Origin of the sequence: Mesorhizobium sp. B2-1-3 (assembly GCF_006442495.1) — a bacterium.
Lineage (GTDB): Bacteria > Pseudomonadota > Alphaproteobacteria > Rhizobiales > Rhizobiaceae > Mesorhizobium.
On record NZ_VFWL01000005.1, the window covers coordinates 167,155 to 222,759 of the forward strand.

Below are 55,605 nucleotides of genomic sequence, written 5' to 3' on the forward strand. Positions count from 1 at the left end.
GTCCGGCGCCGCCCAGCAGAGCCGACAGGGACGGATCGCTTTTTAGCCTCAGAAACAGTGCCTGTTGCAAATCGCCGGGCGCCGTCATCGTTTCTCCCTCACCCGGTGCGCTATCGACCCTGCTCGCCAGAAGCTCTTCCGCACTCCAGACGCTTTGCCATATATAGCCATTTACCGAACGAACACGATTGCCGATTCGTTGTCACGATGATGAATGTCGATGATCTCGAAAATACGACTTCCCGACAATCTCGTCAGCGACGATGAATAGCGGGTACCCTTTGCGAACCGCAAGCATCAGCAACGCCCGGCAGCGCCGCATTTCCTAATTTCAGGAGCTGATCATGCTCGATCCAGAAAAGGCCAGGGCCGCGTCGCGCCTCCTGGTAGGCCATTGGGACAAGGGCACCCGCCTCGACGCCATACCCGAGGAATTGCGGCCGAAGACGCGGGCCGAAGGCTACGCCATCCAGTCGCACGTCATGGATCGCTCAGTGGCTCCGCTCTTCGGCTGGAAGATCGCGGCAACCAGCCTGGCCGGCCAGCGGCATATCAACGTCGACGGCCCGATGGCCGGGCGCCTCCTCGCCGAGAAGGCGGTCGAGGTCGGTGGCTCCGTTTCCCTGGCGACAAGCAAGATGCGTGTCGCCGAGATCGAATTCGCCTTCCGGTTCGGCCGTCAGTTGCCGCCTCGCCCGGCGCCTTATGAAATCGGTGATGTAGTGGACGCCGTGGCGAGTTTGCATCCGGCGATCGAAATACCGGACTCCCGCTATGACGATTTCTGCGCTGTCGGCGCGCCGCAGCTCATCGCCGACAATGCTTGTGCCAATCTGTTCGTCATCGGCGAGGCGGCGGAAGACGATTGGCGTGACGTAGATTTCGCGAAGCACCCGGTGGCCGCTTCTGTCTCTGGAAAGTCGCAGCATATCGGATCAGGAGCAGCCGTGTTGGGCGATCCGCGTGTTGCGCTGACCTGGATCGTCAACGAACTGTCGGGGCTGGGCATAACGCTCCAGCCGGGGCAAGTGGTGATAACCGGCACCTGCGTGGCGCCGATAAATGTCGAGGCCGGCGACGAAGTCATCGGCGATTTGGGCAGGTTCGGCCGGGTCTCGGTGCGCTTCTGCTAGGAGTTTTACCCCTGTGACAATCCCCTGAGGCAGACAGGCCCCGGTCATTGTCCTCCACGCAGCCGCACCACAACGCTGCGCACTGCAAGCACCAGCACGGTGATGACGATCAGGATCACTGAAAGTGCCGCGATCGCCGGGTCGATATTGTCGCGCAGACCCATCCACATCAACCTGGGCAGCGTGATGGCGTTGACCGAGGTGATGAACAGCGTGACGCCGATTTCCTCCCAGGAGAGCACGAAGGACAGCAGTGCCGCGGTGACGATGCCGAATTTGATGTTGGGCATGATGATGCGCGTGGCGCGCTCCCAGACGCTGGCGCCAAGGCCACGCGCTGCGAGGTCGATACGGCGGTCAAGCTGGCTGAGGGAGACCAGGATCAGCACCGTGGCGAAGGGCACCGTCATCACCGAATGCGCCATGGCCACACCCAGCCAGGTGTCGTAGCCGAAAAAGGAACTGACGCCGGAGATCGAGGTGAGCAGGAAATAGAGCGTCACCGCCGAGACCACCGGCGGCACCACCATCGGCAACAGCACGAAGCCGACCAGAGCCGCGGTGAAGCGCGGCTGGAACATCCACACGCCAAGGCTGAAGCACAGTGCCAGCACCGTCGAGATGACACTGCTGACGATGCCGATCCTGATCGAGAGCAGGATGGACTGGAGCCAGCGCGGATCCTCGACCAGCGAGCGGTAGTGGCGCAGCGACAACTCGCCCGTCGGCATCGCCAGCATGCGGCTGGGCGTCAGCGAGACCGGGATCACGGCCAGCAGCGGCAGGAGCAGGAACAGCGCCACCAGGACGGCGAGGGCCAGCGAGACGGGACCGGGGCGATAGGTCGGCATAGGCTACACCAATTGCTTCGGTCTGACGTAGCGGAAGAGCAGCGCCATCAGGATGCCGACGAACAACACCAGCACCACGCTGATGGCAGCACCCAGCCCCCAGTCCGGGCTCTGGAAGATGCGGAGATAGATCAGTTCGGCGATCATGACGCTGCGGCCACCGCCAAGGATCGCCGGCGTGACGAAGAAGCCGAGCGAGAAGACGAAGACGATCAGCGCGGAGCCGATGATGCCGGAGCGCGTCATCGGCACGAACACCGTCCAGAAGGTGCGCATGCGGCTGGAACCCAGCCCGCGCGCGGCGAGCAGCACACGCTCGTCGAGGCTGCGCATGGAAGACGCCAGCGGAAAGACGGCGAAAGGAATGAGGAAGTGCGTCATGCCGACGATGACGCCGAATTCGTTGCGCACCAGCGTCAGCGGTTCGCCAATGAAGCCGATCGACTGCAGCCAGGTGTTGATCAGGCCGCGGTTGGAGAGAAGCGCCACCCAGCCGAAGGCGCGCGTCAGCACCGATATCCAGAACGGCACCAGGATGCAGAATTCGGCCAGCACCCGCTGCGCCGGGCTGCCGCGCACCCAGACCACGGTGATGGCGTAGGCAGCGGCAACCGATACAACGGTGACGATCGCCGCGATGCGCAGCGTGCGGACGAACACCGACTGTACCAGCGGGTCGGTTATCAGCGCGCCGTACTGGCCAAGCCCCGGCGTCGGCAGCGTGAAGCTCCACTTCACCACGCCGAGGAACGGCCAGGCATAGGCGAGGCCAAGGAACAGGAGCAGCGGCGCCATCAGCAGCGCCGCGCCCATCCTATCCGAGAGAACGCCTCTCATGTCAGCCCAGCGCCGGTCAGGCGGAGATGATCTTGGTATATTCGTCCAGCGCCGCCCCGTAATTCTTGGCGTACCAGTCCATGTCGAGCGGGATCTGCTTCTTCATGTTCTCGGGATCGACCGGGTTGATGCGCTTCTTGTCGGCGGGAACCAGAGCGTCGGCAGCCGGGTTGGCCGGGCCCTGACCGAGCTTGTCGAACATGACAAGCTGCTTTGCAGGGTCCTGCGCGCTGGCGATGAACTTCATCGCCGCGTCCTTGCCGCCGGGGTTGTTCTTCAACACGGCCAGTGCGCCGGGCGAAATCAGGCCCTGGTCCCAGATGAACTTGATCTGACCGCCCGAATCCTGCTCGATCAGCGAGGCTCGCGTCGACCAGACGATCGCCATCGAGGCTTCGCCGTTGAGCAACACGCTCTGGCTTTCCGCGCCGCCGCCCCAATAGGCGACGACGTTCTCCTTGAACGCGGCGATCTTGTCATGCGCGCGCTTGAGGTCGAGCGGATAGAGCGACGCCGGCGCGATGCCGTCGGCGAGAAGAGCCGCCTCCCAACTCGACACGCCCCATTTGTAGAGGGAGCGCTTGCCGGGGAATTTCTTCACGTCGAAGAAATCGGCCATGCCGGTCGGGGCATTGCTGCCGTATTTCTGCGAATCGTAGGCGATCACATAGGAGAAGAAATAGGTCGAGGCGGCGTAATCCCAGCCGAAACCCGGCCGCATCTTCTTCTTGTCGACTATTGTGTAGTCGATCGGCTCGAGCATGCCTTGCGCGCCAAGCGTGATGGCCGAGAACGGGTCGACGTCGACAAGATCCCAGGTCGGCGCACCGCTTTTAAATTGTGCCGCGATGGCCCCTTCGGTCGGGCCGGAGCCATCCATCTTGACGGTGATGCCGGTGTCCTTGGTGAAAGCCTGGCCATAGGCGGCGTCGTAAGCCGTGATGGCGTCGCCGCCCCAGTTGACCAGCACCAGTTCCTTCGCGGCGGCGAAGGACTTGGTCGAGCGCAGCAGCAGCGGCGTGCCGGCAAGCACGAGGCCTGCAAGTTGCGTGAATTGCCGGCGCGAGATCTCACCGCGCCTTGTCCTTTCGGAGAGCGTTTCGATGGCCTGTTTTTTGGTATCGTTCATGTTAGTTCCCCTTTGTTTTCGTTGATCGAATCCGGAATCCGGTGCGGCGAATTCAGGCCGCGCCGGTGCTCATTGCCCTCCGTCCGGAAGGAGGAAACCCTTTTCCGCCGGCCAGGTCAGCCAGACGGAATTGCCTTTGCTGAGTGCCGCGGCCGCGACCTCGTTCGGCACAGAGACGGTCACCTTCGCACCTTGGCGTGTCGTAAGGTCGAGTTTGGTCGCCGCGCCCAGATAGGTCGATCCGATCGCGGTGGCAGCTATGCCGTTCTCGCCTGCCGCCGCCTCGCGCGCTATCGACATATGTTCTGGCCGGATCGCCAGGATGGCATTGCCATCCACTGCTTCGGCGTTGCCGCGCAGCTTGATTGCCCGGTCTTCGCAGAGCGCGGTCGCGCCATGGTCGGCGACGCGCACGCCCTTCAGCGGCAGCATATTGATCTCGCCCAGGAACTCGGCGACGAAGCGGTTGGCGGGCCGGTCATAGACCTCGTCAGGCGCTCCGACCTGCAACAATTTGCCATGGTTGAAGATGGCGACACGCGAGGACAGCGCCAGCGCCTCGCTCTGGTCGTGGGTGACGAAGACGAAGGTGGTGCCGGTCTCCTGGTGCAGACGTTTCATCTCGGCCTGCATCTGGCCGCGCAGGCTCTTGTCCAGCGCCGAGAACGGCTCGTCGAGCAAAAGCACGCCCGGCTCGAACACCAGCGCGCGGGCCAGCGCCACGCGTTGTTGCTGGCCGCCGGAAAGCTGCGCCGGCAGCTTCTTCTCGTGGCCGAGCAGACCGACGCGCTCTATCATCTCGCCGACGCTACGCTTGATCTCGGCGGCAGATTTCTTGCGAACCTTGAGGGGAAAGGCGATGTTTTGCTCGACGCTCATATGCGGGAAGAGCGCATAGCCCTGGAACACCATGCCGGCGGCGCGCTGCTCGGCCGGCCGGTCGGTAATATCGACGCCGTCGCTGAACAGGCGGCCCTCGCTGGGCTGCAGGAAGCCGGCCAGGATCATTAGGAAGGTGGTCTTGCCGGAGCCGGAGGGGCCGAGCAGCGTCAAAAACTCGCCGCGGCCGATATTGAGCGTCAGATTGTCCAGCGCACGGAACGAGCCGAAGCTCTTGCCGATCCCGTTCGCCTTGATCTCTGCGGCCCGGCCGGGTTGCTGCATCCTGCCTCTTCCTTGGTGGCTGGGGAAATCGTAGGCAGCGCGAAGGCTCACCGCAACCGAATAGTTTTCGCCTGATCGGCAAATTTGATTCATCTATGGCGAATGCCGGCGACGCTGGAGCCGCGAAAATTCACCTCTCCTGGGGGAGATCAGTTGATCTCAATATGTCCGCAACCTGTTCTCCGATAGCTTCGACCTCAACCATCCCCCAAACGCCTCCAGCACAGGGTGACCCGCCTTGGCGTGCTCGGAAACCAGGAAATAGGAACGCGGCGACGGGATCGAGGTCTCGAACGGCTTGACCAGCCGGCCCTCACTCAGCGCCCGGCGGCTGGTCAGCTCGTCCCCCATGGCGATGCCCTGGCCGGCAATCGCCGCCGAGAAAACGAGGTTCATGTCGGAAAAGAAGATGCCGCCCTCGGTGTCGGGGTTCTCGACCTTGGCCAGCGCCAGCCAGCGCGCCCAGTCCTCCGTATCGCCAAGATGCAGCAGGTTGGCGCGCAGGACGTCGGCCGGCTTGGAAAAGCCGCCCACTTTGTTGAGTAGCGTCGGGCTGCAGAGCGGCGTGAACGAGATATCGCACAGCAGTTCCACCACGCGGTTCGGCCAGTTGCCGACGCCAAAGGCAATGAAGGCGTCGGCGTCCGGATTGCTGACGTCGTCGAGCCGCCGGGGCGTCAGTATGCTCAGCGCCACATCAGGATACATCTGCCGGAACTCGCCGATATGGGTGCACAAGAACAGCGAGGCGAAGCCTGGTGTGCATGAGACTGCGAAGGAGCCGCCGACCCCGGTGCCGGCGTTTTGCGCCACCGCGTCGCCGAGCACGGTCAGCGCCTTGCGCACGTCCGCGGCATAGCGTTGGCCGCGCGGTGTCAGCGCCACGCCCTTGCCGATGCGCTCCAGCAGATCGAAGCCGAGGTCGCGTTCGAGCAAGCGCAATTGATGGCTGACCGCACTGCGGGTGAGGTGCAATTCGTCGGCGGCGCGCCAGACGCTGCCATGACGGGCGAAACTGTCGAGGGCGCGGAGCGCCTGCGTCGATGGAATTCTCAAGAGGTGAACCGAATTTGCACGAACCGGGAAAACATATCACTTTTTGGGAAGCCGCTTCACTGCTTTCTTTGGCGCATGGAAAAACCGGTGACGACATCGGCGCAAGAAACCGCTCTTGCCTGCCTCGACGGCATCCAGCCGCTGCTGTCGGCCTGGACGCGCACCATCTTCGACTTCGGCGAAACCGCCTGGCGCGAGTACCAATCAGCAGATTGGTATGTCGATCGGCTGAAGCGCGAGGGGTTTGCGGTCGAGGAAGGCTCCGCGGGCATGCCGACGGCCTTCTGCGCCCACTGGACCAATGGGGACGGTCCGACCATCGGCATGTATGCCGAATATGACGCCGTGCCCGGCAACTGCCAGGACGCTGCCACGGTGAAGCGGCCCCGCCCAGGGCTCGGCTCCGAAGCCGGCGGCCATACCGATCCGCACTCGGGGCTGGGCATGGCCAGCCTGGGCGGTCTGCTCGCCACAAAGGCCGCCATGCAGCGCCACGGCATTGCAGGCACGCTGCGCTTCACCGGCGAGCCGGCGGAGAAGGTGCGCGGCTCGAAACCGATCCATGCAGCCAAAGGCTATTATGACGGCCTTGCCGGCATGATCTCCTTCCATCCCTTCTACATGCTGCCGCTCTGCAACACTGCGCGCTGGGACACCCATTGCGGCGCTGCCTACGCGATGATCTATCGCTTCATCTGCGATGAGCCCGAGAATTGGGCACGCGCCGCCGGCGACGGCGCCCCGATCCCGCAGGCACATTCGGCGGTTCGCGCGCCCGGCGCCAACGACGCGCTGATGACGATGTACATAGCCTCCAAGGCGCTGCGCGATTCCATGCTGCCGCACCAGGGCGGCTGGTCGATCAGCGAGGCGATCCTGACGGCGGGCCAGGCCACCGCCGACAATCTGCCGGCAGGCCTTGCCGAGATCCAGTACATGATCCGTGTTCCGACCATCGCCATGGCCGAGCAGGTCACCGCCGTGCTCGACCGAAACGCCTCGGCCGCCGTCGCGATCAGCGGCTGCCGCTACGAACGGCACTGGGTTTCGAAGTCGCGGCCGGGGCTGGCCAATCATGCCATGGCCGGGATCGCCTATGAGGCGTTGGCGAGCGTCGGCCCGCCCCGCTGGGACGAGGCGGCGAAGAAGATCGCCCGCGAGATCCAGGTCAATGCCGGTGGGGTGGCGAGCGAAAACCCCTTCATCGACGAGCTGGAGCGGCTGATTGCACCACAGGAGGCTGAGGCGATCCTGCGTCGCGACCTGCCGCCGTCGCAGGTGAACTCGACCTCGGACGACTACACCGATATGAGCTGGCACACGCCGACGGCGCGTTTCTATGTCGCCCGCCCTGCCCTGCGTTCGGCAAACGGTCATGTTTTTCCAGCTTGGGCGATGAACGCGCTGGGCGGCATCCCGGCCACTATCGACCCGATGGTCATCTGCGCGGCGAAGACCGTCGCGCTATCCGCCCTTCGCCTGCTGGAAGACAAGGCCGCGTGCGACATGGCGATGGACGAGTTCGTTACCCGAACCGGCGGCGGCATTGGGGGTTCGACCTGGATCGCCCCGCTCTGCGACTACGATCCGCCTATCGACTTCCGCTGGCCGGAATATGTCACCACGCCGCGCGGCCGCGACTGGTGGATACCAAGCAAGCAATGACCGCAAACGCCCATACGAGGAGAACCGCATGACCGTTCATGACCGCATCATCGCCGAGCCGTTTTCGCTGCAGCGCCGCAACCCAGCCGGCGGCACCAAGCCGCTGACATCATGGGGTTTCGCCAACGAGACCGACGTCTTGACCGACGTGCTGCTCGGCTCGCCCAATTTCCTGCGCCATCTCTCGACCAGCTCCCTGTCGCGCAAGCACCTGCGCGAGGCGCCCTGCAACATCCAGATCGCGCAGGCACAACACAAGGATCTGGTCGCGGCCTACGAGCATTTCGGCGTCAACATCCACTGGCACGAGCCGACGCCGGAGCTGCCGATGCAGGTCTACTCCCGCGATTCGAGCGTGATGACGCCGTACGGCGCCATCATCACCGCCATGGCCAATTGGTGGCGGCGCGGCGAGAATTACGCCGCCATCCGCACCTATGAAAAACTCGGCATCCCGATCTATGACATGGTCACCGCGGGCACCTTCGAGGGCGGCGATTTCAACGTCATCGAGGACGGCGTGGTGCTGATCGGCTGCGGCGGGGCCCGCACGCAGGAAGAAGGCGCCCGCCAGGTACAGGCGTGGTTCGAGAAGGAGGGCTGGGAAACACGTATCGCCTTCATCGACGAGTACTATGTCCATATCGACCTGATGGTGGTGCCGATCGCCGAAAAACTCACCGCCGTCTGCCTCGCCTGCACCGAGCCGGGGATCGTCGACTGGCTGAGGGGCAAAGGGCACGAGATCATCGACGTGCCGTTCCAGGACACGATGGCGCTCGGTTGCAACTTCATGTCGCTGGGCAAGGACAGGGTGATCGCGCCGACATCCAGCCAGTCGCTGATCGGTCAACTCAAGGCGCGCGGCTTCGAAGTGGCGGCCGTCGACATGAGCGAGATCTCCAAGACCGGCGGCGGCATCCACTGCATGGCGCAGGCGCTGAAGCGCGAGGCGGCCTGAGCCCGGAACGGCAACCCCCATCTTCGCCGGCCTGATCAGCGTCAGGCGGGTGAATGGCGGTTTGTAACCGCCCCCATCAACAAACCCCGCAGGTGTGTCCTCGCCACCCTTGTGGGCGTCCGCAAATGGATGAATAGTCAGGGCGGCGTCGCCCTGAAACTGCCCGCTTGGTTTTCAGGCCGTGCCATAGCCGTCCGGGTTTTTGAATGGTCAGTCCTGAACCACGCAAGAGAAGAGGTGCGATCGCCGCTCGGCTGCTGGCGCTCGACGCATGGATCGATTCCTCTCTCTACGAGATCGGGTTCAAGGCGCGCCAGTTCTGGGAGGGCGCGACGATTTTCTCGCGGCGCTTTCGCGTCAACGGCTGGCGCCGTGGCATCGTCGAGCTGTTGAGCGAAGGTTTCACGCTTGGCGCCGGCGGCATCGTCGTCATGCTGGCGCTGGCTATTCCCGCCTTCCAGGACACGGCCGGCGACTGGCGCGCCCAGGGCGACTTCGCCGTTACCTTCCTCGACCGTTATGGCAACGAGATCGGCCAACGCGGCATCATCCAGCGCGATTCCGTGCCGGTCGACGAAATGCCCGATCATGTCATCAAGGCGGTGCTTGCCACCGAGGACCGGCGTTTCTTCGACCATTACGGCATCGACGTTCTTGGCCTGTCGCGCGCAATCTTCGAAAATGTGCGGGCAAACTCCGTCGTCCAGGGCGGCTCCAGCATCACGCAGCAGCTCGCCAAGAACCTGTTCCTGACCAATGAGCGCACCTTCGAGCGCAAGATCAAGGAAGCCTTCCTGTCGCTGTGGCTCGAAGCCAATCTGTCGAAGAAGGAAATCTTGCAGCTCTATCTCGACCGCGCCTATATGGGCGGCGGCACATTCGGCATCGAGGCGGCGGCGGACTTCTATTTCGGCAAGAGCGTCAAGGACCTCAATCTCGCCGAGGCGGCGATGCTTGCAGGCCTGTTCAAGGCGCCGACCAAATACGCGCCGCACATCAACCTGCCGGCGGCGCGCGCGCGCGCCAATGTGGTGCTGTCCAATCTCGTCGATTCCGGCTTCATGACCGAGGGCCAGGTGCTGCAGGCAAGACTGCATCCGGCCGATGTCGTCGACCGCGGCGAACAGAAGAGCCCCGATTATTTCCTCGACTGGGCCTTCGACGAGGTGAAGAAGATCGCCAAGCCCGGGCAGCACTCGCTGGTGGCGCACACCACCTTCGACGCCAACATCCAGAAGGCTGCGGAAGAGTCGGTGGAGTTCCACCTGCGCCAGTTCGGCAAGGAGTACAACGTCACCGAAGGGGCCGTGGTGGTCATCGAGACCAACGGTGCGGTGCGCGCGATCGTCGGCGGCCGCGACTATGGCGCCAGCCAGTTCAACCGCGCCACCAAGGCGCTGCGCCAGACCGGCTCCTCCTTTAAGCCCTACGTCTATGCAACGGCGATGGAGCACGGCTTTACGCCGAATTCGATCGTATCAGGCGGGCCGATCAGCTGGGGCAGCTGGTCGCCGCACAATTACGGTGGCGAGTCGGCGGGCAAGGTCCCGCTGATCGTGGCCATGGCCAAGTCGATCAACACGGTGCCCGTGCGGCTTGCCAAGGACTATCTCGGCATCGGGCCGATCAAGGCGATGGCGGAATCATTCGGCGTGGAATCGCCGCTCGAAGCGCACAAGACCATGGTGCTCGGCACCTCGGGCATGACCGTGATGGACCAGGCGACGGGCTACAGCGTGTTCGCGCAGAACGGCTTCGTCGGCTCCAGGCATGGCATCACGCAGCTCGTCACCCGCACCGGCGAGGTGGTCTACGATTTCGCCAAGGATGCGCCGCCGCCGCATCGCGTGCTGTCCGAGCAGGCGCTGAAATCGATGAACACCATGCTTGTCGCGGTACCGGCGATGGGTACCGCCAGGCGCGCGCAGATCCCCAACATCGTCGTCGCCGGCAAGACCGGCACGACGCAATCCTACCGCGATGCCTGGTTCGTCGGCTTCACCGGCAACTACACGGCGGCCGTCTGGCTGGGCAACGACGATTTCACGCCGACCAAGAACATGACAGGCGGCTCGCTGCCGGCGATGGTGTGGCAGCGGCTCATGGTCTATGCGCATCAGAACATCGACCTCAAGCCTATCCCCGGCATCGACAAGCCCTTCGTCGACGAGGAGATCGCGGCCAAGGCCGCGGAAGCGCAGAAGAAGAGCGAGGAACAGGCAGCGGCCGATGCCGCCGCCGAACGGCCGCCGGTGCTGTCCAGCCGGACGACACAGACGCTCAGGGACATGAGCCACCTGTTCGAAACGGCGCGCAGGCTCGGTGCATCGGCTCCGCCCGAAACGCTGTCGGCGCTGTGATCGCGGCGCCTCTTCCCTTCTGCCTTCGGGAAGATGGAAAAGCCACACCTTGCGAATCCGCGTCCTGCGGCTTGCCACACGACCCCGCGCCGCGATATCCCCGAGCGGCAATTCTTCATGCGCCCGGCCTTTCATGCTCAAGAACGCCTTCCTGACGCTGCTTTCGCTTGCCATAGCCATCGGCGGCGGCGGCGCCAGCGTCTGGTATGCGCTGAAAATGCAGGACGGCGTCGGGGCGATCAGGATCGGCCAGTGGACCGCCTTTCCCGATATCGGCACACCCGCAGCCGACCCCTATTCCAAGGCCCGCGTGGCGCGCGAGGGCGTGCTCGCGCTCGGCCGCGCCGAAGGGCTGTCCTTTGTCGCCGAGGACGACGCAGCTGGCGGAGAACTCAGGCGCGAATGTACCTACACGATCGAAGGCGGATTTCCGACCGCCCGATTCTGGACCCTCTATGCCGCCGACCAATCGCTCAGCGTGGTCGAGACCGGCAAATCGCGGGTTGCCGCGCTTCAATCCTATGGCGTGCTGCGCCAATCCGACAATTCGGTGCTCATTTCCGTCGGCCATCACCCGATGCCCGGCAATTGGCTGCTGACCGACGGTTCCGGCAGGATGTATTTCGTTTTGACATTCTACGACACGCCGATCGCCAGCAGCACCGGCCTGTCGGATGTGTCGCTGCCCAAGATCACCAAGGTCAGCTGCGATGCGTAGTGTCTATGCCGCGACGCGCAGACTTCTACATGCCGTCCTGCTCGGCCTCGTCGGCGCCGGCATCGTGCATATCGTCGTGCTGCTTCTGGTGCCTGAATTCTCGGAACGCGATGCCTGGTCACGGCTGTCGATGGCGTCGGATCTCTACCGGATGACCCGGCTCGATGCCGAGGCGGGCGGCGCGCCGGTGGTGAAATCGGTCGACCCGCTGTTTTATGCGACGGCTTGCCGGTTCGACCTCGATGAGGGAATGGTGAGGATCAGGGCGCCGGGCAATGTGCCCTTCTGGTCGGTGTCTGTCTATGACCGCAACGGCCACAACATCTATTCATTCAACGACCACACGGCGACCGGGGGCAAGCTGGATGCCGTGGTGCTGACGCCGGCGCAGATGATCGACATGCGCAGGGACCTTCCCGAGGAGCTTCAGGGAGCGATCTTCGTCGAAGCGCCGATCGACGAGGGCATATTCGTCATCCGCAGCTTCGTGCCGGACGACAGCTGGAAGTCGATCGTGTCGCGCTTTCTGGAGCAGAGTTCGTGCGAGCTGCAGGACTTTTAGACCGCGGCCCGGACAATCCGCATCAGAACAATCAAGGGCGGTGCCGCAGGGATGATTCCCGCCTCGGCCTCAAGAACGTTCAGTGGTGCGGCACTGGCGTGCGTGGCGTTCCCGGCTTGTCAGGGCCGGCAGGCCGCGCTTCCCCCGCGGTGGACCGCTCATAGCGGATACCGGGAAAGATGATCACCGCCGCCGGTATTTCGGTGGTTTGCTTTGCTCGATTGGTTGGTGCCGTTCTCGGCACGAAAGACAGTACCATGCCCATGGTTCGCGTATTCCTCTCGGTTGCCCCGGAGCACAACGCAACGCCTCCAAATATCATTAAGGCCGGCAGAGGGTTAACGGAGCGCTAACGGATCCCAGCTAAATTGATCTTTGTTCTTGGCAATCGCGAAACCGACATGGTTCCGGTCGAGCATGGTCAGGCGTGTATAGAGTATCGGGCGTATCCCTCGTGTCATCTTCGGACTTCAGGCAAATCGCGGTAGGGACGGAATCGGGAAAGGCCGAAAGGCTGTTCCGCGCAGCGGTGTCTGCGTTCTGCTCGCTTACGCGGCCGTCCCGCCGGGAGATCGGCCAGCTCGAAGATCTGACGCTGCCGCTGTTCGACAACGTGTCCGTCGAATCGCGCCGCTACGTGGCGGCGGCCCTCTCTGAATGCGAATATGCTCCGGCCGGGCTGGTGCGGCGCCTGTGCGAGGAGCCGGTAGACATCGCCGCCCCCTTGCTCATCCGCTCGCGCGCAGTCAGTGACATCGACCTCATTGCGCTGATCGGCCGGCACGGGCTGCCGCATGCGCGCGCGATCGCGCGCCGCAAGAACCTTAATCCGACCATCGCCGATCTGATCAGGGCGCTGGAAAGGCCGACGCTGGTGCGGGTACGCGATCCGGAAGCGGAAGCCTCCCCGGCACAAACCGCTCCCTTGAAGGCGCCGGCCGCCGACAGCGCGACAAGGCAGCAGACGCCGGGCGTTGGTGCCGAAAATGCGCGGCACAGGCTGCGCTCCATGATGCGGGCCGGCGAGGAGGCGCAGGCGGCCCGGGTCGATCCGTTCACCGGGACCGACACCTATGCCAAATTGCGGGAGACGGCGCTGACCGGAAATGCCGCCTTCTTCCAGACCGCGCTCGCCGATGCGCTCTATATCGATTTCTCAACGGCCAGGTCGCTGACGGCGAACCAGAATTACATGCCGCTGCTGGCGGCGCTGCGCTCGCTCGACCTCAGCGAGGACCGGGCATTCCTGATCACTGTTGCCGTCTACCCCCGAGAATTTCCGCATCCGCAGGCGATCCGCACCTTCCTCGACCGCTACCGGCTCCTGCACCGCGACGTGGCGCTGGACAAGGTGCGGGGATGGAAGGCCGAGACCCTGTCCGAGGTGGTTCGCGACGCCGCACCCAGCGCCAGCCGCGAGGCGTCGAACAGTGACGATGCAGCGACCTTCCCTGGCCTCAGGACATCTTCACGGAAATAAGCTCCTCGACAGGAACAGCGCCGGCCTCGATCTCAACCACCCAGATGTCGGGATCGAATTTCTTCTCGCGTTCCAGCCTGGCGTCCAGCACCGAAGCATCGGCGGCGGTGGCGAGAAGGCTGAAGAAACGGTCGTCGGGCTTGGCCGAATCATAGCTCGTCTGTGGCGCCGGTCCATAGAGAGCGATTTCACCAAGCCGGCTCCGCGTCAGGACAAACACGGCGCCGGCTTCGATCGCGCCGCGCTTGACCACGGCGGCAAATCCACCCGCGCCGAAAACCCGACGCAACAGGGCCGATATCCACAGATCCGTGGTCACGCGCATGAGAAAAGTCCGGACATCATGCGGGCTATCTATCGGTATTTACACCGCTGGGCGAGCCGTTATGTGCGCCGTCAGTTGGTCAGGCCGATCTCGCGCATTTTGACATAGACCAGTTCGTCGGGCTCGCCGGTCTGCGGCAGGCCGAACAGCGACTGGAATTCCTTGATGGCCGCCTTGGTACGGGCGCCGACGACGCCGTCGAGCTGCATGTCGTCATTGCCGAAGGCCTTGAGCCCGGCCTGTATCTTGACAATGCGAGGATCCGGCGCTTGGGAAGCCGTATCGGTCTGCAGCGACACTGGAACCGCCTGCGACACTTCGGGACGCGGTTGCGGTTTCGGCACAGCGGCGGTTTTCGGGGTCGCGCCCAGCTGATCGAGCAGCAGCGCGTCGATCTCGCCGGACGTGTTGAGCCCAACCTTCTGCTGATAGGCCTGGATCGCCTTGCGCGTGTTGGGTCCGGAAATGCCGTCGACCGTGCCGGCGTAGAAATCGAGATCCTTCAATATGCCCTGCACCTGCTCCACCACCGGATCGCCCTTGACCGGCGCCGGCGCGGTACCTGGCCGCACGATGTTGAAGGTGGTCTCCGGCTCATCAGCGGCCGCGTGCGGAACGCCCTGCATGCTGCGGGTCGCGAAGAAGGCGCCGGCATGCGGAAAAGGCTGGTACCACAGCGCATTCGCCGAAACGTAGAACAGCGTCACCAGGAATGCCGTCGACCCTCCCGCCAGGACGGGATTGCGCGAAATCATGCCGCCGATGGCGACGGCTCCGTCCTGGAAGGCGTTGCTGCGGCGCTTGGCCGCCTTAGGCTGTTTTGCGGAGCGCGCCATTTCCGTCCCCTTTCGCCCTGGCCAGCGGCATCGTCAGCACCCCGGCCTTGTCCGCCGGCCGCCCTTTCGGCCCGTTCACCGGCAGGCTGATGGTGACCGTGGTGCCCTCGCCCGGCATGCTTTCGATCGACATGGTGCCTTCGTGCAGCGCCACCAGTCCCTTGACCAGCGACAGGCCAAGGCCGGTCCCCTCGAAACGACGGGTATAGTCGTTCTGGATCTGCATGAACGGCTTGCCGAGATTGGCGAAATCTTCCTCGGCGATACCGATGCCGGTGTCCCGCACCCAGAAATGCAGGCGCGAACCGATCCGCTTGGCACCGACGACGACATCGCCGCCATCGGGCGTGAACTTGATCGCATTCGAGACGAGATTGATGAGGATCTGCTGCACGGCGCGCCGGTCGGCGTTGATTTCGCCGGCGTCCGGCGCGATCTGCGCCTTGAGATCGATGTTCTTGGCCTGCGCCTGGAGCCGCATCATCTGCTGACACATGTCGACGGCTTCCATGAAGCGGAATGGCTCCGGTTCGGTCGCATAGACGCCCGATTCGATCCGCGACACGTCGAGAATGGAGGTTACGACGGCAAGCAGATGCTGGCCGGAATCGCGCACCAGACCGACATATTCCTTCTGCCGTGGATCCTTGAAGGCGCCGAACATCTCGTGCAGCAGCATGTCGGAGAATCCGATGATGGCATTGAGCGGCGTGCGCAGTTCGTGGCTCACCACCGCCAGGAAGCGCCCTTTCGCCACTTCGGCGGCGGCGGCCGCGTCATTGGCGGCGCCGAGGTCTTCGCGCAACCGGGCGACCTCGTCGTTCTCGCGCAGCACAAGCGTGAAAACGTCGCCCTGCTCCTGAGCGCGCATCAGTTCGAGCGAAAACGGCCGATAGTTGTCTGCCGGGCCATTGCCATTCTGTCCATTGCCGTCCTGCGGCAGCCTGACGCGCAACTCCAGCCTCCGCGACAGCGCCCCGTCTCGCATGTCGGCCAAGGCACTGAGATAGGAGACGCGATCCGAGAGATGCACGCGATCGAAAAGCCCGGTTCCGCAAAGCAGTTGCGGGGGCAGTTTCAACAGCGTACGCGCCTTTGCCGAGGCATCGATAACCTCGCCATGGCGGGCGACGCGCAGGACCACCGCGTCGATCATGTCTTCCAGACGATCGCCGGTGTCCCCTACGTCGGCCGCAGCCGCCGTGTTGCGAACCGCCGATATACGCGGCACCAGCGTCAGCGCCCAGGCCAATGGCAGCAGCCAGTGCCACGCGGCGATCGGCACCGCGGCGTGCGGGAGGACGGTTGCCGTCACAGGCTGCAACAGAATGGCGACGACGGCGCAGACGGCTCCCCACAGCGCCGCGCGGCGCGAGGCGCCGATCCACCAGGCTTCGAACGGCAGCGCCACGAAAAGCATCGCGACCGGAGAGCTCAGCCCGCCGGCAGCGGCAACAAGACCGGCGAGCGCAAGTCCCGCGATCGCCAGCGCGGCCCGGCCGGCCAGATCCATCCTGCCGGTCGCGGCCACCAGCAAGGCGATGAACCAGCAAAGACCAAAGGCCGCGAAGATGGCGGCCACGGTGACGGCTGCGCCCATGCCTGACGTGACGAGCGTGACGGCGGCACCGGCGGCAAAGAACGGAGCGGCCAGCATGGCGCCGATAAAGCGACGCTGACGCTCGCGGTCGTCCAGCCCAAGAATGGAGGGATGGACCATACGTTCACAACCGGCGGCCATTGCCCCAGGCAATTCAACGTATCTGGCCTTGATCGGCATCAACTCAACGCACCCGCACTCGTCGTGAACAGCTCTGCTTTTGCAGATCGTTTTGATTGACTCTGAAACTCGCACCCAGCCTTTAAAGAATGGATAAGGCAGGGCCGACCCAAGGCCCGGCCCACGGCGAATATCGGGATGGGAGCGCCCGAAAAGGCGGGCAAATGCCACCATAGTAAACGGAGGGTTATCCGCAGGGGCCGCCCGAACCCTGGCCAGCCGCAGCGCACCGACCGCCTGATTCTGTGGAAAACGCAATAGAAACAAAGGAATATATGGCTGATGGATGATAAGAAAAATGGTTCCAATCTGAGACAAATCGACAGCAAAACGCTTCGTTTCGAATTTGCCTCAAATTTGAAGAAAATTCTCGGCCAACCCGCAAGCCGTCCTTTGCGCCTGTGTGCCAATATCCCGCCCACAAAAGAGGTCATGCTCATGGATGCATGATCCGGTCACGACAAGAGGCGAGCATGTTCTTCCTGATGAGAATGGCTTTCTGGTTTTCGCTGGTGCTGCTGGCACTGCCGCTGGGCGTCGGTTCCGAGCCGGGTCAAGAAAGCGTAGGCCCGATCCAGGCTTTGTTCGCGGCCCGCGACGCGGTCGGCGACATCGCCGGCATTTGCGAACGCAAGCCCGATGTCTGTGAGACCGGCAAGTCGGCAATGCACACCATCACCGCAAGGGCCAAGGAGACCGCCAAGATCGCGGCCGCCATGCTGGACGACAAGTCCGCCGGCCCCGACACCTCCACAATGACCGGCAGCGTTCCCGAAGAAGTCGTCTTGCCCGAGACGGTCAACCTGCCGGTAAAGAATTAGGCCGTTTCGACGGCGCACCGCGGGCAGTCTGCCCTCTCGACGCCCGCGGTATCCTTGTTTTTCCGTGACGCGGCGACGGTGGATGACTATATCCCAGTCATGACGACCACGATCCAGACGATCCGCGACGACTTCTCGTTCCTCGACGAATGGGAGGACCGCTATCGCTATGTCATCGAACTCGGCGAGGCGCTGCCGCCATTCCCCGACGAGGAACGCACCGCCGCCAACAAGGTGCCAGGCTGCGTCAGCCAGGTCTGGCTTACCACCGACCGGGGGCCGGGGGGCGATCCGGTCATCACCTTCAGGGGCGATTCGGACGCCCATATCGTGCGCGGGCTGGTGGCGATAATGTTGGCGCTGTTCTCCGGCAAGACCGCCAGCGAAATCCAGAAGACCGATGCGGAAGCGACGCTGAAGGCGCTCGGCCTGGACGAGCACCTGTCGCCGCAGCGCGCCAACGGCCTTCGCTCGATGGTCAAGCGCATCAGGCGCGATGCAGAGGCCGCACTCGAGCAGACGGCCTGATATCGCCTCCGCGACCAGCCGATCGCACTGGTACCAGCGCTGTCCTTGGCCCACCGGCAAAGTAAAACGGCGCCCGAAGGCGCCGATATCGATCCGGTTGAACTGTCCGTCCGGCTCTATCTATCGTTTGAGCCGCATTCTGCGATGCCAAGTGCACTCACCTGGCAGCAAATGCTTAGCGGGCCTTGCGCTTGCGGCCGAGGCCCATCTTCTTGGCGAGCTGGGAGCGGGCGGCCGCGTAGTTCGGGGCAACCATCGGGTAGCTCGGGTCGAGGTTCCACTTTTCGCGATACTGATCCGGCGTCAGATCATAATGAGTCATCAGGTGACGCTTGAGCGACTTGAACTTTTTGCCGTCTTCAAGGCAAACGATGTAGTCGTCATGAACCGAGCGCTTCGGGTTCACTGCCGGCTTCTGCTTGTCGGCGGGCGGCTGTTCGGCGGTTCCGCCCACACGCCCGAGAGCAGCATGGACATCGGAGATGAGGTTCGGCAGTTCGCCGACCGGCACGGGATTGTTGCTGACATAGGCGGCCACCACGTCGGCGGTCAGCTCGATCAGCGCGTCGCTGTTTCTGGAAGGTGTTTCGACAATATCCATGGTCTTCAGGCCCCAACGAGAGTTAGTTTAGTGCGCCCTTTTTTACAGGCAAGGCATTGCACGAATTTTGTGCAGACAGAGCTTCTGCGATTCGTGTCGCGGGGGCATCAATGAACCTACCTAGCAAGTAAGTCAATTCGATCCTTGCACTATATTGAACGATGTTGATCAAATATTTTCGGATCAGCTTCAATCTTTCGTGCACGATGTAATTTTTCGATATTTCGCAGGCGAAACCAGCGACCGGTGACGCAGCGTTAGCTAACCGTTACATTCGCGCTAACTCACAAAGCATCTCCGAGTGCTTTGCTTTGCTTGGAGATCGCGCCGGCAATCTTGGTTGCTCACCCCCTTTCGCAAAACCAGAGGTTGCCCCACCTCGGCCATTGCCGGCCCTCACGCGTCGTGCAGCCGACCAGCTCGGATCACTCAATACGGGGCGATGTATTTGCCATAGGCCCACCCGGTGACGAAACCGCCGTTCTTGGCCGGATCATGCCAGACTTCGCACCAGCGATAGCGAACCGCCAGCTGCTGCTTCCATGCCGGCTGATTGGCGATATCGAGCAGGTTCGTCCCGCCGGTGCATCGCTCGGTCATCTGCAAAACGGTGCCGTTCGGATATGCGGCCTGTTTCTGGGACGTGCCCGAGGGATATTTGCGCACGTCGAGCGTGTCGCCGAACGGCACGTTGGCCACTTGCCAAGCGGCGAATACGGTCGCATGAGATTGGCCGGCGATGGCCATAGTTGCGGAAACGACGGCGAGAGCCGCGACGGTGCGAGCATAGATATTCATCATTTCTCCTCCCGGCCCGCTTTCTGGAGCCCGGCGCAGCAATAAGACCCGGCTCTTGAACCCGCGCTGATCGGCGTGTTCATTGGCCATTCAGGACATTTCCAAAGCGAGACGCAATGACCAAAACTTCTGCATTCCCGGATGTCACCCCGCCAACGCCCGAGAAGCGGCCGGTTTTCGACACGCATCACGGTATCACGCGAACGGACGACTATTCCTGGCTGCGGGCCGACAATTGGCAGGAGATGTTCAGGGACCCCGCATTGCTCGATGCGGGCATCCGCGCCCATCTCGAAGCCGAGAACGCCTACCAGTCGAAACTGATGGCCGACACGGCCGATTTGCGGAAGCGGCTGTTCAAGGAGATGAAGGGTCGCATCAAGGAAGACGATTCTTCCGTGCCGATGAAGGACGGACCCTATGCGTATGGCTCCTCCTTCAAACTCGGCGGCGAGCAGCCGCGCTATTTCCGCATGCCGCGGGACGGCGGCGCGCAGCATATCCTGCTCGACGGCGATGCCGAGGCCGAAGGCAAGGCCTATTTCCGGCTTGGCGGCGTCGATCATTCGGCCGACCATGGCAAGCTTTTATGGGCGTTCGACGACAAGGGCTCCGAATTCTATACGCTTCGGGTGCGCGACCTCTCCGACGGCAAGGAACTCGCGGACACGGTTCCAGACACCGGCGGTTCGGGGGTGTGGAACGCCGCCAATGACGGGTTTTTCTACACCCGGCTCGACCCCAACCACCGTCCCTCCAAGGTGCTGTTCCATGCGCTTGGGCAGGATCCGGCAAGCGACCGGCTGATCTATGAGGAAAATGATCCCGGCTTCTTCATGAATGTCGGCGGCACGCGCTCCAATGAATGGATCATGGTTGCCATCAACGACCACGAGACATCGGAATACCGGCTGCTGAGCGCGGGCGAGCCGTTTAGCGAGCCGAAGCTGGTGGCGGCGCGCGAGACCGGTCTTCAATACGAGATGGAGGAAGGCGGCGACATTTTCTTCATCCTGACCAACGCCGATGGGGCCAAGGACTTCAAGATCATGACGGCGCCGGCGAGCGATCCGATCCGCGCCAACTGGCAGGAACTGGTTCCGCACGAGGCCGGCCGGCTGATCCTGTCGGTGATCGGCTTCAAGAACCATATGGTCAGGCTGGAGCGCAAGGAGGGCCTGCCGCGCATCGTCGTGCGCGACCGTGCAACCGGCGAGGAACACCTGATCTCCTTCGACGAGGAGGCGTTTTCGCTCGGCCTGTCGGGATCCCTGGAATACGACACCGAGATCATGCGCTTCACCTATTCATCGATGACGACGCCGGCGCAGGTCTTCGACTACAACATGCGCACCCGCGAGCGCGTGTTGCTCAAGACCCAGGAGGTGCCGTCCGGCCACGACCCGGGGCGCTATGTCACGCGTCGGCTGATGGCGCCCGCGGCTGATGGCGAATTGGTGCCGGTCTCGCTCTTGTACCGCCGCGATACCCCGCTGGACGGCTCCGCGCCTTGCCTGCTTTACGGCTACGGTTCCTATGGCATCACGGTGCCGGCGGCCTTCAACACCAACTGGTTCTCGCTGGTCGACCGCGGCTTTGTCTTTGCAATCGCCCACGTCCGCGGCGGCAAGGACAAGGGCTATGGCTGGTACGATGACGGCAAGCGGGCGCACAAGATGAACACTTTCACCGATTTCATCGCCTGTGCACGCCATCTGGTCGCCGAACGCTACACTGTGCATGACCGCATCGTCGCGCAAGGTGGATCCGCCGGCGGCATGCTGATGGGCGCGGTCGCCAACATGGCGCCGGACTGTTTCGGCGGCATCGTTGCCGAGGTGCCTTTCGTCGACGTGCTCACCACCATGCTCGACGCCAGCCTGCCGCTGACCCCGCCGGAGTGGCCTGAATGGGGCAATCCGATCGCGTCGGCGGACGATTACCGGACGATCGCCGCCTACTCGCCCTATGACAATGTCGCCGCGCTCGGCTATCCACCGATCCTGGCGCTAGCCGGTCTCACTGACCCGCGCGTCACCTATTGGGAACCGGCCAAATGGGTGGCGCGGCTGCGCGAGCGCAAGACGGGCGACAATCCGGTCCTGTTCAAGATCAACATGGAATCGGGCCATGCCGGCGCGTCCGGCCGGTTTTCCCGGCTGGAGGAGATCGCCTACACATATTCATTCGCCTTGAGAGTGACAGGCAAGGCAACAGGGCCGCAGGGCTGAAGCGGTCATTGCCCTTCGGCCCCTGGCGTGACTTGATCGGCGACGAACGCCGAGGAGGATGCGAGCAATGATCGACCTGGCCACATTGACCACCTATGTCGCCGTGGTGCTCGGTTTTGTGTTTATTCCCGGCCCCGCCACGCTGCTGACGGTCGCGCGGGCAACGAGTTCGGGAACCAAAGCCGGCATCGCAACCGGCGCAGGGATCGCGGCCGGCGACGTGTTTCACACCTTCACGGCCATGGTCGGCATCTCGGCGATCGTCGCCGCATCGGCGGTGTTGTTCAGCGCCGTGAAGTATCTCGGTGCGGCATATCTCGTTTATCTCGGCATTCGCGCGATCATGGAAAAGACGCCGGCCGATCTCGCCGCCGGCAGGTTCCCAATCTCAGCGGGCAAGGCGTTTCGGCAAGCCATACTGACTGAGATGCTCAACCCCAAGACGGCGCTTTTCTTCCTCGCGTTCCTGCCACAGTTCGTCCGGCCCGAAAACGGATCGGTCATGCTCCAGCTGGCGGTATTGGGGATCATCTTTGTTCTGCTGGGCCTCTTCAGCACAGTGGTTTTCGCGGTGAGCGCAGGCGGGCTTGGCACTTTCCTGCGTCGAAATCCCACGGTGTTAAAATGGCAGGGCAAGATTGTCGGCGGCATCTATTGCGGCCTGGCGTGCGGCTGGCGCTTCAGCAGCGCTGACGCGAAACGGTGACCGGCGCGGCCTTCTCGGCGAGCCGGGCAATCATTGGTTTTTGAATTCCGTGTTGCTGGTTTTCGCTCGCAATTGCGATGCCCGCGCGCTACCCAAGGCGCGTTTTGTCCCGGGCCATGACAGCCCACAATCGCACAAGGGCCTGCCATGCTGCTCGTCGACGTCTATCTCGACAAATCCCCCATCCAGGGCATTGGTGTCTTTGCCAAGAATCCCATTTCCCGCGGCACGATGATCTGGAAGCTGGATCCGAGATTCGACCGGCTCATCGAGGTCGAGACCTATGAGAGCCAGACAGGACCGGTGAAGAGCTATCTCGATCGCTATGCCTATCCGGACAGGCGAGATCCGAACTACATCGTCTTCGAGGCCGACGATGCACGCTACATGAACCACGCCGACGAGCCGAATTGCGACGTATCCTCGCCGGAGGAAAGCTTTGCGTTGCGCGACATCGCGGCCGGCGAGGAACTGACCTGCAACTACAATCATTTCTTCGCGGCGGGCTTCGACTTCCTGGGCGATCGCCACCCGTAGTCAGCTCGCCGGTTTTTTGCGCGCCGGATAGCCGTTCGGATGCGGCGGAACCGCCTTGAGATAGGCCGCGATCGCCGCGCGGTCCTCGGGCGCCAGTTCGGCCATGTTCCTCTGCACGTCGACCATGGCCCCGCCAACGGAATCGAAATCGGGCGTGAAGCCGGTTTCGAGATAGTTGGCGATATCGGCCTGCGACCAGTCGCCGATGCCGCCCTCCCCGGAGGTGATATTGGGGACGATGCCAATGCCTTCGGCGGCTGTGGCTCCAGCCAGCCACTCGCTCTTCTTTGGCCCCCCCGCAAGGTCACGCGGTGTGTGACATTCGCCGCAATGACCCGGTCCCTCGACCAGGTAGCGACCGGCAATCACAGGACCAGGCGCGCCTTCGGGCAGGGACACAACAGGCTGCTCGCTGAGATAGAGCCGTTTCCACAAGCCGATGCCGCGACGGATGTTGAACGGGAAACTCAATGAATTGGCCGGCGCTCGGCCGGCAACCGCCGGCAGCGTCTTCAGGAAGGCATAGAGATCGGCAATGTCGGCGGGCTTCATGCGCGCGTAGGAGGTATAGGGAAATGCCGGATAGAAATGCTCGCCCGACGGCGAGACACCCTTCAGCATGGCATTGGCGAGATCCTCGGCCGACCACGCGCCGATGCCGTCCTTCGGGTCTTGCGAAATGTTGGGCGGCACAAACGTGCCAAACGGGGTCTTGAGTTCAAGGCCGCCGACAAGTTCGAGCCGCTCATCGCCTTTCGAACCGGGTTTTGCATGGCAGGAGGTGCAGCCGCCGGCATCAAAAATGCGCTTGCCTCTGGCCGCGTCACCAGGCGCGAGCTTGGCCATAGTTTCCGCGTCGAGCTTCACCGGCGCCGAAAGCGTCCACGCGGCAACCGCGCCGACGCCGCCGAGCACTAGTGCGGCGCAGACAAACTTCCTCAGCCATGCCATGGCCGGCGATCAGCCTTTCTTGACCCTGTAGCCCTTGTGGCAGGTGCCGCAGTCGGAGCCGATGACGCCGATTTGCGTCTTCAGGGACTCCACGTCGGCTGGGGCCGCGGCGACCGCGGCCTTGACGTCGGCAAGATACTTGTCTTCTGTCGCCTTGAAACCGGCCATGTCTTGCCAGATCTTCGGCGCCGCCGTGGTGTCGCCCGTGTCGCTGCCCGCCGGGAACAGGACGTCGGCGTCGAATTTTTCCGCGTTCGCCTGGAGCGCCTGCAGCGCAGTCAGTACGGCGGCGGCATCAAAGGGCTCCTCACCCTTGACCACTTTCGACAGGCCGCCGACGATCTTCCCGCGTTCCTTCATCAGGGCCTGGCGGTCGAGGATCGGGTCGGCAAAGGCCGCCGAACCGGCGAACGCGAGCATAGAGATGGCGACGACAAGCTTTCTCATTCAATTGGCTCCATGATGAAGGCATTTCGGGACAGGACGTTAACGGACGTGGCGGGAGGAATATTCCCTTCCCCCAACGATTTTGCCAGACCTTTACTGCTGTGGGATCTCGGCACACAAAAAGAAAAGCCCCGGGGGTGCCGGGGCTTTCTGAATCTCGATCAGGCTTTCGCTTTTTCGTAGAGTTCGAGAACATGATCCCAGTTGATCAGGCTGTCGACGAAGGCCTCGAGATATTTCGGCCGGGCGTTGCGATAGTCGATGTAATAGGAGTGCTCCCAGACATCGACGCCGAGGATCGGCGCCGCGCCATGGACGAGGGGATTCTCGCCGTTCGGCGTCTTCGAGATCGCCAGCTTGCCATCCTTGACCGAAACCCAGGCCCAGCCGGAACCGAACTGGGTCGTGCCGGCGGCGATGAAGTCGGCCTTGAATTTGTCGTAGCCGCCCAGATCGCTGTCGAAAGCCGTCTGCAACGCGCCCGGCAGCTTGTTGCCGCCGCCGCCCTTTTTCATCCACTTCCAGAAATGGATGTGATTGTAGTGCTGGGCGGCATTGTTGAAGAGGCCGGCATTCTTGCCGAACGACTGCTTGACCACCTCTTCTACCGACAGATCGCCAAGGCCGGCTTCGGCGGCAAGCTTGTTGCCGTTGTCGACATAGGCCTTGTGGTGCTTGTCGTGGTGATATTCCAGCGTCTCTTTCGACATGTAGGGCTGCAAGGCCTCATAGTCGTAAGGCAGAGCGGGCAATTCAAAAGCCATGGAAGGTACTCCCTCAAGGAAAATCCGGTGTCGATACCGGACTAAGATAGGTCTGGATTGGGTTCGGACAACTCCGAAAAGTGAAGCGCCGGGTGCTCTTTCTAAGCGGGTTCCGGAGAACTGTCACACAGTTTCCGGAAACCGGGCGCATTGCGACGAAAAGTCTGGACGGATCAGCCCGCCGACGTCGAATGCGCCCAATCCCAATAGAGCTCCCGCGCCTTCTTGGCCACCGGCCCGGGCTGCAGGCTGCGGTCCTCGATGCGCGTGATCGGAATGACCTTGGAATGGTTGCCGGTCGAAAAAATCTCATCCGCCTCGAGGAATTCACGCACCGACAGCGCCTTTTCGGTGGTCTTGAACCCGTACTCGCCAAGCAACGTCATCGTGCGCGAGCGGGTGATGCCGGACAGGAAGGTGCCGTTCGGCGCCGGCGTCAGGACGTGGCCGTCCTTGACCAGGAAGATGTTCGAGGTTCCGGTCTCGGCGACGTTGCCCAGCATGTCGAGCACCAGGGCGTTGTCGAAGCCGCGCATCTTGGCTTCGAGGATGGCACGGCCATTGTTGGGATAGAGGCAGCCGGCCTTGGCGTTGGTCGGCATGGTTTCGATAGTCGGGCGCCGGAACGGCGAAACCGTCACGGAAAAGCCGGTCGGCGAGATCATCGGCGATTCGTAGAGGCACAGGCAGAAACGGGTCGAGGCGGGATCGGCCGGCACGCCCATATAGCCGCCGTGCTCGGCCCAATACATCGGCCTGATATAGACAGCCGTCTTGCCATCGAATTTCTTCAATCCGTCCCAGGTCAGCCCGACGATCTTCTCGGCCGTCATCGAAGGCTTGAGACCGAGCGCGATCGCCGAGGCATTCACGCGCGCGGCATGAAGGTCAAGATCGGGAGCGACGCCCTCGAACCAGCGGGCGCCGTCGAACACGCTGGTGCCGAGCCACATTGCGTGGCTGCGCGGGCCCAAAACGGCGACATTGCCCTCGTACCAGTCGCCGTCGACGAAAGTCCATGTCGCGGAAAGTGCGGCAGCCGCCAGTGTCATTGCTTTGTCCCGTTCCGATCAATCTCGTGTTGCAGCATTGGATGACGCTTTGGCCGGCGTCGTCAACCAGCATCGGGGAGTTTTGTTGAGGCCACGGACGGCGCGCTGCAATCAAGACTTGCACCTTGCCCCGCCTCGCCTCAAAACTGTTGCCATGCAATACGCCGCTTATGTTTTCGACGCCTACGGCACACTGTTCGATGTTCATGCCGCCGTGCGCCGCCACGCCGACGCCATCGGACCGGACGGCCAGTTGCTGTCCGAGATCTGGCGCGCCAAGCAACTCGAATATTCCTGGGTGCGTACGTTGATGGGCGCCTATGCCGATTTTTGGCAACTCACCGAGCAGGCACTTGATTTCGCGTTGCACAAGGTGCCCTCTGCCGATCCCGGCCTCAAGGCGGCATTGCTGGATGCCTATTGGCGGCTGGACTGCTATGCGGAAGTGCCCGCTGTGCTGAAGGCGCTGAAGGCGTCCGGCGCCAAGCTGGCAATCCTGTCCAACGGTTCACCGGAAATGCTGGAGGCAGCCGTTAAATCCGCGGCGCTCGATCAGGTGCTGGACGATATCTATTCCGTCGATGCGGTACGGCGCTTCAAGACCGATCCGTCGGTCTACGACATGGTCACGACAGGCTGGCGCCTCTATCCGGGTGCGGTCTCCTTCCAGTCGTCCAACCGCTGGGACATTGCCGGCGCGACCAAGTTCGGCTTCCGCACCGTGTGGATCAACCGCTCCAACCAGCCGGAGGAGTATCGGGATTTTCCACCGGCCCTGATCCTGCCGTCGCTCGATGCCCTTGTCACAGGTGGCTAACGCATGCGGCCCAAAAGTAATCCTGGTTTTCGCTCCTGTGACCGTAGCGCCACAGTGGCGACGCGGTCACAGCTTCGCCTTTGTTTGTCCACCTTGAGGCCAGATTCGGAACCGCCTATCGCGCCCAAGTGTTGATCAGGCACCCTCGCAACGGTCGGCATATTCATGCTTTGTTGCGATTTCAGACTTAAAGAAGGCAACCATGTTCCCAGCCGAAATCGAATCCTATCGCCTGAGCCGTCGCGGCTTTCTCAATGCCGCAGCCCTGGGCGCCGCCTCGATCGCGGTTTCCGCATGCGCCACCACCGGGTCCGGGCCAGTCGAGCCACCGCCACCGGCCTATGTCGAGCCACCGCTCGCCGACTACGTGACGATGTACGCCGCCGTCAGCGATGGCGGTTTCGAAGTGCCGGCCATTCCCGTCGACAGGATCGATCCGCAATTCCTGCGCCAGATCGTGCCCGACCCGACCGGCCAGAAGCCGGGAACCATCGTCGTCGATACGACCGGCCACTTCCTCTATCTGGTTCGTCCGGGCGGCCAGGCGATCCGCTACGGCGTCGGCCTCGGCCGCGCCGGCTTCGAATGGTCGGGCGATGCCGTCGTCCAGTGGAAACAGAAGTGGCCGAAATGGACGCCGCCGGACGAGATGATCGCCCGGCAGCCGGAACTGAGGCAATACAGCGCTGACAATGGCGGTATGCCGGGCGGGCTGAAAAACCCGCTCGGTGCACGTGCGCTCTATCTCTTCCAGGGCAACGTCGACACGCTCTACCGGCTGCACGGCTCGCCGGAATGGCGTTCGATCGGCAAGTCGGTGTCGTCGGGCTGCGTGCGCCTGATGAACCAGGACATTATAGACCTATATGATCGCGTGCCTTCGAAGACCCCGGTCATCGTGACCAGCGACGCCAGCCAGCCCATGGTGGCGACCGCGAATCACAAAGCCATCCCGATCGATGCCGGCGTGCCGGACGGATCGGTGCTGCTTGGCCCGGTGAAAGCGGTGACCGACGCGATTTTCTGATGGGAGCGAGGGTGAATGCGGCGACTCGCCGCCTTCACCTCCACATCAGCCTATCCCTGCATGGCCGTTGCGCGATCGCGCTTCCCTATCTGCCCCTCGACAGACTCCCGAGTATCCCGCGCACGATGGCGCGGCCGACCGACGAGCCGACAGAGCGCACCACCGACTTGATCGCGGCTTCCGCCACCGTCTGGCGGTTGGACGGGCGCGGTTGAGGCGGGCGTCTGCCGCCGGGTTGCGGCGGCGGAGCATCATTGCCGAAGCCCGGAATGGTCCAGCGTGAACGGCCGGCGTCGGCCTGCTGTGCCTCGGCATCCGCCGCGTCCTTGGCCTTTTTCTGCAGCATCTCGAAAGCCGATTCGCGATCGACACCCTCATCGTACTGACCGATCACCGGGCTTTCCTGGATCAGCTTCCGCCGCTCGGCTGGGGTTATGGGCCCAAGTCGTGACGATGGCGGACGGATCAGCGTGCGCTGGACCATGGACGGGATGCCCTTGGCTTCCAGCACTGAAACCAGCGCTTCGCCGGTGCCCAGTTGCGTGATCACGGTCGCGCAATCGAAATCCGGATTTGGCCGGAACGTCTCGGCCGCGGTCCTTACCGCCTGCTGCTCGCGCGGCGTGTAGGCGCGCAACGCATGCTGGACCCGGTTGCCGAGCTGGGCCAGAACCTTCTCAGGAATATCCAGAGGGTTCTGCGTGACGAAATAGACGCCGACGCCCTTCGAGCGAATCAGACGCACCACCTGCTCGACGCGGTCGATCAGCACCTTCGGCGCGTCGTCGAAAAGCAGATGTGCCTCGTCGAAGAAGAAGACCAGCTTCGGCTTGTCGGGATCGCCCACTTCGGGCAGCTCCTCGAACAGTTCCGACATCAGCCAAAGTAGGAACGTCGCGTAGAGTCGCGGATTCATCATCAGCTTGTCGGCGGCCAGCACGCTGATGGCGCCGCGGCCGTCGCGGGTGGTGCGCATGATGTCGGCGATGCGCAATGCCGGCTCGCCGAAGAAATTCGCCGCCCCCTGCTGTTCCAGCACCAGCAGCGTGCGCTGGATGGCGCCGACCGAGGGTTTCGTCACATTGCCGTAGCGGGCGCTGATCTCTTCGGCGCGCCCGGCGATATTGGCGAGCAGCGCCTGCAGGTCCTTGAGGTCGAGCAGCAGCAGCCCTTCCTCATCGGCGATGCGGAAGGCGATGTTCATGATGCCTTCCTGGGCTTCGGACAGATTCATCAACCGCGACAAGAGCAGCGGGCCCATCTCGGAGATGGTGGCGCGGATGGGGTGGCCCTGTTCGCCGAACAGATCCCAGAAGATGACGGGGAATTCCTGGAAGTCATAGGGGTCGAGCTTGACCTGCTCGGCGCGCTTGACCAGGAAATCTTGCGCCGTGCCGATCATGGCTATACCGGAGAGATCGCCCTTGATGTCGGCGCAGAACACCGGCACGCCGGCATTGGAGAATCCCTCGGCCAATATTTGCAAGGTGACCGTCTTGCCGGTGCCGGTGGCACCGGTCACCAGGCCGTGACGGTTGCCATAGTGCAAAAGCAGGTTTTCGGGACGCTGATAGCTGTCGTCGGGCTTGCGGCTGGCGCCGATGAAAATGGTGTCGTCAGCCATATGTCCGGTCTCCGCAACTGCTGTGTATAAAACCAGCCCTTCGCCCGAAGGTATAGTGGGGGCCTTGCACAGCGACAATGGCGATCGGCGAAAATGGCCTTTTTTGGAGCTTGCGGATTGTGCCCATGTTTGGCAATCGTTCATGCTTCGTGCTCGAAGGCTGGTGTACGCTCGAGGGATCGAATTCGAGTCTTGGAAGCGCATTGCATTGCGGTATCGCACCGGGACCCGTAGACTGAAGTGCTCCAGGCTGATGCGGCCGCATAGTGACGAGGACAGTGGATGAGCGCCGGAGCCTTGACCAGGGATAACGAAGTTCCGAATGCCGACCGGCAGCGATGGCTGGCCCTGGCTGAAAAGGCGCTCGCCGGCGCATCTTTCGAGGAAAAACTGGTCTCGCACACCGATGACGGCATCCGCGTGGAACCGCTTTATGAGCGCGCGGCGGCGGCCGAGCCGATCGTGCGCGCCAACCCCGGATCGCCGTGGATCGTCAGCCAGCGCATCGACGATCCCGACATTGGTCGCGCCAAAGCCCAGGCGCTGGAGGACGTCGCGCAGGGCGCGACGGGATTGTCGCTCGTCTTCGAAGGTGCCCCGAACGCCTTCGGCTACGGCCTGCCGAGAACGGCGCAGGCGCTGGAGACGGTTCTGGACGGCATCCCGTTAAACCGCGTCCAGATCCGGATCGACGCCCACCCATGGAGCCGCCCCATGGCCGACTGGCTGGTGGCGTTCCTTGGCAAGCGCCGCTCCGATCCGGCAAAGCTCAACCTCTCCTTCGGCATCGATCCGGCGGCGATCCTGGCCGGAACCGGCCGGTTGCGCATGTCGATCGAGGCGCTGCAGGAATCCATGCCGCAATCGCTGGCACATTTCTTTTCAATGGGCGTGCCCGGCGTGCTGCTCGAGGCGGATGGGCGGGTGTTCCACAATGCCGGCGCCACGGAGGCGCAGGAGCTTGGCATCATGCTCGCTTCGGCCGTCTCCTATCTCAGGATGTTCGAGAAAGCGCGGCAACCGCTCGTCTACGCAGCGCCCCATATCGGGTTTGCGCTGAGCGCCGACCAGGATCAGTTCCTGTCGATGGCCAAGGTCAGGGCCTTGCGCAGGCTGTGGGCTCGCGTCCAAGAAGCCTGCTCGATCCCGACTTCGACGGCCAATATTCACGCCGAGACGTCGTTTCGGATGATGACGGCATTGGACCTGGAGACCAACATCCTGCGCACGACGATCGCCTGCTTCGCCGCGGCGGCGGGCGGAGCCGATTCGATCGCTATCCTGCCGCACACCGTCGCGCATGGCCTGCCGGCGCCTTTCGCACGCCGCGTGGCCCGTAACGCGCAGTTGATCATGGCCAATGAAAGCCACATCGATCAGGTCGCCGATCCCGCCTGCGGCTCCGGTGGCGTCGAAGCGCTCACCGCTGGCCTCTGCGAAGCGGCCTGGTCCGAGTTGCAGGCGATCGAGGCCGAGGGCGGCGTGCTGTCCAGCCTTCAGGACGGACGCATACAGGAACGTGTTCGCACCGCCGCCGCCCAGCGTGCTGCCGCCTTCCGATCCCGCGAGCGCGCCATCGTCGGCGCCACGCTCTATCCGCAGAAAACCGAGCGCGCGGTCGAGACGCTGGCCGCGGAGCGGCGATCTGCCTTCACGGAAGGCATCGTCATGTGCGAGCCGCTGTTTCCGGTCCGCATCGATCAAGCGATCGGAGCCGCTTCTTGATTCCGGATTTCAGCCAGGTCGGCTGGGCGCCGCCTCGGCGGGCGCCGGTCGAGATCAAGGGCCAGCGGATGACGCCGGAAGGCCTTGCCGTCAAACATCTGTACAATCAGGGCGATCTCAAGGGGCTGCCGCATCTCGACACCTATCCGGGCATGCCGCCCTTCGTGCGCGGACCCTATCCGACCATGTATGTCCAGCAGCCGTGGACGATCCGGCAATATGCCGGTTTCTCGACGGCGGAAGAGTCAAACGCCTTCTACAGGCGCAATCTTGCCGCCGGCCAGAAAGGTCTGTCGGTCGCCTTCGATCTCGCCACGCACCGCGGCTATGACAGCGATCATCCGCGGGTGGCCGGCGATGTCGGAATGGCGGGCGTGGCCATCGATTCCATCCTCGACATGCGCCAGCTCTTCGACGGCATTCCGCTCGGCGAGATGACGGTGTCGATGACCATGAACGGCGCGGTGCTGCCGATCATGGCGCTCTACATCGTGGCGGCCGAGGAACAAGGGGTTGCGCAGAAGGATCTCGCAGGGACCATTCAGAACGACATTCTGAAGGAGTTCATGGTCCGCAACACCTATATCTATCCGCCGAAGCCCTCGATGCGGATCGTGTCGGACATCTTCTCCTACACATCCAGGCACATGCCGAAATTCAACTCGATCTCGATCTCCGGCTACCATATGCAGGAGGCCGGCGCGACGGCGGACCTGGAGCTCGCCTATACGATTGCCGACGGAATCGAATATGCCCGCGCCGGCGTCGCGGCCGGGCTCGACATCGACCGCTTCGCCCCGCGCCTGTCCTTCTTCTGGGCTGTTGGCATGAACTTCTTCATGGAAGTCGCCAAGCTCAGGGCGGCGCGGCTGCTGTGGTCAAGCCTGATGATGAAGAATTTTTCGCCGAAGGACGAGCGTTCGCTGTCCTTGCGCACCCACTGCCAGACTTCTGGCTGGTCGCTGACGGCGCAGGATCCCTACAACAACATCATCCGCACGATGATCGAGGCGATGGCCGCCACACAGGGCCATACACAATCGCTGCACACCAATTCCTTCGACGAGGCCATGGCGCTGCCGACGGATCATTCGGCCCGTATCGCCCGCAACACGCAGCTGATCCTGCAAAAGGAATCCGGCACCACGCGCATCATCGATCCGTGGGGCGGTTCGGCTTATCTCGAGAGGCTGACGCATGATCTGGCAGCGCGTGCGCTTGCCCATATCGAGGAGGTCGAGGCGCTCGGCGGCATGGCCGCGGCCACCGAGAAGGGCATTCCCAAGCTGCGCATCGAAGAGGCGGCCGCCCGCACCCAGGCGCGCATCGATTCAGGCGAGCAGGTGCTGGTCGGCGTCAACGCGCACCGGCCCGGTGCGGATATCGAAGTCGACGTCTTGAAGATCGACAATGCCGAGGTAAGAGCCCGGCAGCTATCGAAGCTGCAGCGGCTGAAGGGCACGCGCGACGTCGCGGTGCTCGAGAATGCGCTCGCAGCGCTCTCCCGCGCGGCCGAGAGCGGCGAGAACCTGCTCGAATTCGCCATCCACGCCGCGCGCGCCAATGCGACGGTCGGGGAGATTTCGCTGGCGCTGGAAAAGGTCTTTGGCCGCCACGTCGCGTCGGTGCAGACGATTTCCGGCGTCTACCGCCAGGCGCTCGGCGACAATCCGGCCGTCGACCGGCTGCAGGAGAAGATCGGCGCGTTCGAAAAGAAGACCGGCGGCAAGCCGCGCATCCTGGTCGCCAAAATGGGACAGGACGGACATGACCGCGGCCAGAAGGTGATCGCCACAGCCTTTGCCGACCTCGGCTTCGACGTCACCGTCGGCGCCATGTTCCAGACGCCGGAGGAGATCGCGAAGCTCGCCCACGAGCAGGATGTGCACATTGTCGGCGCGTCGTCGCTGGCGGCGGGACATCTGACGCTGATCCCGGAACTCAGGGATGCGCTGAAGAGGCTCGGCCACAGCGACATGCTGATCGTTGCCGGCGGCGTGATCCCTCCGCAGGACTATGATGCCGTGCTGCAAGCGGGTGCGGCGGAAATCTTCCCGCCCGGTACCGTGATCCCGCAAGCAGCGGAGCGGCTGATCGACCGGCTGCTGGCGTCCTGAGTTATCGGCAACGAGTGTGTCCGGGCCTTCCTCCCATTCGTAAGTTATAATATCTGTTGCAACGGTGCGGCGGTCGAGTTATAATTGACGTTGCAACAGGAGCAATCCAGCATGAACACCACCATTCGCAAGATCGGCAATTCCGAAGGTGTGATCCTGCCCAAGGAGCTACTCGACCGCCTGAATCTCAAAGCCGGTGATCAGCTTCAGGTTCTCGAAACAGACAAGGACATCGTCCTCAAACCGGTCGACGATAGTTTCGAGCGGCAGATGGAAGCTGCTCGCAAGGTCATGGACAAGTACAAGGTCGCGCTTCAGAAGCTCGCCGAATGAACTGGGAGTTCCTGTCGCGCCGCGCGGTGGAGGCGATGCATGCCGAACAATTGCGCCGGCATGGCGGCGCACAAGGTTTGCGGGATGAAAATGCACTTGAATCGGCACTGGCCCGGGCCGAGAACAAGGCTAATTACGGCACTCCGTCGATTGCAGATCTTGCAGCAGCCTATGTCTTCGGCATTGCCAGAAATCATGCCTTTGTCGACGGCAACAAACGCACGGCTATTGTCGCCGCCGGCGCCTTCCTGATCGTCAACGGTCAGGTCCTGACGGCGGACAACGGCACGCTTTATGAATTCGTGATGGCTATCGCCGCCGGCGAGATCGATGAAGCGGGTGCAGTCGCGTTCTTTCGCGACCACATCGTGAAGACCGAGGACTGATGTTGGGGTTCAGCCGCCCGCGCTCAGCTTGACGATTTCCCATTCCTTGCCATTGACGGTGGCGACATCGCCGACCTTCTTGCCAAACAAAGCAATCGCCATTGGCGATACATGGGAAATGCTGCCTTTCGATGGATCAGCCTCGTCCTCGCCGACGATCTTCCAGTGCACCTTCTTGCCGTCGTCGGCTTCGAGCGTGGCGCCCATGCCGAAGCGGATGACGTCGCTCCCGGGCTCGGGCACCGAAAGCTCGGCACTTTCGCGCCGCGCGGTCCAATAGCGCAGGTCGCGAGATACCAGTGCGATGCGCTCGCGGTCTCCCCGCCGCTCGGCTTTGGCCAATATGTCGCGCAGATCGGCCAGATTCTCGTCGATCATTGCCAGGCCACGCTCCGTCACCAGGTTGCGGTGTTGACTGATCGGCCGTTCGCCGACGCCTGCGATGGCGTTTTCGCTGTCTTCCTCGCGGGTAAAGGCTCTGCTCATTCCTTGAACTTATGCCCGCCCTCACGACTTCACAAGTCATTGCCCTCGCCGGGGACGCAGGTGCCTGACTGGCACGAATCCTGCCACTAGATGGGCAAAAGCCAGGACCTGTGCCGATGTTGAACAGACGCAAGCTGCTTGTCCGGACAGCCGGTTTTGCCGTGTTCGGGCTTTCGCTGGGCAAGGCAGCCGCCGCGAGCTTGCCCGGCGTCGAGAAAGCCTCGATGCGCGGATCGATCAACGCCACCGAGCTTGGCGTGCAACCCGGCACCTTTGACGATCAGAGCAAGGCTTTCGCCAAGCTGCTGCGCGAGGCCAGCGATCGCGACATGCCGGTTTTCCTGCAGCCCGGCACCTATGTCGTGTCCAACCTGACGCTGCCCGGCCGGGTGCGCCTTACCGGCGTGCCTGGCGCAACGCGCATCGTCTATGGTGGCGACGGCCACCTGTTCATGGCCGAACAAGCCGATCACATCGAGCTCAGCGGCCTGGTCCTCGACGGCTCAAACCGCTCGATGGGCGACTACGCGCAAGGACTGCTCGATCTGCGCCGCGTGGCGCATCTCATCGTCGATAATTGCCAGATAACCGGCAGCGGCAAGAACGGGCTGGCGCTCGAGCACGCGGCGGGCCGGGTCGAGCGCACGGAAATATCCGGAGCGGCGGACGCCGGCATCTATTCGGTCGAGGCCGCAGGGCTGGCGATCACAGGCAACACCGTCTCCGACTGCGCCAATGGCGGCATCCTCGTGCACCGCTGGCAAGCGGCGGAGGACGGCACCATCGTCACCGGCAACCGGGTCGAACGCATCGCGGCGCGCGGCGGCGGCACTGGCCAGAACGGCAATGGCATCAATGCCTTCCGCGCCGCCAACGTGATCGTCTCCGGCAATATTGTTTCGGACTGCGCATTCTCCGCCATCCGCGCCAACAGCGCCAGCAATCTGCAAGTATCGGGCAACACTTGCATGCGTTCCGGCGAAACGGCGGTCTATTCCGAATTCTCGTTCGAGGGCGCCGTTATCAGCAACAACATCGTCGATGGTGCCGCCAACGGCATCTCGATCGTCAATTTCAACGAAGGCGGACGCATGGGTGTTTGCTCGGGCAACATCGTGCGCAACCTGTCGACATCAGGCCCCTACCCCGCCGACCCGCCGGGATTCGGCGTCGGCATCGGCGTCGAGGCCGACACCACCGTGTCCAACAACGTCATCGAGAATGCGCCGCTCTACGGCATGTCGATCGGCTGGGGACCGTATCTGCGCAACGTCGTGGCCACCGGCAACATCATCCGCAAAGCGGGCACCGGCATCGTCGTCAGCGTGGTCGACGGTGCCGGAACCGCCATCATCTCCGACAATGTCATCGACGGCGCACGCAATGGCGCCATTGTCGGGCAGCGCTGGGCCGACCCGGCCACGGGCGATCTCGCCGCGTCAGCCGACACCGGCTTTCCGCATCTGACCGTCGAGCGCAATCATGTCAGTTGAGAGCGTCCGGCTCAGGCCAGTGCCGCCGTCGGCCTGAGCGCACCGACCTTGGCGCCTATCCGGCTTTCGATGGGTGCATTCGCCATTTCGAGCAGCTTCGCCGCCAAAACCTCGTCCGCGCGCAGCAGTCGGGCGATGATTGCGGCCACCATGGATTCGGCGGCCCGGCCGGCACCATCATCGCATTTGAGTGCGATGCCGAGGCCAAGCTCGGGAAGCGCCGCGCAATGGACCCCTTCGGCGCCGCCCTTCGCAAATATTCGGCCAGGCGCCGCCTGCATCAGCGCGAGATCGGCGCGGCCTGTGCCGGCGACGAAGAACGGCTCGGCCATGCAAGCCGACAACAATCGCTTTGCCGCCCTGGCGCGCTCGGGCGCGAAGCCCCTGCCGGTCACCATGCGGGCAAAGCCAAGCGCAAAACTCCTGAGCGGCACCGCGTAGGTCGGGATCGAACAGCCGTCGGTCGCGCGCTCGTCGGCGCCGTGGCGAGCTCCCGTCACCGCCTGCATGGCATCGCGCACCATCTCCTGCAAGGCGTGATCCGCCCTGACATAGCCGTGAGGCTCGATGCCTGAATGGACGCAGGTGCAAAGAAAGCCGGAATGCTTGCCGGAGCAATTGTTGTGCAGGGCGTTCGGGGAACCGCCGGCGCGGGCGAGTGCGATCGTCGCGTCATGGCTCGACGGCCAATGCGCGCCGCATTCAAGCGCCGACCCGTCCAGCCCGGCCCTCGCGAGCATCGACCGCGCCAGTTCGACGTGGGCCGGTTCGCCCGAATGAGAGGCGCAGGCCAGCGCCAGTTCGCGGTTACCGAAGCCGTAGGCATCGGCAGCACCGCTTTCGACCAGCGGCAGCGCCTGGATCGCCTTGACCGCGGAGCGCGGAAACACCGGCCTCGATGTGTCGCCGATCTCGAGAACCGGCTTGCCATCGGCGTCGAAAACCGCGACCGCGCCTCGGTGCGCGCTCTCGACGATGGCGCCACGCAGAACTTCGATCAGAACCGGATTTGTCATGTTGCCCCCGCGGATGCGGGTCGCTTTTACCGAATCCGATCGAGAATGGAAACGTAGTTGGCGACCGCCGCGCCGCCCATGTTGAAGATGCCGCCAAGCTTGGCGTTGGGCACCTGGATGCCGCCGGCCTCACCGACGAGCTGCATGGCGCTCAGCACATGCATCGACACGCCGGTGGCGCCGATCGGATGACCCTTCGCCTTCAGGCCGCCGGACGGGTTGACCGGCAGCCGCCCGTCCTTTGCGGTCGTGCCGTCCAGCGCCAGCCTCGCGCCCTCCCCAGGCTTCGCCAGGCCCATGGCTTCATATTCGATCAATTCGGCGATGGTGAAGCAGTCATGCGTCTCGACGAAGGAGAGATCATCAAGCGTCACGCCGGCATTCCTGAGCGCCCGGCTCCAGGCCTGCTCGCAGCCTTCGAAGGTCAGGATGTCGCGCTTCGACATCGGCAGGAAATCCTGCACGTGCTCATTGGCGCGGAAGGTGACGGCGCGGCGCATCTTCAGTGCCGTCGCTGTGTCGGTGAGGACGATAGCAGCGGCACCGTCGGAGACAAGCGAGCAGTCGGTGCGCTTCAGTGGGCCAGCGACGAAGGGGTTCTTCTCGCTCTCCTGGCGGCAGAATTCGTAGCCGAAATCCTTGCGCATCTGCGCATAGGGATTGTCGACGCCGTTCTTGTGATTCTTGGAGGCGATCATGGCAAGCGCATCCGACTGGTCGCCGTAGCGCTGGAAATAGGCTTGTGCGATCTTGCCGAAGACGCCGGCAAAGCCGGCCGGTGTGTCGCCATCCTCGGGCAAATAGGAGGCTTTCAGCAGGTTCCTGCCGATCTCGGGGCCGGGCGTCGTCGTCATCTGCTCGGCGCCGACCACCAGCACGATGCGGGCGGCATTGGCATCTATGGCGCGGACGCCTTGCCGGACAGCGGCCGAACCGGTGGCGCAGGCGTTCTCGACGCGCGTCGCCGGCTTGAAGCGCAGCCGGTCGTCGGCCTGGAGGACAAGGCTGGCGGTGAAATCCTGTGCGGAAAAGCCGGCGTTGAAATGTCCGAGCACAATCTCGTCGACGTCGTCCGGGCCAATGCCGGCATGGTCGAGCGCCTCGGTTGCCACTTTGACGATCAGGCTCTCCAATGTTTCGCCTTCAAGCTTGCCGAAGCGCGAATGCGCCCAGCCAACGATGCATGCGGTCATGGCAACCTCCATTTGCCGCGGATCCTAACACGTCATATCGCGGCCTGAGCACTCAATATTGTTCAATAATGAACCGTTTTCCAGTCCGCGGGATGAGCCAGAGCCGACAATCGGTTGTTGTTTGGGCTGAATTTTTGTTGATTGACCCGTCAATAAAAAATAATCTTCACCGAAACAATGGGAACAGCATGCCGAAAGTCGGAATGGAGCCACTGCGCCGCAAAGCGCTCATCGACGCGACGATCTCGGCGATCGGCGAGCGCGGCTCGCTTGACGTGACGATGTCGGAGATCGCCGGGCGCGCCGGCGTGTCGTCGGCGCTGGCCCATCACTATTTCGGCGTCAAGGATGAGCTGCTGTTCGCGACGATGCGGCATATCCTGGCCGAACTGACCACGGACATGCGGCGCGCGCTTCAATCCACCGGTTCCCCACGCGAACGCGTCTCGGCGGTCGTGGCCGTCAACTTCTCCGAGATCCAGTTCCGTGCCGAAACGATCGCCGCCTGGCTCGCCTTCTATGTCGAGGCGCAGAAATCGGCTGCGCTGCGCCGGCTGCTCAGAATTTATGCGCGGCGGCTGCATTCGAACCTGATGAGCGGGCTGGCCGGCATCCTGTCCCGAGCCGAGGCCGACCGCGTCGCCGAAGCGACGGCGGCGATGATCGACGGGCTCTATATCAGGCGCGCGCTCAAGGACGGCGTGCCCGATGCCGCGACCGCGATCGCATTGGTCGAGGACTATCTCGAAACGAAACTCAGCGGACGGCAGACGCAGTGACACGCAAGCACCCTAACTTCCTGATCGTCATGGTCGATCAGCTCAACGGAACTTTCTTTCCGGACGGGCCGGCTGACTTCCTGCACGCGCCGCATCTGAAGGCGTTGGCCGCCCGCTCGGCGCGCTTCCGCAACAATTACACCGGCTCGCCGCTCTGTGCGCCGGGCCGTGCCTCGTTCATGAGCGGCCAGTTGCCGTCGCGCACCGGAGTCTATGACAACGCCGCCGAGTTCGCCTCGTCGATCCCGACCTTCGCTCATCATCTGCGCGCCGCCGGCTACCATACTTGCCTGTCGGGCAAGATGCACTTCGTCGGGCCGGACCAGTTGCACGGCTTCGAGGAACGGCTGACCACGGACATCTACCCCGCCGATTTCGGTTGGACGCCGGATTATCGTAAGCCCGGCGAGCGCATCGACTGGTGGTATCACAATCTGGGTTCGGTGACCGGGGCCGGTATCGCCGAAACCACCAACCAGATGGAATATGACGACGAGGTCGTGTTCCTCGCCACGCAGAAGCTCTACCAGCTTTCGCGGGAGCAGGATGATGAGGAGCGCCGGCCCTGGTGCCTGGCCGTTTCGCTGTCACATCCGCACGACCCCTATGTCGCGCGCAAGCAGTACTGGGATCTCTACGAAAATTGCCAGGCGCTCGACCCGGAAACCAATTTCATTGCGTATGACGAACAGGATACGCATTCGCAGCGGCTGTATGTCGCCAGCGATTATCCGTCGTTCCAGATCACCCCTGAGCAGGTGCGCCGTTCGCGGCGTGGCTATTTCGCCAATATTTCCTATGTCGACGACAAGCTCGGCGAGCTCCTGGACGTCCTCAAGCGAACGCGCATGCTTGACGACACCACCATCCTGTTCTGCTCCGACCATGGCGACATGCTCGGCGAGCGCGGCCTATGGTTCAAGATGAGCTTCTTCGAGGGCTCGGCGCGGGTGCCGCTGATGATTGCCGGCAGGGGCGTTGCGGCCGGGCTGATCGAAGCGCCGGTTTCCAATCTCGACGTGACGCCGACGCTTTGCGACCTCGCCGGCATCGACATCGATGCCGTCGCGCCATGGACCGATGGCCAATCGCTGCTGCCTCTGATCGACGGTGAGCGGCGCAGCGCGCCTGTGCTGATGGAATATGCGGCTGAGGGTTCATACGCGCCTCTGGTGGCTATCCGCGAGGGCCGATACAAGTTCGTCCATTGCGAGCTCGATGCGCCGCAACTGTTCGATCTCCAATCCGATCCGCTGGAGCGGGAAAACCTCGCGGCAGATCCGGCCAACGAACCGCTGGTCGCGGCGTTCATGGACAAGGTGCGGGCGCGCTGGAACATGGCCGCCTTCGACGCTGCGGTGCGCGAAAGCCAGGCGCGCCGCTGGGTCGTCTATCGGGCGCTGCGCAACGGCGCCTACTACCCTTGGGATTTCCAGCCGCTGCAGAAAGCGTCCGAGCGCTACATGCGCAACCACATGAACCTCGACAATCTCGAAGAGAGCAAGCGGTATCCGCGAGGCGAATGATGACTACGCTTGTCCCCTCACTCGACCACCTGAAGCAAGCCTATGCGGTCACCGCCAAGGCGACGCAGATCACGCCGCTGCTGGAATCGGCGGCGCTCGCCAGGGAAACCGGCGCCGCTCGCGTCTTCGTCAAGGCGGAATCGCTGCAATGGGCGGGATCGTTCAAGGTTCGGGGCGCCTATTGGCGGCTGAAGCGGCTGTCGCCCGACGAAGCCAAGAAGGGCGTCGTCGCTTATTCTTCCGGCAATTTTGCGCAAGGACTGGCGGCTGCGGGCCAGGCGCTCGGCATCCCCGTTACCATCGTCATGCCGATCGACGCGCCGGCCGCCAAGCGCGACGCCACAGCAGGCTACGGCGCGCGCGTGGTGCTTACCGATCACGGCGAGCGCGCGCGTGAGGAAGTCGCCGCCGCCAAGGCGCGCGAGATCGCCGAGACCGAAGGGCTGACATTGCTGCATCCCTTCGACGATCCGGAAATCGTCGCCGGCCAGGCAGGTGCCGGGCTGGAGGCGCTGGAGCAGCTTTCTGCCAAGGGCGCGAAGGCGGACGTGCTGTTCTGCTCGGTCGGCGGCGGCGGCCTGATCGGCGGCGTTTCGCTCGCTTTCCACTACCTGTCGCCGGCCACAGAAATCATCGGCGTCGAGCCCGAAGGTTTCAACGGCATGGGCGCCTCGCTGGCGCATGGCAGCATCGAGACCATGCCGCTCGCCCCGAATTCGATCTGTGACGGGCTGATGTCGCGGCGGCCCGGCGACGCGCCGTTCGCGGCGGTCAGAACCGCCGGCGTTCGCGGCATCACTGTCGACGACGCCTTGGTGCGGCGGGCAATGAAAATCGCCTTCGAGCGGATGAAGCTGGTGCTTGAGCCGTCCGGAGCTGCCTCGCTGGCGGCACTGCTCGGCGGCAAGGTGGACGTGGCCGGCAAGACCGTCCTTGTGGTGGCTACCGGCGGCAATGTCTCGCTCGCCGATTTCATCACGCATATGAACGATGGGCGCATATGAACAATGCTTGAAGCGGATTTCGTCATCATCGGCTCCGGCTCCGCCGGCTCGGCCATGGCCTATCGCCTGTCGGAGGATGGCAAGCACTCGGTCATCGTTATCGAATTCGGCGGCTCCGATATCGGGCCGCTGATCCAGATGCCATCGGCGCTGTCGATCCCGCTCAATATGAGCCTCTACGACTGGGGTTTTGCCAGCGAGCCCGAGCCGCATCTCGGCGGCCGCGTGCTGGCGACGCCGCGCGGCAAGGTGATCGGAGGCTCGTCCTCGATCAACGGCATGGTCTATGTGCGCGGCCACGCCCGCGACTTCGACCACTGGGCCGAACAGGGAGCCGCCGGCTGGGGTTTCGCCGACGTGCTTCCCTATTTCAAGCGCATGGAAGATGCGGAGGGCGGCGAGGACGGCTGGCGGGGCCGTGGTGGGCCGCTGCACGTGCGGCGCGGCACGCGGAAAAATCCGCTCTATGGCGCCTTCGTCGAAGCGGGCCGCCAGGCCGGCTTCGAACTGACCGACGACTATAACGGCTCCAGGCAAGAGGGGTTCGGCCCGATGGAGCAGACCATTTTCGGCGGCCGCCGCTGGTCGGCGGCATCAGCCTATCTGAGGCCGGCGCTCAGGCGCAAAAACGTAAGCCTGGTCAAGGGCTTTGCGCGACGGGTGATCATCGAGAATCAACGCGCCATCGGGGTCGAAATCGAAGCTCGCAAACAGATTCAAGTCGTTAAGGCGCGACGTGAGGTGATCGTCGCGGCATCGTCGATCAACTCGCCGAAAATCCTGATGCTGTCGGGCATCGGGCCTGCGGAACATCTCAGGGAAAACGGCATCGCGGTGGTGGCCGATAGACCCGGCGTCGGCCGCAACCTGCAGGACCATCTGGAACTTTATATCCAGCAGCAATCGACAAAGCCGATCACGCTGAATTCGGTGCTCAACCCGTTTTCCAAGGCGATGATCGGGGCGCAGTGGCTGTTCTTCAAGACCGGCCTTGGCGCCACCAATCATTTCGAGGCGGCGGCCTTCGTGCGCTCGCGCGCCGGGGTCGACTATCCTGATATCCAGTACCACTTCATCCCGGCGGCGGTGCGCTATGACGGCAAGGCGGCGGCGAAGTCGCATGGTTTTCAGGCGCATGTCGGGCCAATGCGCTCGAAGTCGCGCGGCTCGGTGACGCTGCGCTCGCCGGATCCGAATTCGAAACCGGTGATCCACTTCAACTACATGTCGCATCCCGACGACTGGAGCGAGTTCCGCCACTGCATCAGGCTGACGCGCGAGATTTTCGGCCAGAAGGCCTTCGACGGCTTCCGCGGCCAGGAAATTTCGCCCGGCAGCCACGTGCAATCGGACGACGACCTCGACATCTTCATCAGGGATCACGCCGAAAGCGCCTATCATCCCTGCGGCACCTGCCGGATGGGCCGCGCCGACGAGGTCACGAGCGTCGTCGATCCGGAATGCCGCGTGATCGGCGTCGAGGGCCTGCGGGTAGCCGATTCCTCTATCTTCCCGCGCGTCACCAACGGCAACCTCAACGCGCCGTCGATCATGACTGGCGAGAAGGCTTCCGACCACATTCTCGGCCGCACGCCGCTGGCGCCTTCCAACCAGGAACCATGGATCAATCCCCGCTGGCAGGCGTCCGACAGATAGAGCATGATCGTGCAACCGCACGATCGGCATGCCGCTAAGACGATTTGGAGAAGCCCATGCGCGCCCAGCCAACGGCATCGCACTATGTCAACGGACGCTACATAGACGACGAGCAAGGCGCGCCACTGCCGGTCATCTATCCGGCAACCGGCGAGACCATCGCCCTGCTGCGCTCGGCGACGCCGAACGTGCTGGAACTCGCCATCGAGGCTGCGCGTGCCGCGCAACCGGCTTGGGCGCGGCTGAAGCCGGTGGAGCGCGGCCGCATCCTGCGCCGCGCCGCCGACATCTTGCGCGCCCGCAACGCCGATCTTGCCCGCCTCGAGACGCTCGACACCGGTAAGGCGATTCAGGAAACGCTGGTGGCGGATGCGCCATCGGCCGCGGATTGCCTGGAATATTTCGGCGGCGCGGTTGCAGCTTACAATGGCGAGGCTGTCGATTTGGGCGGGGCCTTCGCCTACACGCGGCGCGAGGCGCTCGGCGTTTGCGTCGGCATAGGCGCCTGGAACTATCCAATCCAGATCGCCGGCTGGAAATCCGCGCCCGCGCTCGCCATGGGCAACGCCATGGTGTTCAAACCATCGGAAAACACGCCATTGTCGGCATTGGCCCTGGCCGAGATCTACAGCGAGGCAGGCCTGCCCGACGGGCTGTTCAACGTCGTGCAAGGCTATGGCGATGTCGGCGCCAGCCTAGTCAGCCACGATGTCGTGGCCAAGGTGTCGGTGACCGGCTCGGTGCCGACCGGCCGCAAGGTGCTGTCGCTCGCCGGCTCGAAGATGAAGCACGCGACGATGGAACTCGGCGGCAAGTCGCCGCTGATCGTCTTCGACGACGCCGATCTCGAGAATGCCGTCGGCGGCGCCATGCTCGGCAATTTCTATTCGACGGGGCAGATCTGCTCCAACGGCACGCGCGTCTTCGTCCAGAAGGGCATCCATGACCGCTTCGTCGACCGGCTCGTCGAGCGAACCAAGAAGATCCGCATCGGCGACCCACTCGATGCCGAAACCCAGATGGGCCCGCTGGTCAGCAAGGCACAGCAGGAGAAGGTCGTCTCCTACATCGCGGCGGGCAAGCAAGAAGGCGCCACGCTCGCCTGCGGCGGCAACGTGCCTTCGCTGCAAGGTTTTGAAGGCGGCTTCTTCGTCGAGCCGACGGTGTTCACCGGGGTGAGCGACAGCATGCGCATCGCGCGCGAAGAAATCTTTGGGCCTGTCATGAGCGTGCTGAAATTCGACGGCGAGGACGAGGTGGTCGAGCGCGCCAACGACACTGAGTTCGGTCTCGCGGCCGGCGTGTTCACGCGCGACCTGTCGCGCGCCCACCGCGTCATCGCCGAGCTGCGGGCCGGCACGTGCTGGATCAACACCTACAACCTGACCCCGGTCGAAATCCCCTTCGGCGGTGTCAAGCAATCCGGCATTGGGCGAGAAAATTCACTGGCCGCGCTGGCGCTCTATTCGCAGATGAAGGCGGTTTATGTCGAGACCGGGGATGTGGTCAGCCCTTATTGAGCAAAATGTCGTCGGGACAGCGCCTCTTTCTCAGCCGCCCTTCTCGGCAGTCCCATCCAGATACTGCGTGAGCGCGCACACGAGATGATAAAAAATGCTGGCCGGCACATCTGATGCCCGCGAGCGGCCGCGCTCGTCGACGCGGTCGATCCACAGACCCAGCGGCGCCGGGTCGATGTGCCAGCGGAACAGCCGGCCTACGCGTTCCTCGATCTCCGGCTTGAGATCGGGTCCGCCAGAACCGTCCAACGCAATCGCCGCCTTGACCGCTTCGGCCTGTGGCCAACTACGCGAGACCAGGTCCAGCGGCAGACCCTGCCGGGAGACGGCGCCATACGCAAGGCCTGTGGCGCGGTTGAGGCCATTGGCGATGGCCGAGGCATAGAGTTTCCTGGCGAAGCCACTCAGTTCGGCCTGGCCGCTAAGAGCGGCGAAATCGACAAGCAGCGCGGCCCATTCGAAATGATGGCCGGGCTCGGTCCAGGTACCCTTCTCGCCCGCCACGGGCCTCCAGCCGGCGTCGAAATATTCACCCAGCGTCCAGCTTTCGGGATCGAAGAAGTGGTTGCGGAACAGGTCGATGATGCGTGCCGCGCGGCGCAGATAAGCGCGCTCGCCTGTCGCCTCGTGCCAGGCGAGGAAGGCTTCCAAAAAATGCATGTGCGGATTGGAGCGCCGCTCGCCCTGCCCGTCCGAGGTTTCGAGAAAGCCGGTCATGCGGCTATCCTCGAGATGGGCATCGAGGAAGGCGAAGGTCTCTTCGCCGAGCCGCAGCGCATCCGGATGGCCCGACATGTGGGCATGCGCCAGCGCCAGAAGCACGCAGGAATGATCGTAGGCGTCCTCGACCGGGTCGGCGACCGAACCGTCGATGTCGAGGGTACGCACCCAGCCGCCCCTTGCCGTTCGGCCGCTTCCGGCCATGAAGTCGATGCCGTGGGCGATGAGCCGGTCGGCCGGGCCGTCCCAGCCGCGTTGCTTGGCGACCGCAAAGGCGTAGACCTGGCGGGCCTGCGTGCGCATGCGCTTGGGCTTCATCAGCGGCGTGGCGTCGAAGCCAAGAGCCTCGTGGAATCCGCCATAGCGTTCGTCGACGCCTGATGTCGACCACAGCGGAAGCGTCTCCTGAAACAGCCAGTGATGGACGCGGCGACGCCAAGCGCCGCTTTCGATGACCCGGTCGTGGGCAGGCGTGAAGCGGGTTTCCAACCGGCCGGATTTTTCGAGCTGCTCGACGATCTTCTTGACGTGCTGGCTATGGCTGACCGGGGCGACGAAGGTAGCGTCCGATGTCGAGACGATGGCGACATCTCTCATGCCGATGGCCGACAGCAGCCGGCCATCGCTGCGAATGTAGGAATTCTCGCAATCGATGGCGACGACGTCGCCGGCGATGACATTGCCTTGGCTATCGGCAGGCCCGACATCGAGCAGCGACTGCCAGGAGCCGAGATCGTTCCAGCGAAAGCTGGCCGGCACCATGGCGATGTCCTTTGCCCGCTCCATGATGGCATAGTCGATCGAGACCGAAGGAATGGCGCCGTAGAGGTCCAGCGGCATGTAGAAGCCGGAAAGGTCCGATGTCGCAGCCTTGTAGGCAGCTTCGGTCGCCTGCCAGATCTTCGGCTCGAAAGCTGCGAAAGCATCACGCATGGCGCCGGCGCGAAACAGGAAGATGCCGGTGTTCCAGTGGAAATTGCCGGCTTCGAGATAGGCCTGGGCGGTGGCAAGGTCCGGCTTTTCGACGAAGCGCGAGACATCGAACACGCCTGCTCTTTCGGCGGCGACTTCGATGTAGCCATAGCCGGTCTCCGGCTGTGTCGGCTTGAGGCCGAACACCACCAGCCGCCCGGCGCTGGCAGCGGCGGTGCCCGCCTCGACGCTCTGCCAGAATTGCCGCGCGGTCGAAATCTCGTGATCGGACGGCACCACCAGCACCAGTTCGTCACCGAATTCGGCGAGCGTGCGCAGGCTTGCCAGCGCCACCGCCGCGGCGGTGTTGCGGCCGGTAGGTTCGAACAGCGGCCCACCGCCGGCAAGGTTTATGCCGGCGAGATCGGCATGGACGCGCTCGGCATGGCGTTCGGAAGCGATCATGAAGATGGGCGTATCGCCGCTGGGCCGTGACGCCAGCCGGCGCAAGGTCTTTGCCAGCATCGAGCCGTCGCCCGAAAGGTCGTGGAACTGCTTGGGATTGTCCTCGCGCGACAGCGGCCAGAGCCGCGAGCCGACGCCGCCGCTCATGACGAAACTGACGATGCGCTGGCTCATGATGCCCTTGTCAAAAGATCTGGTTGTAGGCGCCGACTTCCGGACTACGGCGCAGCACGGCGTCGAACGTCTGCCGGCGCCGCTGCGACGATACCGGGCTCTCCACCACCACGACAAGCTCCGGCAATCCGAACCTGTCGAGCCGTGCTTCGCCAACGATCCTGAGGGTCAAGACTGAAAATCTCCGGGCGGCTGGAAACACAAATCGCGCAAACGTTTGCCGAGGGGTGCCCTACCACGGAAGCCTTTAAGCGGCGTTTATTCGAGGCGCTGAAACAGGCTCGCGAAGAAAGCTGGCGAAATGCGACAGAAGTGCTGCCATTGACGCTTGCAGGAACCAGATGCGGCGGCTATAAGCCCGCGTCTGGTCACGGAGTGTAGCGCAGCCTGGTAGCGCACCTCGTTCGGGACGAGGGGGTCGCAGGTTCAAATCCTGCCACTCCGACCAGAAAAACAAAGCGATACGCGTGTTTGTTGTTCCCGCTGCAGCGGCTCGATGTTTGATCGTCGCCTGCTCCAATTCATCGCTTTACGCAATTCCGGACGGAAAAAACCGCTGCGCAGTTTTCCTGGAATTGCTTTAGCTGACGCGTTCTATGAGTTCGATTGCCGCTTTTGTGACGTCGGCAGCGTCAAGCCGTTGAACGCAATAAACGCCCCCTGCATTGCCCGCCTTGCAGAGGCCCGGCGCTATGCACTTGCATGGCATCGGAGGCTGTAACGTACGGCTGGGAACGCCAAGGGGCCCCCAGATGTCGGGTTGGGTCAGACCGAACAGGCCAACGACGGGCGTTTTCATGGCCGCGGCCAGGTGCATGGGTCCGCTCTCGTTGCCCAGGAAGATCAGGGCCTCGCCCAGCAGGGGCAAAAGGGTGGTCAGGGGTGCCTGGCCAACGAGATTCACGATCGGCGATGTTGCCGCATCCAACACCTTGCCTGCGATACCTGCCTCGTCCGGGCCGCCAACGATGACCGCCCGGAGACCCTTTCGACGGTAAATCTCTCCCAGGACCGATGCGAAACGGTCAGGCTGCCAGCAACGGCCTGGGAAACTGGCGCCGGCATGGACGGCGACAAACGACTTCGTTTCCAATTCGTGTCGGGCAAGCAGCTGCTTTGCCTGACGCGAACCGGATTCGATTGGCTTGAGGGACGGAATAGGATCGGTCACAGGAATGCCAAGGGCAAACAGCGGCGACAGGTACCGATGCAGATAATGCTCGCCGCCATGGCCGTATGTGGCGGCAAAGATGTTGGCGCTTTGGCGCTCCCAGAATTTCAGGGGCTGCTCCGATGGAACATAGCCTACGCGAAAAGGCGCCTTGACGAAGCGCATCACAAGCCGTGATGTCTTGGAGTCGGACAGATCGATGATAAGATCATAATCCGACTTCCTCAGATCGTGCAGGAGCCTGGTCATTCCGGACATGCGCTCGAAAGGGGAGCCGCGCATTTTGCCGCGATCGAGCGAAACCACGCTGTCGGCGATGCCTTGCTCCAGAACGAATTTCGCCAGCGCCGCCTGGCATAGCATGGTGATCGTCGCGTTCGGAAACTCTGCCCGCAGATGCCTGACCAGAACCGAAGTTAGAACAACATCCCCGATAAACTTCGTCTGATTTATGAGTATTGATTGTACGTTGCCAGCCTTCGGCAGCGCCTTTGCCGGCTCTTTTGAATTCTTGATCCAACTTTTCATGGAATGACTATTCCATTTCAGCCAAAAAGAATCCAAAATTTTCGACAAACGATCGATGTAGGCAATAGCCGCGCAATGACAAGCTCGTTCTGTCCGCTGATATAGGATATCGCCTCAGCCATCAACCAACCAGGAATATTTGTCAACGCAGATGGGGCTCGCAGGCTCTCTTTCAAGGGTTCCGCCGAGGTCGAACTCGTGTCCGTCGTGAATGTGAATGACCCCGGTTCGTTTCGGCGTACGCACGCATGCGGACATATCGGAGGGTGGCCATGGTCGCTTACGCTGGAGTAAGGTCGTGGACATGAAATTGCATTCGACCCCCAGCAGGCCGTTCATCCCCGTGCTCCTCCTCGCCCTTGTCGGAGGCTGCGCGTCGACCAGCGGATCGATCGATCCGGCGAATTACGACAAGATGACATGCGCCGAACTGAACAGCGCCATAGGCGAAGCCGCCAAAGGCATCTCGCAGACAGCCATCACGCGGGGCAAGGTCGCCAGCACCAGTGTTCCGAGATGGCTGCTGGGCGGCTCAAGCGTCAAGGCCGCCGTCGCCAATCGCGAAACGACCAGGATCGATCGGCTGAAGCAGCAGCAAGCGGCCATGGCCGCCGCCAGGGCGCGCAAATGCCCAGGGCTGGCGAGTTGAGCTGAGGCGCCGCCGCCCCGGCTCGCCTCACGCACTCAAGCGAAACCGCGTGACATCGATTGCGGCGCTCATCAGCGTCTGCGTGTAGCCGGCCTGCGGATTGCTGAAAATGTCTTCCGTCGGCCCTTCCTCGACGATCTTGCCCTGCTTCATGACGATGATGTAGTCGGCCATGGCGCGCACCACGGCCAGATCGTGGCTGATGAAGAGGTAAGACAGCTCATGGTCGGCCTGCAGCTTGCGCAGCAACTCCACGATCTGCTTCTGCACCGAGCGGTCGAGGGCGGAGGTCGGCTCGTCCAGCACCACCAGCTTGGGCTTGAGAATCATGGCCCGGGCGATTGCGATGCGCTGGCGCTGGCCGCCTGAGAATTCGTGCGGATAGCGATTGCGCGAATTGGGATCGAGGCCGACTTCACGCAGCGCCTCGACGGCGCGCTGGTCGCGCTGCTTGCCCGAGAGGTTCGGTTCATGCACCAGCAACCCTTCGGTAATGACCTGGCCGATGGTCATGCGCGGCGACAGCGAACCGAACGGATCCTGGAAGACCAGCTGCAATTGGCGCCGCAGCGGCCGCATCGTCTGGCGGTCGGCGGTCGAGATATCGCGGTCGCCGAAGCGGATCACGCCATCGCTCGGCAACAGCCGCAGCAAAGCGCGGCCAAGCGTCGATTTTCCAGAGCCTGATTCGCCGACGATGCCGATCGTCTGATTGCGCCTCAGCCTGATCGAGATATGGTCGACGGCGCGCAGCATCAGCGGTTCGCCGGCCAGAAAGCCGCCGCCGATGCGGAAGGTGACCTCGACGTTTCTGCCTTCGAGCAGGACGGGCGCATTGGCCGGCGGCGGCGCCTTGGTCCCGGTCGGCTCGGCCGCCAGCAGCATCTTGGTGTAGGCATGCTGAGGACTGGCGAAGATGGCTTGCGCGTCCCCCTCCTCCACCACCTCGCCGGAGCGCATGACATAGACCCGGTCGGCAAAGCGCCGCACGATGCCGAGATCGTGGGTGATGAAGACGATCGCCATGCCGAGCTTGCGCTGCAGCTCGGCAAGTAGCATGAGGATCTGCGCCTGGATGGTGACGTCGAGCGCCGTCGTTGGTTCGTCGGCAATCAGGATATCGGGATCGTTTGCCAAAGCCATGGCGATCATGACGCGCTGGCGCTGGCCACCCGACATTTCGTGCGGATAGGATTTCATGCGCCGTTCGGGATCGGGAATATGCACCAGCCTGAGCAGGTTGAGCGCCTCCTCGCGCGCTTGCGCCGCATTCAAGCCCCGATGCCGGCGAATCGGTTCGATCAGCTGGTTGCCGATCGAATAGAGCGGATCGAGCGAGGTCATCGGCTCCTGGAAGATCATGCTGATCTTGCGGCCGCGGACCTTGTTCAACTCGGATTTGCTTAGCGTCAGAAGATTGCGGCCGCGATAATCGACACTGCCGGTGGCTTCTCCATTGGAGGCCAGCAGGCTCATCGCCGCCATCATCGTTTGGCTCTTGCCGGAGCCGGATTCGCCGACCACGGCGACGGTTTCGCCCGCCTTGACGTGGATGTTGATGCCTTTCACCGCCTCGACCGCGCCGTCGAGGGTGCGGAAGCGCACGCGAAGATCCTTTACGCTGAGAATGGTCTCTGCTGCGTCCATCTTAGCGGTCCTTGGGGTCGAGCGCATCGCGCAGGCCGTCGCCGACGAAGTTCAGGGCGAACAAGGTGGAGACCAGGAAGAAGGCAGGGAACAGAAGCAGCCAGTTTGCAGTGCCGATATTCTTGGCGCCGACCGAGATCAGCACGCCCCAGCTGGTCATCGGCTCCTGGATGCCGAGCCCGAGAAACGACAGAAAGCTCTCCAGGATAATGACCTGCGGCACCAGCAGCGTCATGTAGATCACCACCGGCCCGAGCAGGTTGGGAATGACGTGGCGCAAAAGGATGCCGCGCTGGCCGACGCCCATGGCCTCGGCCGCCTGGACATATTCCTGGCGGCGGATGGACAGCGCCTGGCCGCGCACGATGCGGGCCATGTCGAGCCACAGCACGGCGCCGACCGCCAGGAACATCAGCACGAAGTTGCGGCCGAAGAACACCACCAGCATGATGACGAAGAAGATGAAGGGCAGCGAATAAAGCACGTCGACGATGCGCATCATCACCTCGTCGACCCTGCCTCCGGCAAAACCGGCAGTGGCGCCATAGAGCACGCCGATGGCCACGGCCACGACGCCGGCGAGCAGACCGATGGCCAGCGAAACGCGCCCGGCCATCAGCGTCCGCGACAACAGATCGCGGCCGGTGTTGTCGGTGCCGAAAAGAAAATATTGCTGCTTGACCGAGGCGCTCATCGTCGCTTCGAGGCCGTCAGGCGACTTGCTTTCGATCCTGGTGTCGTCGAAGGCATCGGACCGGTCGAGATAGCGGATGTTGCGGTCGTCGATCGCCTTGCTGGAGGTTACGGTGACGAAGACGCGATTGCCTTCCTGGCGCCAGTCCTTGATGTCGACACGCATGCGCTTGATCGCCTCATCGAGCGCGGTCTCGATCATGTCCGGCTTCGGATAGGCCGACAGGCTCGGCGGCGTACGCACATAATCACCATAGATGGTGGTGTATTGGTGCGGCACGAACCAGGGCCCGAACACGCTGATCACAGCGATCAGGATCAGATAGTAGAGGCTGAACATGGCGGCGCGGTTGGCCTTGAGACGCGCCCAGGCATCGCCCCACAGCGAACGGCCGACGACCGGTGCGGCGATCGCGATATCAGTCATAGCGCACCCTCGGATCGACGACGGCATACATGACGTCGACGATCAGGTTGAAGACGATGGTGAAGATGGCGATGACCACCACCGTCCCCATCACCAGCGTGTAGTCGCGGTTGAGCGCGGCATCGACGAAGTAGCGCCCGACGCCGGGAATGGAGAAGATCGTCTCGACGATGATCGAGCCGGTGAGCAGGGCGGCGGCAGCCGGACCGGTGAAGGAGACGATCGGCAGGACGGCGCCGCGCAGCGCGTGCTTGACCACCACCGACCAGTCGGACAGGCCGAGCGCGCGCGCCGTGCGGATGTGATGCGAGCGCAGCGATTCGATCATCGAGCCGCGCATCAGGCGGGCGACGATGGCGATCTGCGGCAGGGCAAGCGTCAGCACGGGACCGATCTTGTTGATAAGCGCGCCATCGCCCCAGCCGCCGATCGGCAACAGCTTCCAGGTCAATCCGAACACGAGCTGGATAATCGGCGCGATGACGAAGGTCGGGATGGTGCTGCCCGCGGTTGCCAGCGCAATCACCGTGTAGTCGCCAAGTTTGTTCTGGTTGAGCGCCGCAATGGTACCGAGCACGCTGCCGAGCAGCAGCGCCAAGATCAGCGCGGAGGCGCCGAGCTGAATGGAAATAGGCAAGCCCTTGGCGAAAAGCTCGGTGACGGTAAAGTCCGGCATATTGTAGCTCGGGCCAAAATTGCCGCGCAGGAGATTGCCGAGATAGTGGACATATTGCAGCCAGAGCGGGTCGGCGAGCCCGAACTGGGCTTCAAGATTGGCCCTGATCTCGGGGCTCAGGCCCCGCTCCTGGTTGAACGGGCCGCCCGGTGCGACGCGCATCAGGAAGAACGCCAAGGTCACGATGACGAATAGCGTTGGAATGGCGGTCAGAAGCCGCCTGAAAATGTAGCGTAGCATCGGCGGTGCCCTGCTTCGGCCAGGGTGACGGGCATCCAACCGGACGCCCGCAGCGCTCTGGCACCTCTCATCTTCGCACCATGGCCTGCGAAAATCGATTTCGACTTTCGGGCCCCATGCGACGACAGATCGAACCGCCGTCCTGAACGGGCGGCGGTTCGATCAAGGTTTTCAATCCTTGGAGATGAAGCGGGACGGATGCACGTCCATGACGTTGTCGACGAAGCCGTGCAGCTTCGGGGAAACGATATCGTGGTAGCTATAGTAGAGAAGCGGGATCTGGCCGACGTCGTCGACGAGGATACGCTCGGCGGCGGCGAGTTCCTTCATGCGCTCTTCCGGCTTGCCGCCGGCGGCGGCCGCCTTGTCCATGGCCGCCTCATATTGCGGGCTGTCATAGACCGAATAGTTGTTGCCGCTGGCCTTGCGCGAGATGCCCAGGAAGGTTTCGGGATCCTTGTAGTCGGCAATCCAGGCGGCGCGCGCAACGTCATAGTCACCCCTCTGCTCGAGGAAGGAGTAGTGGGTCTTGGTGTCGGTGTTGAGCAGCGTGACGTCGACGCCGAGCGGCTTCAGCTGTTCCTGGATGGCGACCGCGGTATTCTTGTGGTTCTCCGAGGTGTTGTATCGGATCTCCATCTTCAGCGGATGCTCCGGCGTGTAACCGAGTTTCTCGAGTATCTTCTTGGCTGCGTCCTCGCGGTCGATCTGCGACATGTCGGCATATTTGGCCATCGCCGGCGTGTAGCCCTCGATGCCCGGAGGGACCATCGAATAGCCTGGCAGCATTGAATTCTGCCAGACCTTTTCGGCAATGAAATCGCGGTCGATGGCCATCGAGATGGCATTGCGCAGCTCGACATTGTCCCAGGGCTTCTTGTCGGTCTTGATCGCGTAGTAATAGGTGCCGAGATACGGCCCCACCTTGATCTGATCACCGAACTTGGCCTTGAGGTCGGCGAGCTGCTCGGTCGGTAGATCGTCGTAGCTGTCGAGTTCGCCGGCCTCGAAGCGCTTCATCGCCGAGGAGCGATCCTCTGTCGGGATGTAGTTGACGACGTCGATCTTGACGCTTCCGGCATCCCAGAATTTCGGATTCTTGACCAGTTTCATATGATCGTTGGGAACCCACTCGGCCAGCGTATAGGCGCCGTTGGAAACGAGATTGCCCGGCTTGATCCAGTCGGCGCCGAGCTTGTCCATGGACGCCTTGTTGACCGGATAGGTCGCCTGGTGGGTCAGCATTTCGAGGAAATATGGCGTCGGCGCCTTCAGCGTCACTTCAAGGGTGGTCGCGTCGATGGCCTTGACGCCCATGTCCTCGGGCTTGCCCTTCTTGGTGTTGACTTCCTCGGCGTTCTTGACGGGATAGAGCATCGAGGCATATTCGGCGGCCGTCGCCGGGTCTTCGAGGCGGCGGAAAGCGAAGACGAAGTCTTCGGCCGTCACCGGGCTGCCGTCGGACCACTGGCCGTCCTTCCTGAGCTTGAAGGTGTAAACGGTACCGTCATCCGACACCGTCCAGCTCTCGGCGGCGCCGGGGATGACGTTGGCCTTCTCGTCCTGCATCACCAGACCTTGGAACAGGTCGCGCAAGACGTTGGCTTCATAAACCGTCGAGGTCTTATGCGGATCAACCGACTCGGATTCGGCAGCAGTGCCTCTGTTGTAGACGACCTCGGCAAAGGCCGGCGTGTAGAATGTTCCGGCGGCCAGCGCCATGGTTGTGGCGAATGCCGTCGCCTTCAGCATGTTTTTCAGCATGAAGTTTCTCCCTGTCGGCGCTGCCAACGGCGCGCCTTTGCGTGTTGACGCCCCGGGACCGATGTCTGGCCCCTTTGAGCGCGCCGCCGGTTCCCTCCGTCGGCTGGTGGCAGGAGACTAGACAGGCGGCAAGCTCTTTTCAACCGAGTACTGATTGACCCTAAGTCAATAGCCAGGAATCAAAGAAGCCGCGGCTAAATTAGCGTAGCTTTTCAATCATACACACTTCCAGGTTGCGCCTAGAGTTTTCGCTTTTTGCATGCGAACTTTGGCATGCTCGGCGGCATGGTTCAGAACGTCATTCGCCGGGTCCAGGGGCGCCGATTCCAGACAGACACTTCGGCAACTTCGGCGGTTGAGTTCGCTCTGCTTTCACCGATATTCATCCTTCTCCTGCTCGGAATGGTTGCATACGGTGTCTATTTCGGCGCGGCCAATTCAATACAGCAGATCGCGGCGGACGCCGCCCGGACGGCCATCTCGGGGCTGAACCAGACCGAGCGGCAGACGCTCGTGGCCTCGTTCCTCGCCAATAATGCCGGTG

Annotated in this window: 52 protein-coding genes, 1 tRNA gene and 1 pseudogene (2 of these 54 cut by a window edge); 28 read left to right on the forward strand and 26 right to left on the reverse strand. The window is 63.0% G+C overall.

The window, feature by feature from the left end:
• A protein-coding gene (locus FJ973_RS11530; RefSeq protein ID WP_140494704.1) for a DUF3168 domain-containing protein crosses the window boundary here: on the reverse strand, positions 1 to 88 show its beginning. The gene continues 320 nt to the left of window position 1, outside the view; the window shows 88 of its 408 coding nt (coding positions 1–88); the start codon lies at positions 86 to 88; the stop codon falls past the left edge of the window.
• Between the two features lie 256 nt (positions 89 to 344).
• Between FJ973_RS11530 and FJ973_RS11535 the strand changes: the two genes are divergently transcribed.
• Positions 345 to 1,133 carry a fumarylacetoacetate hydrolase family protein gene (locus FJ973_RS11535; protein WP_140555847.1) on the forward strand — a complete coding sequence of 263 codons (789 nt, stop codon included), beginning with the start codon at positions 345 to 347 and terminating at the stop codon, positions 1,131 to 1,133.
• A 44-nt stretch (positions 1,134 to 1,177) separates the two neighbouring features.
• On the opposite strand, the gene FJ973_RS11540 is transcribed toward FJ973_RS11535, so the two are convergent.
• The 5 genes from FJ973_RS11540 to FJ973_RS11560 form a co-directional block, all read right to left on the reverse strand.
• Positions 1,178 to 1,984, reverse strand: a complete 807-nt coding sequence (locus FJ973_RS11540; protein ID WP_140520723.1) for an ABC transporter permease — start codon at positions 1,982 to 1,984, stop codon at positions 1,178 to 1,180.
• 3 nt (positions 1,985 to 1,987) lie between these two features.
• Positions 1,988 to 2,821, reverse strand: a complete 834-nt coding sequence (locus tag FJ973_RS11545; RefSeq protein ID WP_140517968.1) for an ABC transporter permease — start codon at positions 2,819 to 2,821, stop codon at positions 1,988 to 1,990.
• Between the two features lie 16 nt (positions 2,822 to 2,837).
• Positions 2,838 to 3,950, reverse strand: a complete 1,113-nt coding sequence (locus FJ973_RS11550) for an ABC transporter substrate-binding protein (RefSeq protein WP_140494711.1) — start codon at positions 3,948 to 3,950, stop codon at positions 2,838 to 2,840.
• A gap of 69 nt (positions 3,951 to 4,019) precedes the next feature.
• Positions 4,020 to 5,114, reverse strand: a complete 1,095-nt coding sequence (locus FJ973_RS11555) for an ABC transporter ATP-binding protein (protein ID WP_140494713.1) — start codon at positions 5,112 to 5,114, stop codon at positions 4,020 to 4,022.
• Positions 5,115 to 5,273: 159 nt separating this feature from the next.
• Positions 5,274 to 6,170 carry a LysR substrate-binding domain-containing protein gene (locus FJ973_RS11560; RefSeq protein ID WP_140494716.1) on the reverse strand — a complete coding sequence of 299 codons (897 nt, stop codon included), beginning with the start codon at positions 6,168 to 6,170 and terminating at the stop codon, positions 5,274 to 5,276.
• Positions 6,171 to 6,245: 75 nt separating this feature from the next.
• Here FJ973_RS11560 and FJ973_RS11565 point away from each other — a divergent pair, with 75 nt between their 5' ends.
• The 6 genes from FJ973_RS11565 to FJ973_RS11595 all read left to right on the forward strand — a co-directional run bounded on the left by FJ973_RS11565 (position 6,246) and on the right by FJ973_RS11595 (position 13,916).
• Positions 6,246 to 7,835, forward strand: a complete 1,590-nt coding sequence (locus FJ973_RS11565) for an amidohydrolase (protein WP_181170894.1) — start codon at positions 6,246 to 6,248, stop codon at positions 7,833 to 7,835.
• A 28-nt stretch (positions 7,836 to 7,863) separates the two neighbouring features.
• Positions 7,864 to 8,796 carry a dimethylarginine dimethylaminohydrolase family protein gene (locus FJ973_RS11570; RefSeq protein ID WP_140494721.1) on the forward strand — a complete coding sequence of 311 codons (933 nt, stop codon included), beginning with the start codon at positions 7,864 to 7,866 and terminating at the stop codon, positions 8,794 to 8,796.
• Positions 8,797 to 9,002: 206 nt separating this feature from the next.
• Positions 9,003 to 11,156, forward strand: coding sequence for a penicillin-binding protein 1A (locus FJ973_RS11575; protein WP_140555850.1), 2,154 nt, complete (start codon positions 9,003 to 9,005; stop codon positions 11,154 to 11,156).
• Between the two features lie 133 nt (positions 11,157 to 11,289).
• Positions 11,290 to 11,874 (forward strand): DUF1214 domain-containing protein, encoded by a 585-nt coding sequence (locus FJ973_RS11580; protein ID WP_140517961.1) that lies wholly within the window; start codon positions 11,290 to 11,292, stop codon positions 11,872 to 11,874.
• A complete protein-coding gene (locus FJ973_RS11585) occupies positions 11,867 to 12,436 on the forward strand; it encodes a DUF1254 domain-containing protein (protein ID WP_140494730.1) in 570 nt (189 codons plus the stop codon). Before FJ973_RS11580 ends, FJ973_RS11585 begins: the two co-directional genes overlap by 8 nt.
• A gap of 454 nt (positions 12,437 to 12,890) precedes the next feature.
• Positions 12,891 to 13,916, forward strand: a complete 1,026-nt coding sequence (locus FJ973_RS11595) for a DUF2336 domain-containing protein (protein WP_140555852.1) — start codon at positions 12,891 to 12,893, stop codon at positions 13,914 to 13,916.
• On the opposite strand, the gene FJ973_RS11600 is transcribed toward FJ973_RS11595, so the two are convergent.
• From FJ973_RS11600 to FJ973_RS11610, 3 genes are all read right to left on the reverse strand, one after another.
• Positions 13,894 to 14,241 (reverse strand): DUF1491 family protein, encoded by a 348-nt coding sequence (locus tag FJ973_RS11600; protein WP_140555853.1) that lies wholly within the window; start codon positions 14,239 to 14,241, stop codon positions 13,894 to 13,896. The two genes, FJ973_RS11595 and FJ973_RS11600, sit on opposite strands and share 23 nt — an antisense overlap.
• Positions 14,242 to 14,312: 71 nt before the next feature.
• Positions 14,313 to 15,077: a peptidoglycan-binding protein gene (locus FJ973_RS11605; protein ID WP_140520732.1), complete on the reverse strand. Its 765-nt coding sequence runs from the start codon at positions 15,075 to 15,077 to the stop codon at positions 14,313 to 14,315.
• The gene (locus FJ973_RS11610; protein ID WP_140555855.1) at positions 15,052 to 16,797 is read right to left on the reverse strand and encodes a PAS domain-containing sensor histidine kinase; all 1,746 of its coding nucleotides are present in this window, start codon (positions 16,795 to 16,797) and stop codon (positions 15,052 to 15,054) included. The genes FJ973_RS11605 and FJ973_RS11610 overlap by 26 nt, the downstream gene beginning before the upstream one ends.
• 342 nt (positions 16,798 to 17,139) lie before the next feature.
• Here FJ973_RS11610 and FJ973_RS30880 point away from each other — a divergent pair, with 342 nt between their 5' ends.
• The 3 genes from FJ973_RS30880 (at position 17,140) to FJ973_RS11620 (ending at position 18,206) form a co-directional block, all read left to right on the forward strand.
• The gene (locus tag FJ973_RS30880; RefSeq protein WP_181169789.1) at positions 17,140 to 17,307 is read left to right on the forward strand and encodes a hypothetical protein; all 168 of its coding nucleotides are present in this window, start codon (positions 17,140 to 17,142) and stop codon (positions 17,305 to 17,307) included.
• Positions 17,308 to 17,330: 23 nt separating this feature from the next.
• Positions 17,331 to 17,678, forward strand: a complete 348-nt coding sequence (locus tag FJ973_RS11615) for a DUF5330 domain-containing protein (RefSeq protein WP_140555857.1) — start codon at positions 17,331 to 17,333, stop codon at positions 17,676 to 17,678.
• Between the two features lie 99 nt (positions 17,679 to 17,777).
• Positions 17,778 to 18,206 (forward strand): SufE family protein, encoded by a 429-nt coding sequence (locus FJ973_RS11620; RefSeq protein WP_140555948.1) that lies wholly within the window; start codon positions 17,778 to 17,780, stop codon positions 18,204 to 18,206.
• 175 nt (positions 18,207 to 18,381) lie between these two features.
• Here FJ973_RS11620 and FJ973_RS11625 read toward each other — a convergent pair whose 3' ends face one another.
• Positions 18,382 to 18,807, reverse strand: a complete 426-nt coding sequence (locus FJ973_RS11625) for a MucR family transcriptional regulator (RefSeq protein WP_095089970.1) — start codon at positions 18,805 to 18,807, stop codon at positions 18,382 to 18,384.
• Between the two features lie 429 nt (positions 18,808 to 19,236).
• Entirely contained in the window at positions 19,237 to 19,605 is a 369-nt protein-coding gene (locus FJ973_RS11630) for an SH3 domain-containing protein (protein ID WP_140555950.1), read from the reverse strand.
• A gap of 116 nt (positions 19,606 to 19,721) precedes the next feature.
• Between FJ973_RS11630 and FJ973_RS11635 the strand changes: the two genes are divergently transcribed.
• The 3 genes and pseudogenes from FJ973_RS11635 (at position 19,722) to FJ973_RS11645 (ending at position 23,079) form a co-directional block, all read left to right on the forward strand.
• Complete coding sequence (locus tag FJ973_RS11635) at positions 19,722 to 21,836, forward strand: S9 family peptidase (RefSeq protein ID WP_140555859.1); 2,115 nt, start codon at positions 19,722 to 19,724, stop codon at positions 21,834 to 21,836.
• Between the two features lie 67 nt (positions 21,837 to 21,903).
• Positions 21,904 to 22,529: pseudogene (locus tag FJ973_RS11640) on the forward strand (LysE family translocator).
• A gap of 160 nt (positions 22,530 to 22,689) precedes the next feature.
• Positions 22,690 to 23,079, forward strand: a complete 390-nt coding sequence (locus FJ973_RS11645) for an SET domain-containing protein-lysine N-methyltransferase (RefSeq protein ID WP_140494748.1) — start codon at positions 22,690 to 22,692, stop codon at positions 23,077 to 23,079.
• Here the strand turns inward: FJ973_RS11645 and FJ973_RS11650 are convergent, their stop codons facing one another.
• From FJ973_RS11650 to FJ973_RS11665, 4 genes are all read right to left on the reverse strand, one after another.
• Positions 23,080 to 24,030, reverse strand: coding sequence for a cytochrome c (locus FJ973_RS11650; protein WP_140555862.1), 951 nt, complete (start codon positions 24,028 to 24,030; stop codon positions 23,080 to 23,082).
• 9 nt (positions 24,031 to 24,039) lie between these two features.
• Positions 24,040 to 24,477, reverse strand: a complete 438-nt coding sequence (locus FJ973_RS11655; protein WP_140494752.1) for a cytochrome c — start codon at positions 24,475 to 24,477, stop codon at positions 24,040 to 24,042.
• A 161-nt stretch (positions 24,478 to 24,638) separates the two neighbouring features.
• On the reverse strand, positions 24,639 to 25,241 hold the full coding sequence (locus FJ973_RS11660; RefSeq protein WP_140494754.1) for a superoxide dismutase: 603 nt from the start codon (positions 25,239 to 25,241) through the stop codon (positions 24,639 to 24,641).
• 173 nt (positions 25,242 to 25,414) lie between these two features.
• Positions 25,415 to 26,293 (reverse strand): branched-chain amino acid aminotransferase, encoded by an 879-nt coding sequence (locus tag FJ973_RS11665; RefSeq protein WP_140494756.1) that lies wholly within the window; start codon positions 26,291 to 26,293, stop codon positions 25,415 to 25,417.
• Positions 26,294 to 26,447: 154 nt separating this feature from the next.
• On the opposite strand from FJ973_RS11665, the gene FJ973_RS11670 reads away from it, so the two are divergent.
• Positions 26,448 to 27,110, forward strand: a complete 663-nt coding sequence (locus FJ973_RS11670) for a haloacid dehalogenase type II (RefSeq protein WP_140494758.1) — start codon at positions 26,448 to 26,450, stop codon at positions 27,108 to 27,110.
• A 202-nt stretch (positions 27,111 to 27,312) separates the two neighbouring features.
• Positions 27,313 to 28,137, forward strand: coding sequence for a L,D-transpeptidase (locus tag FJ973_RS11675; RefSeq protein WP_140553967.1), 825 nt, complete (start codon positions 27,313 to 27,315; stop codon positions 28,135 to 28,137).
• Between the two features lie 85 nt (positions 28,138 to 28,222).
• Here FJ973_RS11675 and FJ973_RS11680 read toward each other — a convergent pair whose 3' ends face one another.
• Entirely contained in the window at positions 28,223 to 29,761 is a 1,539-nt protein-coding gene (locus tag FJ973_RS11680; protein WP_140555863.1) for a helicase HerA-like C-terminal domain-containing protein, read from the reverse strand.
• A gap of 282 nt (positions 29,762 to 30,043) precedes the next feature.
• On the opposite strand from FJ973_RS11680, the gene FJ973_RS11685 reads away from it, so the two are divergent.
• The 4 genes from FJ973_RS11685 (at position 30,044) to FJ973_RS11700 (ending at position 34,322) form a co-directional block, all read left to right on the forward strand.
• Complete coding sequence (locus FJ973_RS11685; RefSeq protein ID WP_140555865.1) at positions 30,044 to 31,486, forward strand: methylmalonyl-CoA mutase subunit beta; 1,443 nt, start codon at positions 30,044 to 30,046, stop codon at positions 31,484 to 31,486.
• Entirely contained in the window at positions 31,483 to 33,603 is a 2,121-nt protein-coding gene (gene scpA / locus FJ973_RS11690) for a methylmalonyl-CoA mutase (protein WP_140555866.1), read from the forward strand. Before FJ973_RS11685 ends, scpA begins: the two co-directional genes overlap by 4 nt.
• A gap of 111 nt (positions 33,604 to 33,714) precedes the next feature.
• The gene (locus tag FJ973_RS11695) at positions 33,715 to 33,936 is read left to right on the forward strand and encodes an AbrB/MazE/SpoVT family DNA-binding domain-containing protein (protein ID WP_140494768.1); all 222 of its coding nucleotides are present in this window, start codon (positions 33,715 to 33,717) and stop codon (positions 33,934 to 33,936) included.
• On the forward strand, positions 33,933 to 34,322 hold the full coding sequence (locus tag FJ973_RS11700; protein ID WP_140517949.1) for a type II toxin-antitoxin system death-on-curing family toxin: 390 nt from the start codon (positions 33,933 to 33,935) through the stop codon (positions 34,320 to 34,322). The genes FJ973_RS11695 and FJ973_RS11700 overlap by 4 nt, the downstream gene beginning before the upstream one ends.
• Before the next feature lie 9 nt (positions 34,323 to 34,331).
• Here the strand turns inward: FJ973_RS11700 and greA are convergent, their stop codons facing one another.
• Complete coding sequence (gene greA / locus FJ973_RS11705) at positions 34,332 to 34,808, reverse strand: transcription elongation factor GreA (RefSeq protein ID WP_140494772.1); 477 nt, start codon at positions 34,806 to 34,808, stop codon at positions 34,332 to 34,334.
• Between the two features lie 116 nt (positions 34,809 to 34,924).
• Between greA and FJ973_RS11710 the strand changes: the two genes are divergently transcribed.
• Positions 34,925 to 36,301: a TIGR03808 family TAT-translocated repetitive protein gene (locus tag FJ973_RS11710; protein ID WP_140517948.1), complete on the forward strand. Its 1,377-nt coding sequence runs from the start codon at positions 34,925 to 34,927 to the stop codon at positions 36,299 to 36,301.
• Positions 36,302 to 36,312: 11 nt separating this feature from the next.
• On the opposite strand, the gene FJ973_RS11715 is transcribed toward FJ973_RS11710, so the two are convergent.
• The gene (locus tag FJ973_RS11715) at positions 36,313 to 37,317 is read right to left on the reverse strand and encodes an asparaginase (RefSeq protein ID WP_140517947.1); all 1,005 of its coding nucleotides are present in this window, start codon (positions 37,315 to 37,317) and stop codon (positions 36,313 to 36,315) included.
• A 26-nt stretch (positions 37,318 to 37,343) separates the two neighbouring features.
• Positions 37,344 to 38,510, reverse strand: a complete 1,167-nt coding sequence (locus tag FJ973_RS11720) for an acetyl-CoA acetyltransferase (protein ID WP_140555868.1) — start codon at positions 38,508 to 38,510, stop codon at positions 37,344 to 37,346.
• A gap of 188 nt (positions 38,511 to 38,698) precedes the next feature.
• Between FJ973_RS11720 and betI the strand changes: the two genes are divergently transcribed.
• The 5 genes from betI to betB are packed head-to-tail and all read left to right on the forward strand — an operon-like array spanning position 38,699 to position 44,995.
• On the forward strand, positions 38,699 to 39,289 hold the full coding sequence (gene betI / locus FJ973_RS11725) for a transcriptional regulator BetI (protein WP_140494780.1): 591 nt from the start codon (positions 38,699 to 38,701) through the stop codon (positions 39,287 to 39,289).
• Complete coding sequence (betC, locus tag FJ973_RS11730; protein WP_140555869.1) at positions 39,286 to 40,815, forward strand: choline-sulfatase; 1,530 nt, start codon at positions 39,286 to 39,288, stop codon at positions 40,813 to 40,815. Before betI ends, betC begins: the two co-directional genes overlap by 4 nt.
• Entirely contained in the window at positions 40,812 to 41,819 is a 1,008-nt protein-coding gene (locus FJ973_RS11735) for a threonine/serine dehydratase (RefSeq protein ID WP_140520747.1), read from the forward strand. The genes betC and FJ973_RS11735 overlap by 4 nt, the downstream gene beginning before the upstream one ends.
• Before the next feature lie 3 nt (positions 41,820 to 41,822).
• Positions 41,823 to 43,475, forward strand: a complete 1,653-nt coding sequence (betA, locus tag FJ973_RS11740) for a choline dehydrogenase (RefSeq protein WP_140555871.1) — start codon at positions 41,823 to 41,825, stop codon at positions 43,473 to 43,475.
• Positions 43,476 to 43,531: 56 nt separating this feature from the next.
• Positions 43,532 to 44,995 carry a betaine-aldehyde dehydrogenase gene (gene betB / locus FJ973_RS11745; RefSeq protein ID WP_140494788.1) on the forward strand — a complete coding sequence of 488 codons (1,464 nt, stop codon included), beginning with the start codon at positions 43,532 to 43,534 and terminating at the stop codon, positions 44,993 to 44,995.
• A 30-nt stretch (positions 44,996 to 45,025) separates the two neighbouring features.
• Here betB and FJ973_RS11750 read toward each other — a convergent pair whose 3' ends face one another.
• Together FJ973_RS11750 and FJ973_RS30885 are read right to left on the reverse strand one after the other, a co-directional pair.
• Positions 45,026 to 47,266, reverse strand: coding sequence for an AGE family epimerase/isomerase (locus tag FJ973_RS11750; RefSeq protein WP_140494790.1), 2,241 nt, complete (start codon positions 47,264 to 47,266; stop codon positions 45,026 to 45,028).
• 10 nt (positions 47,267 to 47,276) lie between these two features.
• Positions 47,277 to 47,438 carry a hypothetical protein gene (locus FJ973_RS30885; protein ID WP_181170896.1) on the reverse strand — a complete coding sequence of 54 codons (162 nt, stop codon included), beginning with the start codon at positions 47,436 to 47,438 and terminating at the stop codon, positions 47,277 to 47,279.
• A 199-nt stretch (positions 47,439 to 47,637) separates the two neighbouring features.
• Here FJ973_RS30885 and FJ973_RS11755 point away from each other — a divergent pair.
• Positions 47,638 to 47,714 (forward strand) — tRNA-Pro (locus FJ973_RS11755).
• A gap of 132 nt (positions 47,715 to 47,846) precedes the next feature.
• On the opposite strand, the gene FJ973_RS11760 is transcribed toward FJ973_RS11755, so the two are convergent.
• Positions 47,847 to 48,965, reverse strand: coding sequence for a glycosyltransferase family 9 protein (locus FJ973_RS11760; RefSeq protein WP_140555873.1), 1,119 nt, complete (start codon positions 48,963 to 48,965; stop codon positions 47,847 to 47,849).
• 304 nt (positions 48,966 to 49,269) lie between these two features.
• On the opposite strand from FJ973_RS11760, the gene FJ973_RS11765 reads away from it, so the two are divergent.
• Positions 49,270 to 49,614, forward strand: a complete 345-nt coding sequence (locus tag FJ973_RS11765) for a hypothetical protein (protein WP_140555952.1) — start codon at positions 49,270 to 49,272, stop codon at positions 49,612 to 49,614.
• Between the two features lie 27 nt (positions 49,615 to 49,641).
• On the opposite strand, the gene FJ973_RS11770 is transcribed toward FJ973_RS11765, so the two are convergent.
• The 4 genes from FJ973_RS11770 to FJ973_RS11785 form a co-directional block, all read right to left on the reverse strand.
• A complete protein-coding gene (locus FJ973_RS11770; RefSeq protein ID WP_140520752.1) occupies positions 49,642 to 51,261 on the reverse strand; it encodes an ABC transporter ATP-binding protein in 1,620 nt (539 codons plus the stop codon).
• A 1-nt stretch (position 51,262) separates the two neighbouring features.
• Positions 51,263 to 52,381: an ABC transporter permease subunit gene (locus tag FJ973_RS11775; RefSeq protein ID WP_140555874.1), complete on the reverse strand. Its 1,119-nt coding sequence runs from the start codon at positions 52,379 to 52,381 to the stop codon at positions 51,263 to 51,265.
• Complete coding sequence (locus tag FJ973_RS11780; RefSeq protein WP_140494801.1) at positions 52,374 to 53,297, reverse strand: ABC transporter permease subunit; 924 nt, start codon at positions 53,295 to 53,297, stop codon at positions 52,374 to 52,376. Before FJ973_RS11780 ends, FJ973_RS11775 begins: the two co-directional genes overlap by 8 nt.
• A 171-nt stretch (positions 53,298 to 53,468) precedes the next feature.
• Entirely contained in the window at positions 53,469 to 55,061 is a 1,593-nt protein-coding gene (locus FJ973_RS11785) for a peptide ABC transporter substrate-binding protein (protein ID WP_140514924.1), read from the reverse strand.
• A gap of 285 nt (positions 55,062 to 55,346) precedes the next feature.
• On the opposite strand from FJ973_RS11785, the gene FJ973_RS11790 reads away from it, so the two are divergent.
• Positions 55,347 to 55,605, forward strand: partial view of a TadE/TadG family type IV pilus assembly protein gene (locus tag FJ973_RS11790; RefSeq protein WP_140555953.1) — the 5' portion only. The gene runs 188 nt beyond the window's last position; the window shows 259 of its 447 coding nt (coding positions 1–259); the start codon lies at positions 55,347 to 55,349; the stop codon falls past the right edge of the window.

What these genes read in the sequence shown, in the direction of transcription:
- FJ973_RS11535 (WP_140555847.1), top strand. Translation starts at nt 345, where the DNA reads ATGCTCGATCCAGAAAAGGCCAGGGCCGCGTCGCGCCTCCTGGTAGGC.
- FJ973_RS11540 (WP_140520723.1), bottom strand. Translation starts at nt 1,984, where the DNA reads ATGCCGACCTATCGCCCCGGTCCCGTCTCGCTGGCCCTCGCCGTCCTG.
- FJ973_RS11545 (WP_140517968.1), bottom strand. Translation starts at nt 2,821, where the DNA reads ATGAGAGGCGTTCTCTCGGATAGGATGGGCGCGGCGCTGCTGATGGCG.
- FJ973_RS11550 (WP_140494711.1), bottom strand. Translation starts at nt 3,950, where the DNA reads ATGAACGATACCAAAAAACAGGCCATCGAAACGCTCTCCGAAAGGACA.
- FJ973_RS11555 (WP_140494713.1), bottom strand. Translation starts at nt 5,114, where the DNA reads ATGCAGCAACCCGGCCGGGCCGCAGAGATCAAGGCGAACGGGATCGGC.
- FJ973_RS11565 (WP_181170894.1), top strand. Translation starts at nt 6,246, where the DNA reads ATGGAAAAACCGGTGACGACATCGGCGCAAGAAACCGCTCTTGCCTGC.
- FJ973_RS11570 (WP_140494721.1), top strand. Translation starts at nt 7,864, where the DNA reads ATGACCGTTCATGACCGCATCATCGCCGAGCCGTTTTCGCTGCAGCGC.
- FJ973_RS11575 (WP_140555850.1), top strand. Translation starts at nt 9,003, where the DNA reads ATGGTCAGTCCTGAACCACGCAAGAGAAGAGGTGCGATCGCCGCTCGG.
- FJ973_RS11580 (WP_140517961.1), top strand. Translation starts at nt 11,290, where the DNA reads ATGCTCAAGAACGCCTTCCTGACGCTGCTTTCGCTTGCCATAGCCATC.
- FJ973_RS11585 (WP_140494730.1), top strand. Translation starts at nt 11,867, where the DNA reads ATGCGTAGTGTCTATGCCGCGACGCGCAGACTTCTACATGCCGTCCTG.
- FJ973_RS11600 (WP_140555853.1), bottom strand. Translation starts at nt 14,241, where the DNA reads ATGCGCGTGACCACGGATCTGTGGATATCGGCCCTGTTGCGTCGGGTT.
- FJ973_RS11605 (WP_140520732.1), bottom strand. Translation starts at nt 15,077, where the DNA reads ATGGCGCGCTCCGCAAAACAGCCTAAGGCGGCCAAGCGCCGCAGCAAC.
- FJ973_RS11610 (WP_140555855.1), bottom strand. Translation starts at nt 16,797, where the DNA reads ATGGTCCATCCCTCCATTCTTGGGCTGGACGACCGCGAGCGTCAGCGT.
- FJ973_RS30880 (WP_181169789.1), top strand. Translation starts at nt 17,140, where the DNA reads ATGGATGATAAGAAAAATGGTTCCAATCTGAGACAAATCGACAGCAAA.
- FJ973_RS11615 (WP_140555857.1), top strand. Translation starts at nt 17,331, where the DNA reads ATGTTCTTCCTGATGAGAATGGCTTTCTGGTTTTCGCTGGTGCTGCTG.
- FJ973_RS11620 (WP_140555948.1), top strand. Translation starts at nt 17,778, where the DNA reads ATGACGACCACGATCCAGACGATCCGCGACGACTTCTCGTTCCTCGAC.
- FJ973_RS11625 (WP_095089970.1), bottom strand. Translation starts at nt 18,807, where the DNA reads ATGGATATTGTCGAAACACCTTCCAGAAACAGCGACGCGCTGATCGAG.
- FJ973_RS11630 (WP_140555950.1), bottom strand. Translation starts at nt 19,605, where the DNA reads ATGAATATCTATGCTCGCACCGTCGCGGCTCTCGCCGTCGTTTCCGCA.
- FJ973_RS11635 (WP_140555859.1), top strand. Translation starts at nt 19,722, where the DNA reads ATGACCAAAACTTCTGCATTCCCGGATGTCACCCCGCCAACGCCCGAG.
- FJ973_RS11645 (WP_140494748.1), top strand. Translation starts at nt 22,690, where the DNA reads ATGCTGCTCGTCGACGTCTATCTCGACAAATCCCCCATCCAGGGCATT.
- FJ973_RS11650 (WP_140555862.1), bottom strand. Translation starts at nt 24,030, where the DNA reads ATGGCATGGCTGAGGAAGTTTGTCTGCGCCGCACTAGTGCTCGGCGGC.
- FJ973_RS11655 (WP_140494752.1), bottom strand. Translation starts at nt 24,477, where the DNA reads ATGAGAAAGCTTGTCGTCGCCATCTCTATGCTCGCGTTCGCCGGTTCG.
- FJ973_RS11660 (WP_140494754.1), bottom strand. Translation starts at nt 25,241, where the DNA reads ATGGCTTTTGAATTGCCCGCTCTGCCTTACGACTATGAGGCCTTGCAG.
- FJ973_RS11665 (WP_140494756.1), bottom strand. Translation starts at nt 26,293, where the DNA reads ATGACACTGGCGGCTGCCGCACTTTCCGCGACATGGACTTTCGTCGAC.
- FJ973_RS11670 (WP_140494758.1), top strand. Translation starts at nt 26,448, where the DNA reads ATGCAATACGCCGCTTATGTTTTCGACGCCTACGGCACACTGTTCGAT.
- FJ973_RS11675 (WP_140553967.1), top strand. Translation starts at nt 27,313, where the DNA reads ATGTTCCCAGCCGAAATCGAATCCTATCGCCTGAGCCGTCGCGGCTTT.
- FJ973_RS11680 (WP_140555863.1), bottom strand. Translation starts at nt 29,761, where the DNA reads ATGGCTGACGACACCATTTTCATCGGCGCCAGCCGCAAGCCCGACGAC.
- FJ973_RS11685 (WP_140555865.1), top strand. Translation starts at nt 30,044, where the DNA reads ATGAGCGCCGGAGCCTTGACCAGGGATAACGAAGTTCCGAATGCCGAC.
- FJ973_RS11695 (WP_140494768.1), top strand. Translation starts at nt 33,715, where the DNA reads ATGAACACCACCATTCGCAAGATCGGCAATTCCGAAGGTGTGATCCTG.
- FJ973_RS11700 (WP_140517949.1), top strand. Translation starts at nt 33,933, where the DNA reads ATGAACTGGGAGTTCCTGTCGCGCCGCGCGGTGGAGGCGATGCATGCC.
- greA (WP_140494772.1), bottom strand. Translation starts at nt 34,808, where the DNA reads ATGAGCAGAGCCTTTACCCGCGAGGAAGACAGCGAAAACGCCATCGCA.
- FJ973_RS11710 (WP_140517948.1), top strand. Translation starts at nt 34,925, where the DNA reads ATGTTGAACAGACGCAAGCTGCTTGTCCGGACAGCCGGTTTTGCCGTG.
- FJ973_RS11715 (WP_140517947.1), bottom strand. Translation starts at nt 37,317, where the DNA reads ATGACAAATCCGGTTCTGATCGAAGTTCTGCGTGGCGCCATCGTCGAG.
- FJ973_RS11720 (WP_140555868.1), bottom strand. Translation starts at nt 38,510, where the DNA reads ATGACCGCATGCATCGTTGGCTGGGCGCATTCGCGCTTCGGCAAGCTT.
- betI (WP_140494780.1), top strand. Translation starts at nt 38,699, where the DNA reads ATGCCGAAAGTCGGAATGGAGCCACTGCGCCGCAAAGCGCTCATCGAC.
- FJ973_RS11735 (WP_140520747.1), top strand. Translation starts at nt 40,812, where the DNA reads ATGATGACTACGCTTGTCCCCTCACTCGACCACCTGAAGCAAGCCTAT.
- betA (WP_140555871.1), top strand. Translation starts at nt 41,823, where the DNA reads ATGCTTGAAGCGGATTTCGTCATCATCGGCTCCGGCTCCGCCGGCTCG.
- betB (WP_140494788.1), top strand. Translation starts at nt 43,532, where the DNA reads ATGCGCGCCCAGCCAACGGCATCGCACTATGTCAACGGACGCTACATA.
- FJ973_RS11750 (WP_140494790.1), bottom strand. Translation starts at nt 47,266, where the DNA reads ATGAGCCAGCGCATCGTCAGTTTCGTCATGAGCGGCGGCGTCGGCTCG.
- FJ973_RS11760 (WP_140555873.1), bottom strand. Translation starts at nt 48,965, where the DNA reads ATGAAAAGTTGGATCAAGAATTCAAAAGAGCCGGCAAAGGCGCTGCCG.
- FJ973_RS11765 (WP_140555952.1), top strand. Translation starts at nt 49,270, where the DNA reads ATGAAATTGCATTCGACCCCCAGCAGGCCGTTCATCCCCGTGCTCCTC.
- FJ973_RS11770 (WP_140520752.1), bottom strand. Translation starts at nt 51,261, where the DNA reads ATGGACGCAGCAGAGACCATTCTCAGCGTAAAGGATCTTCGCGTGCGC.
- FJ973_RS11775 (WP_140555874.1), bottom strand. Translation starts at nt 52,381, where the DNA reads ATGACTGATATCGCGATCGCCGCACCGGTCGTCGGCCGTTCGCTGTGG.
- FJ973_RS11780 (WP_140494801.1), bottom strand. Translation starts at nt 53,297, where the DNA reads ATGCTACGCTACATTTTCAGGCGGCTTCTGACCGCCATTCCAACGCTA.
- FJ973_RS11785 (WP_140514924.1), bottom strand. Translation starts at nt 55,061, where the DNA reads ATGCTGAAAAACATGCTGAAGGCGACGGCATTCGCCACAACCATGGCG.